General features: G+C 37.8%; 45 protein-coding genes and 2 riboswitches (1 of these 47 running past the window's edge). Of the genes, 22 read left to right on the top strand and 23 right to left on the bottom strand.

Translation table 11 applies throughout. From position 1 onward, the window contains the following. Positions 1 to 422, top strand: partial view of a YjjW family glycine radical enzyme activase gene (locus HC728_RS09605; protein WP_017019709.1) — the 3' portion only. Its footprint begins 490 nt before the window's first position; 422 of the gene's 912 nt are visible here — the last part of the coding sequence; its start codon lies beyond the left edge, outside the window; it ends in the stop codon at positions 420 to 422. Between the two features lie 143 nt (positions 423 to 565). On the opposite strand, the gene HC728_RS09600 is transcribed toward HC728_RS09605, so the two are convergent. Continuing rightward, a complete protein-coding gene (locus HC728_RS09600) occupies positions 566 to 1,498 on the bottom strand; it encodes a LysR family transcriptional regulator (protein ID WP_017019710.1) in 933 nt (310 codons plus the stop codon). 88 nt (positions 1,499 to 1,586) lie between these two features. Continuing rightward, a riboswitch (yybP-ykoY riboswitch) is annotated at positions 1,587 to 1,714 on the top strand. Positions 1,715 to 1,809: 95 nt separating this feature from the next. Here HC728_RS09600 and HC728_RS09595 point away from each other — a divergent pair. After that, complete coding sequence (locus tag HC728_RS09595; protein WP_026029370.1) at positions 1,810 to 2,367, top strand: TMEM165/GDT1 family protein; 558 nt, start codon at positions 1,810 to 1,812, stop codon at positions 2,365 to 2,367. Positions 2,368 to 2,451: 84 nt separating this feature from the next. Here HC728_RS09595 and HC728_RS09590 read toward each other — a convergent pair whose 3' ends face one another. Beyond that, positions 2,452 to 4,224 carry a transporter gene (locus HC728_RS09590; RefSeq protein WP_190395346.1) on the bottom strand — a complete coding sequence of 591 codons (1,773 nt, stop codon included), beginning with the start codon at positions 4,222 to 4,224 and terminating at the stop codon, positions 2,452 to 2,454. A gap of 391 nt (positions 4,225 to 4,615) precedes the next feature. Between HC728_RS09590 and HC728_RS09585 the strand changes: the two genes are divergently transcribed. Both HC728_RS09585 and HC728_RS09580 read left to right on the top strand, forming a co-directional pair. Further along, on the top strand, positions 4,616 to 5,878 hold the full coding sequence (locus HC728_RS09585) for an alginate lyase family protein (protein WP_017019713.1): 1,263 nt from the start codon (positions 4,616 to 4,618) through the stop codon (positions 5,876 to 5,878). A 42-nt stretch (positions 5,879 to 5,920) separates the two neighbouring features. Beyond that, entirely contained in the window at positions 5,921 to 6,598 is a 678-nt protein-coding gene (locus tag HC728_RS09580) for an oligogalacturonate-specific porin KdgM family protein (protein ID WP_017019714.1), read from the top strand. A 75-nt stretch (positions 6,599 to 6,673) separates the two neighbouring features. Here HC728_RS09580 and HC728_RS09575 read toward each other — a convergent pair whose 3' ends face one another. The 3 genes from HC728_RS09575 to HC728_RS09565 form a co-directional block, all read right to left on the bottom strand. Then, positions 6,674 to 7,390 carry a 3'-5' exonuclease gene (locus HC728_RS09575; protein WP_017019715.1) on the bottom strand — a complete coding sequence of 239 codons (717 nt, stop codon included), beginning with the start codon at positions 7,388 to 7,390 and terminating at the stop codon, positions 6,674 to 6,676. Further along, entirely contained in the window at positions 7,390 to 9,255 is a 1,866-nt protein-coding gene (locus HC728_RS09570) for a DUF294 nucleotidyltransferase-like domain-containing protein (protein WP_017019716.1), read from the bottom strand. Before HC728_RS09570 ends, HC728_RS09575 begins: the two co-directional genes overlap by 1 nt. 117 nt (positions 9,256 to 9,372) lie before the next feature. Then, positions 9,373 to 10,083, bottom strand: a complete 711-nt coding sequence (locus HC728_RS09565) for a FadR/GntR family transcriptional regulator (RefSeq protein WP_017019717.1) — start codon at positions 10,081 to 10,083, stop codon at positions 9,373 to 9,375. A gap of 404 nt (positions 10,084 to 10,487) precedes the next feature. On the opposite strand from HC728_RS09565, the gene HC728_RS09560 reads away from it, so the two are divergent. Next, positions 10,488 to 11,207 carry a FadR/GntR family transcriptional regulator gene (locus tag HC728_RS09560; RefSeq protein ID WP_017019718.1) on the top strand — a complete coding sequence of 240 codons (720 nt, stop codon included), beginning with the start codon at positions 10,488 to 10,490 and terminating at the stop codon, positions 11,205 to 11,207. Positions 11,208 to 11,330: 123 nt separating this feature from the next. Beyond that, positions 11,331 to 12,620, top strand: coding sequence for an MATE family efflux transporter (locus HC728_RS09555; RefSeq protein WP_017019719.1), 1,290 nt, complete (start codon positions 11,331 to 11,333; stop codon positions 12,618 to 12,620). A 97-nt stretch (positions 12,621 to 12,717) separates the two neighbouring features. Here the strand turns inward: HC728_RS09555 and HC728_RS09550 are convergent, their stop codons facing one another. The 4 genes from HC728_RS09550 to HC728_RS09535 form a co-directional block, all read right to left on the bottom strand. Further along, positions 12,718 to 13,752 (bottom strand): polysaccharide lyase family 7 protein, encoded by a 1,035-nt coding sequence (locus tag HC728_RS09550; RefSeq protein ID WP_017019720.1) that lies wholly within the window; start codon positions 13,750 to 13,752, stop codon positions 12,718 to 12,720. 484 nt (positions 13,753 to 14,236) lie between these two features. Further along, positions 14,237 to 15,118 (bottom strand): NAD(P)-dependent oxidoreductase, encoded by an 882-nt coding sequence (locus HC728_RS09545; RefSeq protein WP_017019721.1) that lies wholly within the window; start codon positions 15,116 to 15,118, stop codon positions 14,237 to 14,239. 443 nt (positions 15,119 to 15,561) lie between these two features. Continuing rightward, positions 15,562 to 17,712, bottom strand: a complete 2,151-nt coding sequence (locus HC728_RS09540) for a heparinase II/III family protein (protein ID WP_017019722.1) — start codon at positions 17,710 to 17,712, stop codon at positions 15,562 to 15,564. A gap of 2 nt (positions 17,713 to 17,714) precedes the next feature. Further along, positions 17,715 to 19,868, bottom strand: coding sequence for a heparinase II/III family protein (locus HC728_RS09535; protein WP_065621487.1), 2,154 nt, complete (start codon positions 19,866 to 19,868; stop codon positions 17,715 to 17,717). Between the two features lie 338 nt (positions 19,869 to 20,206). Between HC728_RS09535 and HC728_RS09530 the strand changes: the two genes are divergently transcribed. The 10 genes from HC728_RS09530 to HC728_RS09485 all read left to right on the top strand — a co-directional run bounded on the left by HC728_RS09530 (position 20,207) and on the right by HC728_RS09485 (position 31,036). Beyond that, positions 20,207 to 20,542 carry a cupin domain-containing protein gene (locus HC728_RS09530; protein ID WP_017019726.1) on the top strand — a complete coding sequence of 112 codons (336 nt, stop codon included), beginning with the start codon at positions 20,207 to 20,209 and terminating at the stop codon, positions 20,540 to 20,542. Positions 20,543 to 20,576: 34 nt separating this feature from the next. After that, positions 20,577 to 21,515 (top strand): sugar kinase, encoded by a 939-nt coding sequence (locus tag HC728_RS09525; RefSeq protein ID WP_017019728.1) that lies wholly within the window; start codon positions 20,577 to 20,579, stop codon positions 21,513 to 21,515. Between the two features lie 76 nt (positions 21,516 to 21,591). Beyond that, positions 21,592 to 22,215: a bifunctional 4-hydroxy-2-oxoglutarate aldolase/2-dehydro-3-deoxy-phosphogluconate aldolase gene (locus HC728_RS09520; RefSeq protein ID WP_017019730.1), complete on the top strand. Its 624-nt coding sequence runs from the start codon at positions 21,592 to 21,594 to the stop codon at positions 22,213 to 22,215. A gap of 387 nt (positions 22,216 to 22,602) precedes the next feature. Continuing rightward, entirely contained in the window at positions 22,603 to 24,369 is a 1,767-nt protein-coding gene (locus HC728_RS09515) for a sodium:solute symporter family protein (RefSeq protein ID WP_017019732.1), read from the top strand. A gap of 135 nt (positions 24,370 to 24,504) precedes the next feature. Next, positions 24,505 to 25,227 (top strand): oxygen-insensitive NADPH nitroreductase, encoded by a 723-nt coding sequence (gene nfsA, locus HC728_RS09510; protein WP_065603572.1) that lies wholly within the window; start codon positions 24,505 to 24,507, stop codon positions 25,225 to 25,227. A 63-nt stretch (positions 25,228 to 25,290) separates the two neighbouring features. Then, on the top strand, positions 25,291 to 26,661 hold the full coding sequence (locus HC728_RS09505) for an L-serine ammonia-lyase (protein ID WP_065603570.1): 1,371 nt from the start codon (positions 25,291 to 25,293) through the stop codon (positions 26,659 to 26,661). Between the two features lie 232 nt (positions 26,662 to 26,893). Further along, positions 26,894 to 28,114, top strand: a complete 1,221-nt coding sequence (locus tag HC728_RS09500) for a NupC/NupG family nucleoside CNT transporter (RefSeq protein WP_017019555.1) — start codon at positions 26,894 to 26,896, stop codon at positions 28,112 to 28,114. Positions 28,115 to 28,136: 22 nt separating this feature from the next. After that, positions 28,137 to 28,856 carry a purine-nucleoside phosphorylase gene (deoD, locus tag HC728_RS09495; protein WP_005423543.1) on the top strand — a complete coding sequence of 240 codons (720 nt, stop codon included), beginning with the start codon at positions 28,137 to 28,139 and terminating at the stop codon, positions 28,854 to 28,856. 57 nt (positions 28,857 to 28,913) lie between these two features. Further along, on the top strand, positions 28,914 to 30,260 hold the full coding sequence (gene guaD, locus HC728_RS09490; RefSeq protein WP_017019556.1) for a guanine deaminase: 1,347 nt from the start codon (positions 28,914 to 28,916) through the stop codon (positions 30,258 to 30,260). 137 nt (positions 30,261 to 30,397) lie between these two features. Beyond that, positions 30,398 to 31,036: a Crp/Fnr family transcriptional regulator gene (locus HC728_RS09485; protein ID WP_017019557.1), complete on the top strand. Its 639-nt coding sequence runs from the start codon at positions 30,398 to 30,400 to the stop codon at positions 31,034 to 31,036. Positions 31,037 to 31,048: 12 nt separating this feature from the next. Here HC728_RS09485 and HC728_RS09480 read toward each other — a convergent pair whose 3' ends face one another. From HC728_RS09480 to HC728_RS09470, 3 genes are read right to left on the bottom strand one after another with little or no spacing between them, the layout of a single operon-like run. Beyond that, positions 31,049 to 31,828, bottom strand: coding sequence for an ABC transporter ATP-binding protein (locus HC728_RS09480; protein WP_017019558.1), 780 nt, complete (start codon positions 31,826 to 31,828; stop codon positions 31,049 to 31,051). Then, positions 31,825 to 32,865 (bottom strand): iron ABC transporter permease, encoded by a 1,041-nt coding sequence (locus tag HC728_RS09475; RefSeq protein WP_065641669.1) that lies wholly within the window; start codon positions 32,863 to 32,865, stop codon positions 31,825 to 31,827. The genes HC728_RS09480 and HC728_RS09475 overlap by 4 nt, the downstream gene beginning before the upstream one ends. After that, the gene (locus HC728_RS09470) at positions 32,865 to 33,782 is read right to left on the bottom strand and encodes an ABC transporter substrate-binding protein (RefSeq protein ID WP_065641670.1); all 918 of its coding nucleotides are present in this window, start codon (positions 33,780 to 33,782) and stop codon (positions 32,865 to 32,867) included. Before HC728_RS09470 ends, HC728_RS09475 begins: the two co-directional genes overlap by 1 nt. A gap of 18 nt (positions 33,783 to 33,800) precedes the next feature. After that, a riboswitch (cobalamin riboswitch) is annotated at positions 33,801 to 33,931 on the bottom strand. A gap of 89 nt (positions 33,932 to 34,020) precedes the next feature. On the opposite strand from HC728_RS09470, the gene HC728_RS09465 reads away from it, so the two are divergent. Together HC728_RS09465 and HC728_RS09460 are read left to right on the top strand one after the other, a co-directional pair. Beyond that, on the top strand, positions 34,021 to 34,557 hold the full coding sequence (locus HC728_RS09465) for a cobalamin adenosyltransferase (protein ID WP_065641671.1): 537 nt from the start codon (positions 34,021 to 34,023) through the stop codon (positions 34,555 to 34,557). Between the two features lie 296 nt (positions 34,558 to 34,853). Continuing rightward, entirely contained in the window at positions 34,854 to 36,383 is a 1,530-nt protein-coding gene (locus tag HC728_RS09460) for a sensor domain-containing diguanylate cyclase (protein ID WP_194688029.1), read from the top strand. A 25-nt stretch (positions 36,384 to 36,408) separates the two neighbouring features. Here the strand turns inward: HC728_RS09460 and HC728_RS09455 are convergent, their stop codons facing one another. After that, the gene (locus tag HC728_RS09455; protein ID WP_012535178.1) at positions 36,409 to 37,602 is read right to left on the bottom strand and encodes an MFS transporter; all 1,194 of its coding nucleotides are present in this window, start codon (positions 37,600 to 37,602) and stop codon (positions 36,409 to 36,411) included. A 101-nt stretch (positions 37,603 to 37,703) separates the two neighbouring features. On the opposite strand from HC728_RS09455, the gene HC728_RS09450 reads away from it, so the two are divergent. Continuing rightward, positions 37,704 to 38,573 carry a LysR family transcriptional regulator gene (locus HC728_RS09450; protein WP_005423561.1) on the top strand — a complete coding sequence of 290 codons (870 nt, stop codon included), beginning with the start codon at positions 37,704 to 37,706 and terminating at the stop codon, positions 38,571 to 38,573. A gap of 202 nt (positions 38,574 to 38,775) precedes the next feature. Next, a complete protein-coding gene (locus tag HC728_RS09445; RefSeq protein ID WP_012534832.1) occupies positions 38,776 to 39,387 on the top strand; it encodes a toxin-antitoxin system YwqK family antitoxin in 612 nt (203 codons plus the stop codon). A 76-nt stretch (positions 39,388 to 39,463) separates the two neighbouring features. Here the strand turns inward: HC728_RS09445 and potE are convergent, their stop codons facing one another. Both potE and speF read right to left on the bottom strand, forming a co-directional pair. Beyond that, positions 39,464 to 40,783: a putrescine-ornithine antiporter gene (potE, locus tag HC728_RS09440; protein WP_017019565.1), complete on the bottom strand. Its 1,320-nt coding sequence runs from the start codon at positions 40,781 to 40,783 to the stop codon at positions 39,464 to 39,466. A 53-nt stretch (positions 40,784 to 40,836) separates the two neighbouring features. After that, positions 40,837 to 43,029, bottom strand: a complete 2,193-nt coding sequence (gene speF, locus HC728_RS09435) for an ornithine decarboxylase SpeF (RefSeq protein WP_065596104.1) — start codon at positions 43,027 to 43,029, stop codon at positions 40,837 to 40,839. A gap of 397 nt (positions 43,030 to 43,426) precedes the next feature. On the opposite strand from speF, the gene HC728_RS09430 reads away from it, so the two are divergent. Next, the gene (locus HC728_RS09430) at positions 43,427 to 43,879 is read left to right on the top strand and encodes a hypothetical protein (protein WP_065596980.1); all 453 of its coding nucleotides are present in this window, start codon (positions 43,427 to 43,429) and stop codon (positions 43,877 to 43,879) included. A 286-nt stretch (positions 43,880 to 44,165) separates the two neighbouring features. Here HC728_RS09430 and HC728_RS09425 read toward each other — a convergent pair whose 3' ends face one another. From HC728_RS09425 to HC728_RS09390, 8 genes are all read right to left on the bottom strand, one after another. Continuing rightward, the gene (locus tag HC728_RS09425) at positions 44,166 to 44,747 is read right to left on the bottom strand and encodes a DJ-1/PfpI family protein (protein WP_065596981.1); all 582 of its coding nucleotides are present in this window, start codon (positions 44,745 to 44,747) and stop codon (positions 44,166 to 44,168) included. After that, on the bottom strand, positions 44,737 to 45,387 hold the full coding sequence (locus tag HC728_RS09420; RefSeq protein WP_065596982.1) for a bifunctional 4-hydroxy-2-oxoglutarate aldolase/2-dehydro-3-deoxy-phosphogluconate aldolase: 651 nt from the start codon (positions 45,385 to 45,387) through the stop codon (positions 44,737 to 44,739). Before HC728_RS09420 ends, HC728_RS09425 begins: the two co-directional genes overlap by 11 nt. Further along, entirely contained in the window at positions 45,377 to 46,339 is a 963-nt protein-coding gene (locus tag HC728_RS09415) for a sugar kinase (RefSeq protein WP_017019570.1), read from the bottom strand. The genes HC728_RS09420 and HC728_RS09415 overlap by 11 nt, the downstream gene beginning before the upstream one ends. Positions 46,340 to 46,436: 97 nt before the next feature. Then, positions 46,437 to 47,291 carry a tagatose bisphosphate family class II aldolase gene (locus HC728_RS09410; RefSeq protein ID WP_005423588.1) on the bottom strand — a complete coding sequence of 285 codons (855 nt, stop codon included), beginning with the start codon at positions 47,289 to 47,291 and terminating at the stop codon, positions 46,437 to 46,439. Positions 47,292 to 47,547: 256 nt separating this feature from the next. Then, positions 47,548 to 50,196 (bottom strand): molybdopterin-dependent oxidoreductase, encoded by a 2,649-nt coding sequence (locus HC728_RS09405; protein WP_065641673.1) that lies wholly within the window; start codon positions 50,194 to 50,196, stop codon positions 47,548 to 47,550. Positions 50,197 to 50,407: 211 nt separating this feature from the next. Further along, positions 50,408 to 51,925 (bottom strand): DUF2264 domain-containing protein, encoded by a 1,518-nt coding sequence (locus HC728_RS09400; protein WP_065596983.1) that lies wholly within the window; start codon positions 51,923 to 51,925, stop codon positions 50,408 to 50,410. 71 nt (positions 51,926 to 51,996) lie between these two features. Further along, positions 51,997 to 53,610: a sulfatase gene (locus HC728_RS09395; protein ID WP_065596984.1), complete on the bottom strand. Its 1,614-nt coding sequence runs from the start codon at positions 53,608 to 53,610 to the stop codon at positions 51,997 to 51,999. 40 nt (positions 53,611 to 53,650) lie between these two features. Then, positions 53,651 to 54,883, bottom strand: a complete 1,233-nt coding sequence (locus HC728_RS09390; protein WP_065596985.1) for an anaerobic sulfatase maturase — start codon at positions 54,881 to 54,883, stop codon at positions 53,651 to 53,653. Positions 54,884 to 55,103: 220 nt separating this feature from the next. Between HC728_RS09390 and HC728_RS09385 the strand changes: the two genes are divergently transcribed. Further along, on the top strand, positions 55,104 to 57,512 hold the full coding sequence (locus HC728_RS09385; RefSeq protein ID WP_190395345.1) for a polysaccharide lyase 8 family protein: 2,409 nt from the start codon (positions 55,104 to 55,106) through the stop codon (positions 57,510 to 57,512). The last annotated feature ends 159 nt before the right edge of the window (positions 57,513 to 57,671 follow it).

The following is a 57,671-nucleotide window of genomic DNA, read 5'->3' as shown; positions in this document are numbered from 1 at the left end:
TTATTGATAGTAACGGCAGCTTATCTGAACAAGGTTGGAACAAAGTCCTACCTTATTTAGATGGTGCAATGATTGACTTAAAAGCATGGCAAAATGAAACGCATTTATGGCTCGTCGGTAGAGATAACCATCGTGTGTTACACACAATAAGCCTACTAACTCAGCACAATAAGCTTCACGAAGTTCGTTTGCTGTATATTCCCAATAAAACCGATTTACTCACTGAAGTGGATGCGGTGAGTGACTATCTAAAAACGTTACCTGAACACGTTCAGATCCGATTAAACGCCTTTCAACATCACGGTGTTATTGGTGAGGCATTAACGTGGGAAAAGTGCAGTAAAGCACAAATGGAAGAATTTGAAGCTAATCTAGTGCAGCGATTAGGCCGTGAAGTGATAACTCCATCTATTTACACTTAAAAAATAGCAATGTGTTAAACACTAAAATAAAAACAAATTCCTAATACAAATAGTCAACACAATCCCCCTTTGTGTTGACTATTTTTTAAAGTTATTTTGAAAAGACTGCGGTTAAATAACGATTATTTAAGCCTTTAGTAACATCATTCGAATGTTATATCGCTTACTTGCTCTTTTATGCGATTCAACAACCAACTCAATGCTTGATCATTCAAACTCAACTTATTATAAACCACGCTATAAGCAACTTGCCCATAACCAAATGGCAATGTTTTTTGAACTAATCCTTGTGCTTGTTTAGTCACTTCAAACCACTTTTTTGAGCTCGTAAATAGAAAATCAGATTGTTGACACATGGCTGCTGCGCTACCAAAATCGGCAACGAACATCGCCATCGCTCTAGACTGATGCTGTTGTGTTAGTAGCTGCTCAAAATAGGGTTTATTAAGTTCTTTATCAAAAATGCCTATATGTTTATAAGAAAGATAATCTTCAATAGTTAATTCATTTTTTGCTAAAGGATGATCCTCTCGCATTAAACAAACCATCTCATCTTCGATAACGCTTTCCCATACTAGCTGCTTTTCATTTGTCGGAGGCTGACTCTTATCATGAGGTAAAATAATCAGGTCAACTTGCCCATTAAGTAATGCATCAAATCCCAATTGCTCCTTTGAATGGACATTTATTTGAGCATTTGTCGCTTGATTTGACAAAATATCGCTAATAACAGGAGCAAAAACTTCAAGAGTACTTTCTCGCATAGAAAGAGAAAAACGACCAGAAAATAATGCTGGATCAAACGTAGATTGGTTAAGCAGGCCATTCATATTATTTAAAATCAAATGAACCGTTGGTCCTATTTTTACAGCATAAGGTGTTGGGATCAGTTGTGTTCCATCTCGATAAAACAATTCATCATTCAATACATTTCGTAGTTGAGTTAATGTTTTACTGACACTAGATGGACTCATGCATAGCGTTTCAGCACTTTTAGTAACACTGTGAGTCGAAAGCATAATATGCAAAGCCGTCAAGTGCTTAAAACTAATACGAGAAAGTTGAATAAGATCCATTAGTGTCCACAAATAAGAATTAACCGAGAATACACATTATAAAACACTTTGCAGTTGAAATGACAAATAACATCCTTTACAATCCGTCATCTTACTCTTTGGGGAGTAGCCTGCTTTCTCGTTTTTCATAAAAAACACATAAAACAGAAAGCTCATATATCAACATAATTGATGCAAAATCATCATGGTATATGAGACAAGCCTGAGCAGCTTGTTTGGCAAGACCTTAGATTAACATCACGAACCATTGGGTGGGCGTGAGGTTTTTCTATGGTTTTTATAATTATAATCCCACCCAAATGAGTAATGTCGTGAGTGTATTAGCTATATCAATAACCACCGTCGCCCTAGCGGAGATCGGTGACAAAACCCAACTCCTTTCTTTACTGCTTGCCAGTAGATACCGAAAACCAATCCCTATTATTGCTGCGATCTTTTTTGCAACTATTGTAAACCATGCTTTAGCTGCCTATTTAGGTGTTGTCGTTGCCGATTTCTTAACCCCTGAAACATTAAAGTGGGTATTAATCATCAGTTTTGTAGCAATGGCTGGTTGGGTATTAATTCCTGATAAGCTAGATGATGATGAAGCTATATCAAATAGAGGCCCTTTTGTTGCCAGTTTCATCGCCTTTTTTATTGCTGAAATTGGAGACAAAACGCAAATCGCCACTTCTATCCTTGGTGCTCAATATTCAGATGCTCTAAGTTGGGTTATTTTAGGTACAACGGTAGGTATGTTACTGGCAAACGTTCCAGTCGTATTGATTGGTAAATTCTCTGCCGATAAACTGCCACTCACCTTAATTCATCGGATAACTGCGGTCATCTTCTTAGGGTTAGCTGCTGGTACTTATCTCGGAATGTAGCAAATTACATAATCTAATAAATAAAAACCAATCGTACACAATGCACGATTGGTTTTGTGTTTACTTTTTATTAACAAAGAAGAGCTATTCAGTCACTACTTGTTGTTCTACTTTATCATCAACGGCTTTAACCAGTAGGACACCGACACCACCAACAATCACACCACATAAGATAAAGACCAATCGTCCCCACATAGGGTTAGTAAGTAACGCCATAAACATGATACCTACACCAGCTACTGCGATTAATTTACCTAGCATCTGACGTTGTTTGTTATCCAGTATTTTCTGCTCTGCTGATTCAGCAACCAATGGTGTAGATAAATTACCAAAGAATTTGTCCACATCTGCTTGGCGTTTTTCAGACAGCGGTTTATAAAACATTGTTGATAACATAAAGAAACCGCCTGTTAGTACAATATGAGAAATCAAACCAATAGCAACTTTTATATCAGACCATTCACGACCAGTTAATGCATCAAGGCCAAACACAGAAGAAACCATTTCTGCATTGATAACAAAACCAACGACATAAGAAACAATACCACCTACAACGAGCGTGCCCCAACCAGCCCAATCTGGAGTTTTCTTAATAAAGAATCCAAGGAATGCTGGAATTGTCATTGGGAAGCCGATTAACGCACCAACGTACATCATCGTATCAAAAAGGCTGAGGCCTTTAAGTGAGTTAATAAACTGTGCAATCAAAATAATTGCAAAACCAAATACCGCCGAAGTGATCTTAGAAACAGTTACTAACTCTTTCTCTGTTGCTTGACCTTTACGTATGATTGGCTCGTAAAAGTTCTTAACAAATATGCCTGAGTTACGATTTAGACCTGAATCCATTGAAGACATCGTCGCAGCAAACATCGCGGCAACAAGTAGACCTACCATACCAGCTGGCATGTATTTTTCTACAAAATATAGGTAAGCAAAGTCGCCTGCTTTTTTACCTGCTTCAGGGTAAGATGCTGCCAAATCAACACCTTGACCAGCAATGTACCATGAAGGCATAAACCAAATAAACACCCCTCCTAGCATTAATACGCACGCTAACAGTGCTGCTTTTTTCGCATTTTTAGAATCTTTTGCAGCTAAGTAACGATAAGAGTTAAGCATATTATTAGTAATAGAGAATTGTTTAACAAAAATGAAAAATGCCCAAATAGTAAAGATACTTAGATAGTTAATATTATTACCCCAAAAGAACGAACCACCTTCTTGAACTGGGAAGTTATTTACAATTTCACCAACACCACCACCTTGAACAACAGCAACAACAGCACACGTAACCGTTACAGCCATGATAATAACCATCTGCATAAAGTCAGACGCTATTACTGCCCATGATCCACCAGTCACCGACATAGCCAATACAACTAAACCCGTTATCCAGATTGTCATATTCATGTCGAAACCGAAAATGCCCGATGCGATGATTGCCAATGCATTTAACCATACACCTGCTGATACAACAGAATTAGGCATTGAAGACCAAGTAAAAACTTGTTCATTGGTTGTACCAAAACGCATACGAATGGCTTCAATTACGGTTACAACACGAAGTTGGCGAAATTTAGGCGCAAAATACGCATAATTCATGAAGTAGCCAAATGCGTTAGCAATGAAGATGACCGATACAGCAAAGCCATCGTTATAAGCCTTACCCGCAGCACCAGTGAACGTCCACGCACTAAACTGGGTCATAAAAGCGGTTGCACCAACCATCCACCACAACATATTACCTCCCCCACGGAAATAATCGCTTGTCGTGCTTGTGAATGTTCTAAACATCCATCCTATTGCAATTAAGAATAAGAAATAGATACCTACAATCAGAGTATTGAGTTCCATCTTTGTTAACCTTTTTGTAATTATGATTTGTTACAAAACAGTATAATTATGACCGAATCAATTTGTACTACAATAACTCAAAAAAGTGATCGAGATTGCTTATTTTATATATCTATCATCACACAAGTGATCCAGTTCATGTTATGAATAATATATAAAAACTAAGTTTAGTTTTCATGCCATAGCGCACATTTTTATTCAAATAACCTCCAAATCAAACAAATTACAAAACAAAAAAATCATTAATAATCAAAACTATAAATAAAAACCAACTCCATACGATTTTAGAGACTGATCAATTTATATCCACAACTAGATCTATTTCACAGAACATTAACAATAGAATACATACCATATTTGTATTATTTTAACTCAAATAAAGGGTAGTTACATGAAAGCCAAAAAGCTCCTCCCCCTTGCTGCTTGTATCGGTGTTATCACTTTTAGTGCTCAATCTTTAGCCGCTAACTTTGTTTTTTTAGAAGAAGCAACACTCGAAGCAAATCGCACACTGCTAAATTCTAATAATCCATCAGCATCAATGGTCGATGCATATAAAAAAACTATCGAAGAAGCAGAACTTGCAATGAAAGATGGTCCTTTTAGCGTAACGGCTAAAGGGATGATGCCACCAAGCGGCGATAAACATGACTACTTAAGTATTAGTCCTTATTGGTGGCCAGATAAAAGTAAATCAGATGGACTTCCATGGGTCCGCCATGATGGAAAAACAAATCCAGCCTCCAAAACAGACGAGACTGACTCAAAACGTATTGGACATTTTACCCGTTCAGTCCGTGCTCTTGCTATTGCATACTATTTCAGTCAAGACGAAAAGTACGCGCAGCAAGGCATTGATTACATAAGAACTTGGTTCATTAACGAAGATACTAAAATGAACCCTAACGTTAACTTTGCTCAAGGCGTACCTGGTAGAGCTGATGGTCGTCGAAGTGGCATTATAGATACACGGACTCTAGTTGATCGTATGCTTGATTCATTTGCTATTTTATCTAAATCCCCTTACTGGACTGAAAATGACGAGCAACAAATTACTCAGTGGTATACCGATTACCTTGACTGGATGATTGTTGACGACTTATCAGGTGGACCTAGAGGTGAAGCCTATTCTGAAAATAATCACGGCACCTGGTACGACTTTCAAATTGCAGGCATTTCTTACTTCTTAGGTAACGATGCATTAACTAAACAGATGGTACAAAAAGGAAAAATGCGCGTTGATACACAATTTGAAAAAGACGGCTCTCAACCTCATGAAATTAAGCGTACTCGCGCATACCACTACCACTACTTTAGCTTAGATCCATTAGTTGGTATTGCACAAATTGGCGATAAAGTTGGCATTGATCTATGGCACTACACCAATAAAAAAGGGGGTTCTTTAGAAGCTGGTATTCAATTAATGGCGAATTATCAAGACTTAAATAAAACATGGCCATACTCACAAAAAGACAAACGCCGCCGTGTTGAACGTATGACACCTATTTATCTGAAAGCAGGAATTGCGATGGATAAGCCTGAATGGATAAACCTTGCAACAGGCACCGATTTTAGCCAATTCACAGTGAAGAAAAATCTAGCTGAAATATGGGCACAACGTGACATTGAATTACTTTATTCAAAACAGAAATAAAAATTTATACCTATCATAACCATAAAATTGTGGAATAATATAATGAAAAAATACAATAAAATAGCATTAGCAGTCGCATCTACTCTTTTTGCAGGAAGCTTATCCGCTGCATCTTTAGATTTTCGTCAAGAATATAAACATGAAAGCGAAAGCTATGCGAGTCGTATAAAAATCGGTGGTTCTACCGGAAACCATTTTTTTGGTCTTGAAGCAAAACAAAAAGGCCAACCCTTCTCTGAATGGGAATCAGCTGATAACGAATTTGAATACGGATATAAGTTTCAGATAACCGAGCATTGGTTAATACAACCAAGTATGCCCGTCACATTTAGTGGTGATAAAATCACTTACAAACCACAAGTCCGAGTGCAATATGCCTTTGATTCAGGTCTAAAAGCAAAACTTCGTTACCGCCACGAAATACGTGATTACACAGATGAAAGTGGCGTAAGCACAGAACAAAAGAGCAAAGTCACAGGTAACTTAGATTATAACTATGAGAATCTACAATTTGGCTTTGAAGCAAACTATGAGAAAGGACTAGATGACCAAGTATATTTTAATAATAAAGACATGAACTGGGATATGAACCTTAAAATTGGTTATAAAGAATCAGATTGGGCATGGCGTCCGTATGTAGAGTTCGGTAACGTATCTGTATCTTCAACCTCAGATGAGCGTCAACTTCGTAGCCGTGTAGGTGTTACTTACAGCTTCTAACAAAAACGTTCTTAATAAAAATAAAGCCAGCAAATACGCTGGCTTTATTTATGTAAATCTATAATTATGTATAAATTACACACTTAATTTATACATAACTCCGATAGTAACATCTGAATTTGGTGTAATTCTTTTCTGTTGGGCTAACAGTAATTCCGCAGTAGAAACCGCATCAGCTAATGCGTTATGTGCATTATATTCTGGTAAGCGATATCGTTTACGAGTAGACGATAAGGTTAGATCAATGTCTTCATGATGACTAATGGCATTTTCTAGTTTTTTCTCAATACACAATGTATCTAACCAAAGTAATGGCAATTCACGTAAGTCATAAATATTAGATAAATAACGATTAATAAAATTACGTTCAACTACACACGCATGAGCAACAATTACTTTACCTTTAGCTGCTTTAAAAAATGCAGTCATCCCATCATGTATAGAAACCCCCTCTTCTAACATTTGTGGTGTTATGTGATTAATAATCGCCGTCTCAGGTTTAATCTGAGAATCATTAGTTAAATACAAATGTTGTGCAGAAGCTAAATCAATTTTATTATTGATGACATCGACCCACCCCATAGATAAAATCAAATCACTTTCGCTGTCTAATCCCGTTGTTTCTAAATCAAGTACAATATAATCACTGTTTTTGGCTAAATCAGTCAGTTCTGGACAAGGTTGTTCAACCAACTCGTTTAATATTTCAGGTAAATTAACAGTTGTAATATATTGCTTTCGTTTTCTTTTCATTTGCTCTAGAGGATGAAAATACCTTAATAAAGCTTTCATTATCGACTCCCAAAACGTACTTTCGCGCCTTCTTGAAGATCAGCTATAATTCTAAAGGCATCTTTTAAATGTTTACGTTCAAAGCTACCAAAACTGTTCGGGTCAATATTGTTATTTGGTTCTTCTCCTCTTTTCAATGCTTCTAATTGATGACTAAAACGATAAGACAGTATAAATTCATACGCCCCCAAAATATTTTTAAACGCATCATCACTCAACATCCCTTTTTTATTAGCTGCCGTAAAACGCTCATCCGTCGACGATAAATCACACTCAACGGCTAACCCGTATATTCGAGCAAGATCGATAACTAAATTAATTGCGTATTTTTTTACGTTTAATGTTTTCTTATTCTCGCCGGATTTTTCTAGCACTAAACTATTAAAGATCCCTAAAGGAGGGTTAATATTGACAGCATCTCTCACTAATGTACTTAAAAACTCGCGATTATTACGAATATTACGGTGAAGTTCATCTCTTAAAATTGATTCAAACTCATTGTTACCATAAACGGTACGGATCTCTAAAAATACACTGATATTCAATAGACGTTCATACTCAGGGTTAGCAACCCATTTTTTATAATAATGCTTCCATACACTTAGAGGCTGGCACCACTTTGGCGTTGCAGCCATGTATTTCCCTGGACATAATGGGTAATCACAACTAGCTAGCCCATTAGTCACAATCATTGCTAAATGTTTAAAATAAATTCTATCATTCTCAGTTGCATCATCAGTAAGTACAATCGCACTGTCTTGATCAGATAACATATGCACTTCATTTCGAGCGTGAGAGCCTGCCACTATCCACGAGTAATCGCATGGCGGCGGGCCTAATTTATCCATCGCAATTTGAATAATACGACGAGTATACGCATCCATGATCATTGTCATCACTTTACCTATGACTTCTGGCGATACTTTACCTTCAACTAACGCTTCAAAAATAGCTTGACGCTCAGGCGTAAAACTTGCCAATGATTTGATACTTCCGGCATACTTAATTTTTTCGATTAAGAAAATAGCCTGCACGCGATGGTTCTGAACCAGATGAGAAGTCGTAAGTAAACCAACCACTTTATTGTCTTTTACCACCGGTAAATTACGAATATTGAATTGCATCATGGCCGATGCTGCATGTAACACCAAATCATCTGGCTTAATAGTCAATGGAGAATGCGTCATCACATCACGTATTGGTCTATCGTAAGATACTCCGTGAGCAATCACTCTTTTAGTCATATCTCTATCGGTTATTAACCCTATGATTTTATCGTCTTCATAAATAACGGCACATGAAGTTCGGTGCACGATTCGCATTTCATGTGCCACTTGTTTAATGCTCTGATCTGAAGTCACCACAGCGACTCGTCCACTAGCAACGTCTTCGACTTTACGAATAAACAAACCTTTTTCTTTATTTGACCACACAACATCCAATGCTGATTTCAAACGAACCTGAGCTTGCGATGCAAAATGCTCTGCACAAGCGGGGTATGTTTTAAACAAGGTTTGTAAAGCAGAATGAGGAATTATATAAAGTAACGTATTATCGATAGCGGTTGCACGATATCCTTTTTCATCATCCATGTCTGAATCAAGAAAAGTAAAACCAAATAAGTCTTCTGAGCCTAGCCTTGCTCGTAACACACCATCGGATTTCCTTTGTTCCATCGAGCCAGTTCGGATAATATATAAGGATTTCTCTTTCCCTATCTCGCACATATCCACTATCTCACCTTTACTTAAATACGTAATTTGAATATGTGCAGCCAATTCTCGCAATGCTTCTTTTGGTATTTTATCAAAAGGATCTATTTGTCCTATAAATTGAATGATATTTGGCAATAAGGATTGAGGCATAATAATACTCCCTGCAATTTAATTAGTATTATTATATAATCAATAAAGAGAAGTACAATTTATTCAGGCATAAAAAAAGCATACCTAAGTATGCTTTTTAAGAAACAGTTCTACCTTTTATGCCAATCGATGTTTTGATTCTTGCAAGTGATTTGCTGATGCTTGACGTGCTTTATCACTATTTCCTGCCATAATTGCTTCATAAATCTGGCGATGTTCATCAATACAAGTGCTGCCTTCTTCTGAAGAATGGACAATAAAATTCACAAACATGGTTGTTAAAATATTACCAAAAGGTAAATAAAAGTCATTGCCTGTCGCATTAAAAATCAAACTATGGAACTTAGTATCAATTAAAGTCCAATCCGATTGAACAAACTCTTCAGCTTCAGATATTTCAACCATTTTTTGAAAAGTTTCAGATAACTCAATACGTTGCTCTACCGTTGCGAATTTAGCAGCAAGTGCACACGCTTCTGGTTCTATCGCACGACGTAACCCGAGAAATTGAGAACAAAATTGATCAACGTCTGCTAGTCCGTCCATCCATTCAATCAATTGTGGATCAAGAAAATTCCAATAAGCACGGCCTACCACGCGAGTACCAATTTTAGGACGCGATTCTAATAAACCCTTTGATGTAAGAAGTTTTACAGCCTCCCTAAGGGCAGTTCGACTTACCCCAAATTGCTCACATAAGACCATTTCACCCGGAATGATTGAGCCTTGAGGTAACTCACCAGATAAGATCCCGCGAGCGATCTCGCGAGCAACTTGTACGTGTAGGCTTCGTTTTGAACCAGAGATTACATTAAAAGAACCAGACATATTTTCACTTCAATTCATTAATATGTATTATTTAACCGCACTATAGCACTGAATTTATAATGCACCAAATAAGTACAATAAGAACGTGAGCTCCTTTAAACTCTAAGATCTCACCCATTCAACTTGTTTATTTATTAATACAAATACTTCTCACTTTTTGTATGAGCAAAATCACAAAACGAATTTTAATTTGCGCATTTATTATCTTCAACCATCCGTTTCTCTTCTAACGCCTTTGAATAAACAAGGTGTTATTGTATTATAATAACAAGTAAGCATAAAAAATAATAACCAATCGCTTACTTAACGTGTCGTTTTCAATAAACGTATGCAACAGATACCAAAGAGCCAGATATTAGCTGACTTTTTCTTATATTTTCATCTTTAAATTTCAGGTGGTGTACATGTCAATATTTTCATTGGTGGATGATTCAAGCTGCCGTATTCATGTCCAAGTAGCGAGGCAAATCGCTCGTAAAATCTTGTCTGGCGATATTCAAGAAAATGATAAATTACCTAGTGAAATGGAGCTTTGTAAGGTTTTTGGTGTAAGTAGAACTGCACTTAGAGAGTCCACAAAATTGTTATCTGCAAAAGGGTTAATTGAATCAAAACCTAAAGTCGGCACACGCATTCAACCACGTTCACAATGGCATTTCTTAGACCCTCAACTATTAGATTGGATTCAAGACATAGAAGATACAAAGCCTTTCCTTGCACAGTTCCTTGGACTACGTAAAGCGATTGAACCGGAAGCCTGCGCGTTAGCTGCAACCAACGCCACCGTTGAGCAACGCAAAACACTCTCAGTCTTATTTCAAAAAATGTCTCTTGCTGCAAACACCTTTAATTATGAAGATTGGACCATTAACGATCACCTGTTTCATCAAACTATCTTTCTCTCAACAGGTAACCAATTTTATATTCCATTTGGCAAGATTTTATCTACGATTTTTAAGCAATTTATTGATCATTCAGCAGAAGGTGGGCATTTTTGCCTAGATGAACATAAAGCAATTTACGATGCCATTATGTCAGGCAATGCAAATCAGGCTCGCACCTCTTCTCGTGTGCTATTAGATGATGAAAATCAAAAGTTAGCTCAATTAAAGCTAACAGCCTAACACTCAGCCTCCTTTTCTATTAAAGGGGACTTACCATTATTAGAAGGTATTATTTTGTCTTCCCAATCCTACGTCAGAAAAAACTTTTCACTTGCTTGGCCTTTGGCTTTTAATGCATTACTCATGCAATCAATGCTAATGATAGATACACTGTTGGTCTCTCCTTTAGGTGAAATTCCCCTTGCAGCAATGGGGATTGCAACAACGATCATCGCCTTTATCCTTGGTATTCAAATGGCGTTGGCAAACGGCACACAATTAGTATTGAGCCGAGCGGTCGGCTCTGGTGTAAAAGCCTCTCTATCCAAAGCCTTCTGGGCTGGGCTGAGTATTAATACAACCGTTGCTTTGTTATTTTTGATTTTACTTACCTTCTTTGAGCAGCCATTACTTCAAGCCTTAACTGAAGATAAATCTCTCCATTTACAGATCAGTAGTTATCTTGATTTCTCAAAATACTTGGTAATTTTTACGGCGTTAACTCAAGTCATCATTGCTTTATTTAATGGATTAGGAAGAACCAATGTTCCTTTCAAGGGCTATTTAATTGAGTTGCCAATTAATGCGGCTTTATCTTATGTTTTGATCCACGGAGTTTCATCATTCGAGGGAATTGGCGTTGAAGGTGCAGCTTTAGGCAGTGTCATTGCGATTACAATCCGACTTATTTATTTAGTCTTGTGTGTGCATTATGGCTCTAATGTTTCGATAAAACTCGACACAAATATAGAGGCATTTATTACTAATATAAGAAAGCATTTTATTGAGATATTCCCTGTTGCCGCAAATGTCACCATGCTTTCAATAGGCGCAACAATTTACCAATTACTTTACTCACAACTAAATATAAATGCTTACGTAGCTATCACTTTAGTCATGCCATGGATACGAGCAGGAACGCAGTTTATTACCGCTTGGGCGCATTCATCTGCCATTACAATTAGCCAAGCTATCGGCTCTAAAAAAATGGACGAACTGACTAAAAACGTAAATACAAGTATAGATGTTGCCGTTGGCATGTCGTTTGTGTGTGCCATATTCTTTGCTGGACTTAGCCTTGTTATTGCCGATATTTACCCTGACTTAGATCCATCGACTTACCAAGCACTTGTAATCATTGCACCACTTTATATTTTCTTACCCATTGCACGAGGTTATAACACCGTTCACGGCCATATATTAAGGGCACTAGGTAAAACAACGGATGTGTTTAAAATTAATTTCACAGGGCAATGGATTATCTCTATCCCACTTTGTGCATTGGTTATTTTTGTATTTGATGGTTCGATATTCTGGGCATTTGCAATACAACCTCTTGAGGAAGTTGTTAAAGCTTTCCCATTTAGACACCTAGCGAGAAAATCGTTGAGAGAGTTTGATGCACAAAAAGCCAGTAAGCTCATGTACGACTAAATCAGACTCTTTGACTAACAAAAGATAAAGCTCTTTACATACAAAAAGACCGCTAGTTACTTAGCGGTCTTTTTTATCACTCTAGTATTTATTTAACTTACTTATTCAAGTCAAGCTGACTAAAGGTAACGCTACTGTAGTTACCCGCTTTTTTGTCTGTTGCAAAATCACCAGTTCCAGCACAACCTGTACCCCACACAACGTGAGATTCACTCACACTACATTGACCATACGCGCCCGCTTTAAAGTAGAAATCATCTTCTGCGTAGCCAGTAGGTGAATCTAGCTTGTCGACGCCTTTACTAAGATCAATCTCATAAGTAACCTTATCATGGCGTGCGGTTTCAAAAGTCAGGTACATCATGGTCTCTTTTACTTCAACGCGGTAACTGAACTCTTCACCTAGTGCAATACCTGCTTTACCCGGCTCAGCTGAGTTTTCCCAAGTGTTACCCCAAACAGGGTAAGCGATATCTGCACGATTAGGATCGCTCTTCTCTAAATTACGCTCATAGTTCCAAAACACCGAGCCCATTTCCTGACCTGGGAACTTCTTATAGAAAATCTTCAATGGTTCGTTACCATAACCATAACCAGTACCTGCTTTAATAAGCTCATCGTGTTTCTTCGCGTGGATTTGACCAACAACAACGGAGTATGCCGGGTATTTATCAGGAAATTTAGCGTTAATCGGTACATGGTTTACTTTTAGCGTTGCCTCTAACGTACCACCAACTGCACTGTATTCATTCGCGTTAGGATGACTTGACAACGCCCACTGGTTTTCCTTATCAGCAGTATCAATTGAGAAATCAGCACCGCGTGGCATTTCACGAAGCTCTGATCGTGCATTTTTTGAGTTTTTGGTTGTGATGGCTTGGTTTTGAACCTCAAATACAAGACTGCCTGCTTTATCTAAATGGAAGAAATCCTTATGTGAGTAACTCATCATTGCCACCCCTTCAATCTCATCAACTATCCCATCTTCATTAATATCTGATGGAATAGTTATCTTCCAATTTCGCATATCAAAATTATCAGCGGGAACGGGTTCTACAACACCATTATTCGCAAAAGTGACCATTGGCACAACAGCCAATAATGCGGCAGTTAGCCTATTTTTCTTTAACATTATTCAATCCTTTATTGGTAATGAGTACTGAGTTATACCTCAGTGGAAAGAGAGTTATTTAACGTCTTTATTTGTATTATTTTACCACATATAAAAAAGGGGGAATTAAGGGGTTATAGATGTGAGAAGTTAGTCATGATTGATCTTAAAAATAGGGATGAAATTTAGATCTTGATAGCATTTACAATTATAAATAAGAAAAATTCCGTTTTTTAACATCAATACCTTAGATATACAGAATGTTAAAAATCACAATATTCATCATACATTTAATTTAAAATTAACTACGCTAAATCAATACAATGACAAAGATAAAATTTGAGGAGTAAGCGATAAGATAATGAAGTGCTATCAAGGTTAATTAACAAGCCTAACACGAAGAAGATATTTATAAAAAGAGTAAGAAAGGAGATAAAAAATTAGCCCTACTAAAGCACTCTAAGACTGGATTGTCCTGAGAATGCGTTAGTAAGACTATGAGTGATTACTTCTCTAGTTTAGTGAAGTAGTCAAAAATAACAGGTACATCGTTTTGACCTAGGCCAGCATCAACAGCAGCTTGTAGGTTTGCGGCTGTACCTTGAGCAATTAGAGACTCAGTACCTAACTCTTCACAAAGCGCAAGGAAATAACCAAGATCTTTATTTGCGTTTGCAACAGAGAAGCCTAACTTCTCTTCGCCATCTACTGCGTAGAACTTACAGAACTGCATAAACGGAGAGTTAGATGGACCTGCTGACATGATATCAAACAGTTGTTGACCATCAACACCGGCAAGCTTAGCAACAGCAAATGCTTGAGACATCGTTGCAACGGTTGTCATACCCATGAAGTTGTTCACAAGCTTAGTCACGTGACCTGAACCTAGAGCACCTAGGTGGAATACGTTTTCGCCTTGCTCTTCAAGGAGTGGTTTCACTTTATTGAACGTATCCATATCACCAGCTGCCATGATGTTTAAAAGACCATCTTTAGCGTGTGCCGGTGTACGACCTAAAGGAGCATCGATCATGCCTGCGCCTTTCTCGGCAAGTGCTGCGCCGATTTTTTTAGTCGAAGCAGGAATAGAAGTACCGAAGTCAATTAATACTGAACCTTCTTTGATACCAGCAAGAACACCATCTTCACCGTAAACAATTTTTTCAACAACAGCCGAAGTAGTAAGACAAAACTCAACGATATCACTTGCTGCAGCTAATTCTTTTGCAGAAGTGAACGCTGTAGCATTACCACGAGCAGTAACGCGTGCCATCGCTTCTTCGCTAAGATCCATTACGTTTACGTGGTAGCCGCGTGTTTGTAGGTTTTCTACCATGTTGCCGCCCATAAGACCTAGGCCGATGAAACCAATTACAGGTTTAGTCATGTTGAACTCCAAATATGTTATTGTATGATTATATACTCATTATAATAACGAGCCATTAGAATTTGATCAATAGTTTTAAGGCGATTATTCACATGTTAATGATGAAGTGTGATGTAGCCCTATAATTTATTACTCACACCAATAAAGCCAAGGCATTAATAACCAAAAAAGTTCTTAATTTTAAGGTGTTAAACTTATTGAATAGTGACAATACATGTATGTAAATTTACTCTTTATCATTTGTTTTTTCAGTAAATCAAGCTAATTACGAAGAGATAACAAACGCATTCGTAACCATAACGACAAAAAAATACGCACAATTGTATTACTTATTAATATAAAAGCATGAAAACTGTGTCGTCTATAAAAAAACCGGATACTCTATGCGAAAGTATCCAGTTTGGTCTTATTTCCCAATCTGTAAATTAAATCATTCGTTTAGATTAAAGCTGTGCGAACGACCCATTCCACTCATATGTTTTTCCATCAAACTCAACCGTATGAGCGGCTTGTTGTGCGTCTTCAGCTTGGTTTGAAATACCGTAATGGTAAGTATTGCCAGAAGTTGTTTCAATGCGAACAACAGTCCCAATACTGTTATGACCCACCACTGAAACCGCTTTTACCAACCCACGAGCACCAACAGACGCTTCAATCGATTCGTTAAAGTAGCCGTGTGTTTCTAATACGGATGCAAACACGTGGTCTTGACCTGACTGACGTAAAATCAATGCTGGTTCACTCTTCAAGTTAAAGTCTGGATCATTTGCGCCAGTGCGAGCGAAAATTACTTCACTACCTTTTACTGCACTTGTTACCAATGTGTAGTAACTACTGTCATGTAACCAACTGACTAAAGAACTGCCTTCTACTTTACCTGAGCCTACGCTCCATAGGTGCTGATAACCATTATCTTCACCCAAAGGTTTCAATGTGCTTTCAACTTGGTAATCGAAATCGGTACGGATGATTTGACCTGAATGGTGAACAGGTAAATCATATTCATGCTCTGCATCTGCTTCAATGCGATACACATCAATCACTAATGGTTTTTCAAACTCAGGGAGATCCGCAAGAATGATACTGCGTTGCATATCTACGCCAGTATAGTAATCAGAAATCGTGCCGCTCATGCCTTGCAGTGATTGGTCATCGGCAACAAAGAAGTGCTTCTGACCAAACTTTGATTCTGCCAATGCCGTATCAAAGTTATTTTGTGTTTTCTGATCCACCGTTACGGTGTTGTGAGCAACGGTCTGCTTACAATACGTTTTGTTTTCTGGGATATAACGACCACCAAATTTAGGCTCTACATTTACCCAACGACCAAAACCGTAATCGTGCAATACTTCATGACCACGGTTAAATACACTTAAGTGTAAGCCATCGTAGTGGCCGTGATCTAACGCTGAATGGTATTGATGATCAGAACCGTGCTGACCAAACCAAATTAGCGCCATGGTGTCGTCGTCTTTTTCATCACGGTGACGAAGAATGCTTACGCCGCCTTTTTCGCCTTCTGGGCCATCAGTAACAAATAAACTGCCCCAGTTAAATGGTTTGATTTCATCAGCTTGTTCAACCGCATTTGATAATGTTTGACCTGAACTATGAACCCAAACATCTTGTTGGTGATCAGCCATACCAAGTAACGTTTCTGTTTGCTCATAACGGTGGTAACACACCGATGTTGCCATGATAACGCCTTCATCGTTGATAGAAATCGTTTTCGATGAATCGTTCAGTGCTGGTAATGTGCCATCAGGGAAAGCTGTTTTAAATACTGAGTACGATGTTGTTTTAATGACTGAATCATTAAACTCATAGATACCCAACTCTGGTTGACGACGTTCAATCGCTTCAGCAAACAAGTAAATTGGACGCAATGAAAAACGATGGTAATAAGGACCTTCCATGTAGTAGCCATCTGGCGAAAACAGTTGATCAAGTTGTGCTAAGAAGCCACCACTCACTTTATCCATTTTCAAACCATACAAGGCTTTATCTACTGATTCTTGATCATTGATAGCGTACCCACAAATACCAACCGCGGCAACCGCCCATAAACCATGGTTGTGTACGATATCGAAATCATGCGCATAAGTTACGACGAACATTTCAATCATTTGCTTTAGAAGATCATCTTCGATTAAACGTTTTTGTTCTTCTGAAATCGTGTGGTAAATACAGCTATACGCACAAGAAGCATAAAGCATCCACATATTTTCATTTAATGTTTGGTGAAACAGTTTACCTGGAGGGTTAGAATCACGACTTACGTTACTCTCAAGTGTAGGGTAGACCGTTGCATACGCAGTTAACATATCTACAATGTAATCACGATATTTCGTTTTTTCAGTAATGAGAAACAGGCGACCAGCAAGATCCATATGGATATAGTTTTGCTTATGACGGTTATGTTCGTAACCGCCACCTTCACCATGACCCGGAACTTCAATCCCCACCTCTGCCATGTAAGCATCTGTTTGCTTAATATCACGAGTAAGGGCTTTTCCTAACAAGCTATCCTTGCCAAGTTCTTTACGAAGCTCAGCGGCTTCTTCAAAATTCAGTAAAAGTGGTTGATAGCTCATAATTATTTCTCCTGCTTAATCGTGTTTGTTTCTAATGAATAGAAGCCAGTCCAACGGTATGATTTTCCATTTAATTCTACGATGTGCGCGGTGTTGGCTGTTGCACCAAATTGATTACTAATCATTACAGTTACATTAGAGTGTTCAGTCTGAATATCAATAACCGATCCTACGACTGTGTGACCGATAACCTGAATATTTTTTACCAACCCACGAGCATTCACTGATTGCTCAAACTCTTCATTAAAATAACCGTGTGTTTCTAGGACTGATGCAAATAAAGTTGATGGCCCTTTACTACGAAGAATGAACGCAGGCTCACTACGTAAGTTGAAACTTGGATCATTAGCCCCTGTTCGAGTGAAAATCACTTCATTATTTGCGTTAGAGCTTGTGCCTAACCAAGTATAATAAGTATTGTTTTGTAGCCAACTAACCAGTGCCGTATCGTTTGCTGTACCGCTTGCCACATTCCACAAGTGTTGGTAACCAAAATCACTGCCTAACGTATTCAGCTCTTTATTCGCTTGATACTCAAAGTTAGTACGTACTATCTGACCTTCATACTGGTGAGAGTAATCGTACTGATGCTCTCCTTCACCGACAATACGATAAAGATCAAGTAGCAGTGGTGATTCAAGTTCATCAAGCTTAAGCATAAAGACACTGCGTTGCATATCAAGACCATCATAATGATCATTAGCAAATGCGCTCATACCATTAATGTTAGTGTCATTTACTTTAAAGAAATGCGGAAGACCATGTACTTTATCTGCGCGTTCAACATCAAAGTTATTTTGGCATTGTTCATCAATGGTAACCGCATTATGAGCAATAGTTTGACGAGCATAAGATTTGTTCTCATCAAGATAACGACCACCAAATTTTGGTTCAACGTTAACCCAACGACAGAAGCCATATTCACGCAACACTTCTTGGCCGCGATTAAAGAAGGTAATGCCCAACGTATCAAAATTACCATGACCCATACCATGCTGACCGTAGTTCATAACAAGTTGAGATACATCGCCTTTTTTATCCTGCATACGAATAAAGCCTTGTGCACCAAAGTGGCCATCAGGACCTTCATTTAGTTCAATACTCGGCCAAAAAGGCATATTGATTTCATGCTTTTCTGATGCTTCTTCATACGCTTTTGATAACTCTAAACCACAAGAGTGCATCCAAACACGATCTTGAATTTTTGCCATGCCTAAGATGTTGTCATCAAGTTCATAGTGTTTACTGTAAACACTCACCGCAACCTGAACCCCCATGTCCGTAATGCCCATAGTTCGAGATGAGTCATTTAATGCAGGGAATTCACCATTTGGGTATGCGGTTGAAAGCATGGCTTGTACCGTGTTGCCAATCACTTGTCCTTTGAAATTATAAATGTCCACTTCTGGCATGTGACGGTGGATCACTTCAGCAAACACGCACGTTGGACGAATTGCATAACGATGGTAATAAGGCCCTTCCATATAATACCCAGAAGGAGCAAACAATTCGGAGATTTGCGCTAAGAAACCGCCAGTTTCGTTACGTTCAATGCCATAAACTGACATATCTAAATATTCACGTTTACCAATTGCTATACCACAAATACCAACCGCTGCCACTGCCCAAATTCCGTGATTATGAATACGGTCAAAGTCGTGTGCATATTTAACGGTAAACATATCAAGCATTGGCTCAAAAATACGCTCAACAACCGTACTTCGCTCTTCTTCAGTCATGGTTGATGCAACACAAGAATAAGCAAGGCTCGTAAATAGTAACCAACAATGTTCATTTAAGATTTGGTGAAACAAACGACCCGTTGGGTTTGTGTTTTTTTGTACATGAAAGTCAAATGTTAGGTATTTCTCTGCGTAAACCGCCAATAACTCTTTCACAAAGTTGGCATATTTTTCTTCTTTAGTAACCAGAAATAAACGACCAGCAAGATTCATGTACGTGTAGTTTTGTTTGTGGCGATTATGTTCGTAACCACCTGCTTCTCCGTGACCAGGGACATCTAATGGCAGTTGCATAAATGCATCAACATCTTGCTTATGTGCTTCAATGGTCTTGCCCATTAAAGTCGAGCGTCCAACTTCTAGGTGAAGCTGTTCAATTTCTGCATCCGTAAGTAAAATTGGTTGTGTCGTCATATTCTTTTTCACCCTCAATCTCAATAAAGAGTATTTAATCTCTAAACGTAACTAAATTATCAAACTTCACATAAAGTAATACAATATTAGCTTTGGTTATACCTTAGCGTTATCAAACAATGATGATAATCACACAAAACAATATAAAGCATTGATTTTAAATAATATGAATTTTGTAATAGGTCATTAAATAACAGCAAAAATAGAGCTAGAGTAAATTCTTATTTGATTCATATCACACAAAATAAACTATATTGTATTACAAATTAAATTATTAGCTTATAGTTCTCCTCATCGAAACAATAAATTTAGTTGATACCTTTATTAGGAGAAGCATTATGAATAATTTTTTTAAATTACAAGAAAATCCTTGGGAAGAACTAGGCGGTGGCATCAAACGTAAAATTGTAGGCTACACAGATGAACTAATGGCTGTTCATCTATGTTTTGATAAAGGCGCAATCGGCGCTCCTCACTCTCATGAGATCCATGACCAAATTGGTTACGTCGTAAGTGGTAGCTTTGAAGCCGAAGTTGATGGTGTTAAACACGTACTTACGGCAGGTGACGCTTATATTGCCCCTAAACACTTTGTTCATGGTGCCGTGGCTCTTGAGCAAGACAGCATTTTACTTGATATGTTTTCACCAGCACGAGAAGACTTCTTAAAATAATCACTAGCGCAACCTCAGTTGCTAAGGTAAGCATATGAAATCATTAAACATCGCGGTCATTGGCGAATGCATGGTTGAGCTACAGAAAAAAGAAAACGGGCTTGAGCAGACATTCGGTGGAGATACATTAAACACAGCACTTTACTTGTCGCGCTTAACAAAAAACAAAGACGTTAACGTCAGTTATATTACTGCGTTAGGCAATGATCCTTTTAGCCTTGATATGCTAGAAAAGTGGAAAGTAGAAGGCATCAATACAGATTTGGTGACTCAATTAGACGATAAACAACCCGGCCTGTATTACATCGAGACCGATGACACTGGTGAACGTAGCTTTCATTATTGGCGTAACGATGCAGCAGCAAAATATCTGTTTGATCAAAAAGAAACAGCCGTTCTTTTGGAACGCTTATTTTCTTTTGATGCGATTTATTTAAGTGGGATATCTATTGCTATCCTCACTGATAACGGTCGTCACGTGCTGTTGGCATTTTTAGAACAATACAAAGCTCAAGGCGGAAACGTTCTTTTTGATAATAATTACCGTCCTAAACTTTGGAATGACCAATCAGAAGCCGTGTCATGGTATTTAAAAGTACTGTCACTAACAGACATTGCATTACTTACTTTTGAAGATGAACAAGCACTTTATGGTGATGACCATCTTGAACAATGCATTGAAAGAACATCAAAGGCTGGGGTTAATGAACTCATTATCAAGCGAGGAAGCAAGGATTGTTTAGTCGTTCAAAACGATCAAGCAAACTATGTCGCTCCTTACCCTGTAGAAAAAGAAAAAATCATTGATACAACAGCCGCAGGTGACTCGTTCAGTGCTGGCTTTTTAGCAAAACGTTTTTGTGGTGGCAATGGACTTGAAGCTGCTTATGCTGGGCACGTTGTTGCTGGCACAGTGATCCAATATAAAGGCGCCATCATTCCAAGTGATGTAATGCCAAATTTATCTTTATAATTTTTAATATGGTACCTAGATAATTATTCTTCCTTAGGTACCTATCGTTAATCAAATTCAACATGAGAGTGTAATCATGACTACCTTAAATGAACAATTGGCAAGCCTTAAAGTTATCCCTGTAATCGCAATCAACAAAGCGGAAGATGCAATTCCTCTGGGCCGTGCTTTAGTTGAAAATGGCATGCCGTGTGCAGAAATCACATTTAGAACACCATGTGCAGCAGAAGCGATTCGTGCCATGCGTGATGAATTCCCTAAGATGCTGATTGGTGCGGGTACAATTTTAACTAATGAACAGGTTGACCAAGCCATTGATGCCGGTGTTAACTTTATCGTTAGTCCTGGTTTCAACCCACGTACTGTACAGTATTGTTTAGACAAAAACATACCAATTGTACCGGGTGTAAACAACCCAAGTTTGGTTGAACAAGCAATGGAGATGGGCTTGCGTACTCTTAAGTTTTTCCCAGCAGAGCCTTCTGGCGGTATCAATATGCTAAAAGCATTAACGGCTGTTTACCCTGTACAATTTATGCCAACAGGTGGTGTAAGCTTGAAAAACATTGACGATTACCTATCTATCCCTGCAGTTTTAGCATGTGGTGGCACTTGGATGGTACCAACAAACCTTATTGATGAAGGTAAATGGGATGAATTAGGCGCATTAGTTCGTGATGCAGTTGAGCGTGTAAGTTAATCCGCTTTAATTAATAATTTCTTACTCTTTATTAGGCGAGCCAATGGCTCGCTTTTGTTATTTTACGGTCTAAAACAAACCACTTCTTATTTTTACGCCATACTCACACTTCAAAATAAAGACGCCATCATATGCAGTTAACAACCTTAACAAAGCCACCTTTTGTATTACTATATACCCAATCTCGAATATCAACAACTTACACTAAAAGATATCACAACTCAATGAAACATAAGATCAAAGCTAATTGATACATAAAATAACACTCTTATCGAGATCAAAAAACATGCGAATCAGATCACGATAAAGACATATTGTAGTACAAATAAAACCAGAAAAGAGTAATCTAGATATCAATTAATTATGATATAAAAAGGGCTGAAAAAAATGACTATTGATACTCTCGTTGTTCTTGCCTACTTCTTCTTTTTAGTAGCTATTGGTTGGATGTTCAGAAAGTTCACAACATCAACAAGTGACTATTTTCGAGGCGGTGGCAAAATGTTGTGGTGGATGGTTGGTGCAACTGCTTTCATGACACAATTTTCAGCATGGACGTTTACAGGTGCCGCAGGACGCGCGTTCAATGACGGCTTCGTTATTGTAATCCTATTTTTAGCCAATGCGTTTGGCTACTTCATGAATTATATGTATTTTGCTCCAAAATTCCGTCAATTACGTGTTGTAACGGCAATTGAAGCAATTAGACAACGTTTTGGTAAAACCTCTGAGCAGTTCTTCACTTGGGCAGGTATGCCAGACAGCCTAATCTCTGCCGGCATTTGGTTAAATGGCCTCGCTATTTTCGTTGCTGCAGTTTTCAATATCCCTATGGAAGCAACGATTATCGTAACAGGTTTAGTACTTGTATTAATGGCAGTAACAGGCGGTTCTTGGGCCGTTGTCGCTTCTGACTTCATGCAAATGCTCGTTATCATGGCAGTAACTATCACTTGTGCAGTAGCAGCTTACTTCCACGGCGGTGGCTTAACTAATATTGTAGCTAATTTCGATGGCGACTTCATGTTAGGTAACAACCTTAATTACATGAGCATCTTCATCCTTTGGATTGTGTTTATTTTCGTAAAACAATTCGGTGTAATGAACAATAGCATCAATGCATATCGCTACCTATGTGCAAAAGACAGTGAAAACGCACGTAAAGCAGCAGGTCTTGCATGTATCCTAATGGTTGTTGGGCCACTAATTTGGTTCCTACCACCTTGGTACGTAAGTGCTTTCATGCCTGATTTTGCTGCACAATACGCATCGATGGGTGATAAAGCTGGAGATGCAGCTTACCTAGCTTTCGTACAAAACGTAATGCCTGCAGGTATGGTTGGCCTATTAATGTCAGCAATGTTTGCCGCAACCATGTCTTCTATGGATTCAGGATTAAATCGTAACGCAGGTATCTTCGTTATGAACTTTTATAGCCCAATCTTACGTAAAGAAGCATCGCAAAAAGAGCTAGTTATTGTAAGTAAAATAACAACTATTATGATGGGAGCTATTATCATCAGTCTGGGTTTGTTCATTAACTCACTACGTCACTTAAGCTTGTTTGATATCGTAATGAATGTTGGTGCTTTAATTGGTTTCCCAATGCTTATCCCTGTACTACTAGGTATGTGGATCCGTAAGACTCCCGATTGGTCTGGTTGGTCAACATTGGTTGTTGGTGGTGTGGTTTCTTATATTTTTGGTATTTCTCTACAAGCAGAAGACATCCAGAATCTATTCGGCCTTGACCAAGCACTAACTGGCCGTGAGTGGAGCGACTTGAAAGTTGGCCTTAGCTTAGCGGCTCACGTTATCTTTACTGGTGGCTATTTCATCTTAACTTCTCGTTTCTATAAAGGTTTATCTCCTGAACGTGAAGCTGAAGTAGAACAGTTATTTACTAACTGGAACACACCACTAATTGCTGAAGGTGAAGAACAACAAAACCTAGATACAAAACAGCGAGCGATGCTTGGTAAACTGATTTGCACTGCTGGCTTTGGTATCTTAGCTATGGCATTGATTCCAAACGAACCAACAGGCCGATTACTATTCCTTCTATGTGGGTCAATCGTATTAAGCGTTGGTATTTTACTTGTTAATGCATCAAAAAATGGCGCAGAGACTAAAGCTGCTACAGTGAATGACTAAACAATATAAAAATCCCTATGTAAAAAACCTTGCAGCTCCTAGCAAGGTTTTTTTAATATAACTTTGTGTTAATAATAAAATAAACTAATCATGCTATAAGTAATATTATACCTTTGCTTAATGACGGACTATGCTATGAACCCTGTTATCGATACTATTTTAGATCACCGCTCTATTCGTTCTTTCACCAATGAACCTATCTCCAAAGAGCAATTAGATACCATCATCAGCGCTGGTATTGCCGCCTCTTCTTCTAGCTTGCTCCAAGTTAATTCTATTATTCGAATCACCGATAGTGAGAAACGAAAAGCATTAGTTGAGCTATCAGGAGGTCAGCCTTATGTTGAAGGTGCGGCGGAGTTTCTTGTTTTCTGTATTGATTTTCAGCGTCATTACGAAATGAACCCGGAGATCAAAGCCGAATTTACCGAACTTACTCTTATTGGTGCTGTTGATGCCGGTATTATGGCGCAAAATTGTCTTTTAGCGGCAGAGTCTATGGGGTTAGGAGGCGTATATATCGGTGGGTTACGTACAAACGCACAAGGCGTTGATGATTTATTAGAACTGCCAAAAAACACGGCTGTTTTGTTTGGTATGTGTTTAGGTTACCCAAATCAAACACCTCAAAAAAAACCACGTTTAAGTCCCGACGTTATTGTTCATGAAAATAGTTATCAGCCACTAGATAAAAGTAAAATTGATGAATATGACAAAATAATGCAAAGCTACTATGCAACGCGCTCGACGAATCAAAAACAAAGTTCATGGTCAGAACAAATTACAGGAAAACTATCTCAAGAATCTCGCCCTCACATTAAAGGCTACTTAAATAATAAAGGCCTAGCTATTAAGTGATATAAGCATAAATAGAGAAAACAACTAAACTTAAAACAATAAATACGGTTTTAAGGTGTTGTTATGCTTTCTATCTTTGATATTTTCAAAATCGGCGTTGGCCCATCAAGTTCTCATACTAATGGGCCAATGATTGCAGGTCATCATTTTACCCAACTGATTGATCCTTACTTACCTCAAATAACACGCATTCAAGTTGATCTTTATGGATCTCTTTCATTAACCGGTATAGGGCACCATACTGATCGTGCAACGCTTCTGGGTTTACTTGGAAACAAACCCGATACAATAAAAATAACCAGTGCTAATCACGCTATGCGTAAGGCAATAGAAGAACATGTCCTCCAACTCTCTGGCAAATCAACCATCTCCTTCAATTATCAGACAGACATGCTGTTTCATAAAACGAATTTACCTCTGCATGAAAATGGCATGACTATTTCTGCTTTTACTATTGATAACAAACAAATCGCAATCGAAACGTATTACTCTATTGGCGGCGGTTTCATCGCAACCGAAAGCGAGCTTAAAAATGAAAATCAAGCACCAGAAATTACAGTAGAATTCCCGTTTGGCTCAGCGGATGAAATGCTAGAAAAAGCAGAAAAACATGGACTCAGCCTAAGCGGATTAGTATTACGTAATGAAGTCTCATTTCAGTCAATGGAAGCAATTAATTCTAAAGTAGACCAAATCTGGAAAGTCATGTCCCTTTGCATGGAAAGAGGCTTTCAAACTGAAGGCATTCTTGAAGGTGGCTTAAATGTCACCCGTAGAGCACCTGCATTACTCAAAAAATTAGAAGTGAATACATCCACGCATAATGATCCTATGGAAGTATTAGATTGGGTGAATCTGTTTGCTTTTGCCGTTAGCGAAGAAAATGCAGCGGGCGGTCAGGTTGTAACCTCCCCTACAAACGGTGCAGCAGGTGTGATTCCAAGTGTTTTGATGTACTACCACAAATTTATTAAACCCTTAGACACTAAGCAACTTAAAGACTTTTTAGCCGTATCGGGTGCTATCGGGATTTTATACAAAACCAACGCCTCTATCTCTGGAGCCGAAGTTGGTTGCCAAGGTGAAGTTGGCGTGTCGTCCTCCATGGCGGCGGCTGGACTAACATCGCTTCTTGGTGGCAGTAATGAACAAATTTGCATGGCCGCTGAAATTGCAATGGAACATTCCTTAGGCATGACTTGTGACCCCATTGGGGGACTGGTTCAGGTTCCTTGTATCGAACGAAACGCGATGGGAGCAATGAAAGCCATAAATGCTTCACGTATGGCATTAAAGCGCACAAGCAAATGCTTAATCTCACTCGATAAAGTCATTGAGACCATGTACCAAACAGGAAAAGACATGAATAAGAAATATCGAGAAACTTCACTAGGAGGATTGGCTTTAATTCATATGGCTCCTCCTTGTGAGTAATAATGGCCGCTCTATACTTCCATGAAGCTCTTCTTCTACAGGCCTAAATAACTCAATTAAGCCCTATTTTCATAGTTTGATTTGCATAACAGAAATACAAATCAACCTCTTTAATTTGTGACTACTATCATACTATTCCCACACAAATAGATAAGAGCGGAAAAATTTCCGCTTTTTGCTTTTTTAGCCGCCGTATTGTCTTTATTACCTTTTAAATCCTTTGGAGTATTTCATGTCATTATTCATGAGCTGTGTTGGAATCTTGGTGCTATTGTTCATTGGATTTTTGCTATCCGAGAATAAAAAAGCCATCAATGTAAGAACAATTATCATTGCACTTATTACTCAAATATCATTCGGTGCTTTTGTAATGTACGTTCCTTTAGGTCAAGGAATACTACAAATGATGAGTGATGCCGTTAACCATATTATTAACTTCTCAAATGAGGGATTAACCTTCGTATTTGGCGATCTCGCTAACTATAAAGTCGGTTTTATTTTTGTGATTAACGTTCTTTGTGTCGTTATCTTTATTTCTGCACTTATCTCCGTGCTTTATTACCTCAAAATAATGCAGTTTGTGATTAATTTAATCGGTGGTGCGTTATCTAAATTATTCGGTACGAGCAAAGCGGAATCAATGTCTGCTACGGCTAACATTTTTGTTGGTCCTATCGAAGCTCCTTCAATGGTACGTCCGTTAATCAAAAAAATGACTCGCTCTGAACTGTTTGCGGTAATGACAGGCGGATTAGCGAGCGTTGCTGGCGGTACAATGATTGGCTACATCAATTTAGGAATAGACCCAAAATATATTTTAACCGCTTGCTTTATGACGGCTCCTGCTGGACTTCTGTTTGCCAAATTACTTTGCCCACAAACAGAACAAGAAAAAATCACTAATGAAATCGAAATCGATGACGAAACCACACCTAAATCACTCTTAGATGCGATAACTGATGGTTCTATCATGGGGATGAATCAAGTCGCCACCGTGACAGCCTTACTTATCTCCTTTGTTGCTTTGATCGCATTAGTAAATAGCTTAGTTGGCGGTATTGGTGATTTAATCTCGATTGAAGGTTTAAGCCTAGAACTGATTATCGGTTATATATTATCTCCTCTGGCTTTTTTAATGGGGGTTCCTTGGAGCGAAGCCGTTACCGCAGCATCACTAATTGGCCAAAAAATTGCGGTTAATGAGTTTGTTGCCTATATCAACTTTATTGAAATAGCGGAAACCTTGTCTCCAAAAACTCAAGCTATTGTTGTATTCAGCCTTTGTGGCTTTGCCAACATTGGTTCTTTAGCGATGGTTATTGGTGGCCTTGGTGCTATATGTCCAAATAAACGCCATATTCTTTCGGAAATTGGACCTCGTGTTTTAATGGCCGCAATTCTTGCAAACTTAATGTCAGGTACCATTGCTGGTGCGCTTCTTTCATTTTCTTAACATGTACTAATAAGGATTAATCATGTCGACTCCACATATTAATGCACCACTGGATGCATTTGCAGATACTATCTTGATGCCAGGTGATCCACTTCGCGCAAAATTAATAGCAGAAACTTATTTAGAAAATGTAGTTCAAGTTACTGATGTTCGAGGCATGTTAGGTTTTACTGGCGAATTTAAAGGTCGAAAAATCTCAGTCATGGGTCACGGAATGGGCGCACCGTCTGCATCCATTTACTTTCATGAACTAATGACCACTTATAAGGTAAAAAACTTTATCCGTATTGGAAGCTGTGGCGCTATTCATGATGATGTGAAACTTAAAGATCTTATTGTAGCTATTGGGGCATCAACCGATTCAAAAATGAATCGCATTCGTTTTAAAGATAACGATTTTGCTGCAACTGCAAATTACAATATGCTTAGTGAGTGTGTTAATACGTTAAAAACGACTGACATTAATTACCTTGTAGGTAACGTTTTTTCTTCTGATCTATTTTATCGTCCTGATGAAGAGCAATACGACATGATGGCACGCTATGGCATTCTTGGAGTAGAGATGGAAGTTAATGCACTTTATAGTGCAGCAGCAGAAAACCATTGTAATGCCGTTGCCCTATGTACCGTGACTGACCATATTAAAAACCATGAACATTTGACGGCGGATGAACGTCGAACTGAACTTCATGAAATGATTAATGTTGCACTGGATGTAGCATTAAAATTACCAACTGAATAAAACATATCTTAGAGGCCAATTAATCATTGGCCTTTTTTCAAAGTGTAGAAATAACTAATGAATATAAAAAAAGGCGTCGTTGGTAAAGTTTATCATTGCCCGATTAAAGGGGAATTTGAATTTATCTCTAATGGGCTGATTACTATCGATCAGCAAGGTAAGATATGTGACGTTCTCCATCCTTCCGATCCTAATTATTCAAAAACGCTTAACTTCTTAAAAGAAAAAGATTCTCTACAAGAGTTAACCGACCAACAATTTTTATTACCTGGCATGATTGATCTTCATATCCATGCTCCACAATGGCCTCAAGCTGGGAAAGGGTTAGATCTTCCTCTCAATGAATGGCTTGACCATTATACGTTCCCTTTAGAGCATAAGTTTAGCGATCTGTCATTTGCAGAACAGTACTACCCTCACCTAGTAAAAACCTATTTAGCTAACGGCACTACAACAGCAACCTATTTTGCGACTATAAATACTTCATCTTCTCTTTATTTGGCAGAAACTTGCATAAAATATGGCCAACGTGCATTAGTTGGTAAAGTCTCAATGGATGATAAGGAGATGTGTCCTAATTACTACGTGGAAGAGAGCGCAGAACACTCTATTCAAGAAGCAGAAAAATTCATAACATCCTTTTCTCAACTAGCTAATAACAATAACTTAGTCGAACCAATTATCACGCCTAGGTTTATCCCTACCTGTTCGTTAGAAGCATTAAAAGGGTTAGGTGATTTAGCGAAAAAATATCAATGTGCGGTTCAAACTCATGCTTCAGAAAGCGATTGGGCAAGAGATTTCAGCCAAGAAAAATACAATAAAACAGATATCGAAATTTATAACGAAGCAGGGTTACTGGGTGAACGAACCATCTTAGCTCACTCTATTTTCTTAACCGATTCAGACATTGATATCATCAAGCAAAAAGGTTCGGGTATCGCTCACTGTCCAAGGTCCAATATCTATTTTGCAAATGCAGCATTGCCATTGCGTGAATACTTAGATCAAGAGATTCAGCTCGGATTAGGTTCAGACATAGCAGGAGGCCCTCTTCCTTCTCTATTTATGGCTTGCTCTGATGCAGTCCTTCACTCAAGAGTACGAGAATGTGGAACGAATGCAAATCTACCAGCAGAAACAAGAGGCCAATCGAATAGCCGAGTCTCATTGTTAGAAGCTTATTGGATGGCAACAACGGGTGGCGGTCAATTATTAAAACTACCGGTTGGACAATTTAAAAAGGGTTACTGCTTCGACGCTCTAGTTATTGATGATGAAGATTCTAACCTATTGATTTGTCCTGATCTCGATTCACCTCAAGACATACTAGAAAAAATCATCACTCACACAACAAGAAACAATATTCGCCAAGTTTGGGTTGATGGCAATCAAGTAAAGTAAAACGTTTAGAGTTGAGTTTGCAGAAAAAATTACGAACTGAGACAAAGTAGAATATTCTGCAACTCATTCTTTATTATTATCGCATTTTTTTATGAAACCATTACCATAGAGCTATCTTTAATACACAGAGATAGAGCATGGATCTGTTTCAACAATTAATCTCAGAGCTTAATTTACCTAAGATCTCTTATGTTAAGAATGAGTTGCTTTTACAGCAATCGACACCAATTAATTCGCTTCTATTTTGCCAAGACGCCGATTTAACCATTTTCCATATAAATGAACATGGTAAAGAATTTATTCTTGGAGTAGATACGAATTATTCAGGTCCTCTAGGTGAGATGGAATTCTTCCAACGAAAGCCTTATTCAACGTTGAATGTTAAAGCTAACAAAGCTGGTTATCTCTATAAAATTCCTAAACTTAAACTTCTTGAATTATTAAGAGAAAAACCAGAGCTAGCGATTCTTCTGCTCGAATTCATTTCAACAAGATATAACAAAAATATCACTAAACTAATGAATAACATCACATTATCTGCAAGGATTAATGTCATCGAACAAATCCTCGAATTAAAGCAGCACTCAAATAGTCTGCTATTTAAAATTCCAGTGACCTTAAAAGCCAAGCAGCTAGGTATAACTGACCGATGTTATCGCCAAATTTTACAAGTTTTGGAAAAAGAAAATAAGCTAATCAAACAAGGGCATGAGTTTGAGTTACTGGATGAAAAAGCACTAAAAGACGAAGTGCTTTATACCGAAGTAGACAAATAAACATGATCATCGCTATTTTTTATATGGCGATACGATCGTATTTCCTGTCACGGTATGATGAGATACCATCACTAAATCTTGATATAAGGTGCGAATATTCTCTTCACTCAACACATCATTTGGCTTTCCTTCAGCCATAATTTCACCTTGATTAATCAAAATCAAACGATCACAAAACTCAGCAGCGGTATTTAAGTTATGAATAGCAACCAATGCTGATTTTCCTTTTTGGCATTCTTGATATAAGACATTCATCAATTGAGATTCATGGCCAATATCTAAACTCGCCGTCGGCTCATCAAGTAACATTAAAGGCGTATCTTGAACTAAAGTTCGGGCAAAATGTACGAGCTGTTTTTCACCGCCAGATAAATCAGTAACATTACGCTTATGTAGATGCTCTATTCCCACTTTTTCTAATGCAGCTTGGCTTTGTTTCTCTATCTCAGCTGGAGATATAATTGAATGTTGCTGTCTCGCATGAAAACCAAAACCAATGGTTTCCATCACATTAAAAGGAAAAGCGGCTTCACTGTATTGAGGCAAATAACTCATACATAATGCACGCTCAATATGAGATAAGACAGCAAGAGATTGACCTTGGATCTCAATACTTCCTTCGGCATAAGGTTGAAATCCACTGATGCACTTCATTAATGTACTTTTCCCCGCGCCATTCGGGCCAATAATACCAACCAATTCACCAGAATTGACGGTAAAGGAAATCGACTTTAATAATGCCTTAGTCCCAACCTGATAGTTTAATTGTGAGACATTTAATAATGGCTTCATGCTAAACGTCCCTTTCTTTGAAATCGAATGATCAAACCAATAAAGTAGCAACCACCAATAAATGAAGTAATGATCCCCGCTTTCAATTCATTAGGCGCAATGATCCAACGTCCTAATAAGTCACAAACCAATAGAAATATCACACCAAATATGGCTGAAAACGGCAATAATTTCTCATGACTTGGTCCTACTAATAGACGCACTAAATGAGGAACCATTAAGCCGATAAAACCAATAGGCCCAGCAATAGCAATCGACATCGCCGTTAATAACGTAGCAAACATCAATAATTTAAATCGTGTCTGTTTTACATTTAGACCCATACCATGAGCACTCTCCTCACCTAAAGCGAGTAAATTGAGAGAACGACTTTCTTTGAGTAACAAGGTAGATACAATAATAATCACGGGTGTTGGCCATAATAAATGCTGCCACATACGACCATCTAGCCCCCCCATTGCCCAGAAAACAAATTGGCTGACTTCATACTGTTGCGCCATTAATAGTAGTCCCATACGAGCACCGCCCAATAAACTCGATAGCGCCAATCCAGTTAATATGAGAAATAAAATTTGTGAAGAAGAGTGACGAGATGCAAGAACATAAATAAACGCAGAAGCAGCAAGAGCACCAACCGTTGTAAAAACAGGTAACCATATCGGATTCATAAAAGAAAAACCCGTAACAATAGCGATAACAGCACCAAAACTGCTTCCCGAGCTTACCCCCAATACATCAGGACTCGCTAATGGGTTTTTAAATAATCCTTGAGTACAGGATCCAGCTAAAGCCAATGCACCACCAGCCATAATTGCAGCACACGCCCTTGGCAAACGAATGTGCATCACTATTGCAGAAGCAAGCGGATACTCTTTAGTTGCTAACTCACTCCCACCAAATATATAACTCTTAAACATAGCTAAAATATCAATGATTGGAATGTGAACCGCACCAAGACTTAAATATGTTAAGAATAATCCAATAAATAAACACGTAGATACAATAGCTTGAAAAGAGGTTAAACGATAAAAAGGCATCAGAGTTTCTTATAGGCAGAGTGATTAACAAACAGAATCGCATCAATAATATATTGGCTATAAACACTTCTTAACACATGTGGCATTTGATAGACCCGACCTTCTTTAATGGCATTAACGGATTGTAATGAAGGATCAGATAAGACGTCTTGCTTAAATTTATCAGCACCTTTTTCATCTCCATACACCCACGCTGGTATAAATAAAATATCTGGATTTAATGCAATGACCATCTCTTTTGATACGGGAACTTGCCCGTATTTATCACTCACTAGCCCTTCAATGGCATTATTCAGATTTGCCTGTTTTAAGACTTCATCCCAAGTAGAATCTTGACCGCTCGATGTTCCCCACGGATTATAATCCAAAGCAGTTAATCGCTTTTTAGGTAAGATAACCTCTTGCTGTAAACGCTGTTGCATATCTTCGATGACTCGCTCAGCAGCAAGTCGACGATTAACAATATCACCGACTCGCAAAATCTCTGTTTCAACCTCTTTTAAGGTATTAGGCGTTTGAATGCGATAAACCGGGATACCAGCACTCTCAATAATCGCTAACTTTGATGCATCACTCCAATTAGCAGCAAAAACAAGATCAGGACGATTCGCTATGATCATTTCCACATTAAGCGCTAACAAAGGTACTGATTTTGGCAAGATATCTTTAATCGCTGAATAGTTAGGGTTATTAGCAAGATCAGTCAAACTGGATAATTGTTCTTTATCAACCAACTCCAATAATACGGCATCGGTGAATAACGTTTTTGACGATATTTTTGTAGGTGCTTTATCTAAAATAACGGTATGACCTAACCCATCAACAACATGTAATGGATAGGTAGTTTCGGCCATCGTTGACCAAGAAAGCAAAAGAGAAAAAGCAATAATAAATGGGTTTAACGCAAGCCAACGCATGGCAACTCCTGTAAATCGCGTACATAATATGAACCAACTTCGTATCTGACTCAAACTCTTGCAAGTTCTCACAGTGGCGCGCCCGTTACGGATTCTCACCGTATTCCGAAGTAATCTTCATTGTACGATGCTATGTTGATATATTCTATCTATAACCCTGAAAACATGGAATTAATTAGAGATACCCCCTACAACGTGATAAAATTCATCACCTCTTTAATCAACAAAGTAATGATTTATGGCACTTAAAGCATCTGGAAATATTGGTGAACTTTCATACCCATTCATTTTTGAAGACAGCCCATTATGTGACTTTGAAATCTTAACGGATGAATTGTGTGCCTATACTGGCTTAGCTCTATCACAAGTCACTAATCAAGAAGTCCGTGAATCACTAGAGCGTCTACAACCAAAAATATTTCACCTTAATGGATCGATTCGTGGGAAATGTGGCATCTTTGAGCAAGACGTTCAAGAGCTCGTGTCTGAAATGCTTTACTTTAAAGAACAAGTTCATGACAAAGGGAAACGTTTTGTGCTTCCGCGAGGAACCGGTCCAGTGATTCAACTTCATCAATGCCGTAGCTTAAGTAAAAAAGTGGTTCGTGCCTTAGTCCTTATTGATAAATTAACCAATAAAACCATCCCAGAAACACTTCCTCGTTTTGCAAATGCGCTCGCTAACTATTACTTTGTGCTTACACGAGTATTAAACCAAGATATGGGCATTGATGAACCTGAATACACAAGCATTAACTATCCAACACCTGAATAGATTAAATATTATGTAAATATATCGTTAAGCGAATAATGAAAAAGAATATTAATAATAAGAACCATAATATTCTCTTTCATTATCAATGGCAGTAACACGATACAAGTCAATGCAACTCTATTTATGATCTTTAATTATATTGATAGCAAACCTCATATATTATAAAGTCCACCTCAATTATTACAGTCATGCAATAAATGACTTTTTTGTTAAATTTAGGTTAAGTGATTAGAGTGATTACATTTGGTAAGTCCAATAAATTATTTTTTTGGCCACGCTTTATCGTTTTATTTACAATGTTAAATATCTTATTATTTTCAGTGTTTTATTTCTATAAATTCTCACAGAACCAGATAGAAATAAGTAAAATAAAATCAGAACAAAGTGCTCTAATTTCAGCACAAAAAAAATACATTGCAATGACCCTAAACAGCATAGGGCAAGACTTACTGTTGCTTTCTGATTTTATTGAAATTAACAAAGCATACCAAAAACACGAACGTAAACTCATTAAACTAGCTGAAATGAACACGCTTGCTCTGAGCTTACGTAAAGGACTTTATGATCAATTAAGATACCTTGATCTTGAAGGCAATGAGCTCATTCGTATTAACTATAATAATGGTATTCCAAGTGTTGTTGCTGGTAATGAATTACAAAATAAATTTAACCGTTATTATTTTCAAGACAGCTTATCTTTAAATGATGGAGATATTTACGTTTCTATTTTAGATTTAAATATTGAGCATGGTGAAATCGAAGAACCTTATAAACCTATGATTCGTCTAGCTACGCCTGTATATGATGATCAGGGAAATAAAAGAGGTATCGTTATATTAAATTACCTTGCAGCGCATTTATTAGATGGTCTAAAACTATTTTCTTTGGATAAAAGAAACCATCACATGCTAATAAACAGTAATAATTACTTTTTATTTTATGATAAAAGACCAGATCTTGAATTCGCTTTCATGTTTAATGAAGACGAAAGTAAAACATACCCGGCAATTTATCCAATAACTTATTCTTGTATTGAGAAAGAACCTAAAGGTCAATATGAAATAGGTTCTGGAATTTTAACGTTCGATTCCGTATTTGCTTATCCAAAAAATTTAGATTCAGCAAAATCAGTTAAGATTGTTAAAAAAGACTCATGCTGGCGATTAATTACTTTCGTCCCTAACTACCCTAAATGGTCAATAGAACGAATTTCAAGTGGTGAAGTGCTTCTTATTGGATGCTTTATTCTACTTTCATTTATCGTATCGCTGGTTATTACTCAATTACAATTGAAGAAAAAAATTGACCATAACGAAATAAAGAAATTGGCTCACCACGATAGCCTGACTGGCCTAATCAACCGTGGATACTTTAAAAAATTGTTTCATTGGAAAATGCAAAAAGCACGAAAAAATGAAACCAAGTTAGCTCTGATCTACATTGATTTAGATGGATTTAAAGATCTCAATGACAACTTTGGTCATAGTGCTGGTGATTTAGCATTAAAAGCAGTAGCGAGAAATCTATATAGTACTTTCGCAGAAAATAGCTATGTTGCTCGATTAGGTGGCGATGAGTTTGCCGTGCTTATTCATACCGTTATTGATGAAGAAGAGATATTTGCTCTTGTTGAGGAATTTTTAGAGAGCAGTAATACTCCCTTGATGCTTGAAGATATCCCATATCAACTAAGCACAAGTATTGGCTTAGCTTTCTTCCCTGAACATGGTCGTTCTATTAACGAGTTAATGCATAATGCCGATGCAGCAATGTATGACATTAAACGTTCAGGAAAGAATGGATTTAAAGTATTTGAAAACCTTTAACTCAGGCTTTTATTACTAACCTTTACTACGCCCAAGCCACTTTAGTTTGGGCGTAGTGATTTAAACGCCAGCATAAAGCAAAAATAATCATATATAGAAAACTCGCTCCAAGCATTACCGCACTCCACCCTCCATGCTGCCAACAAAACATCAAATAAAAACCACCTAAACTACCACTGACATAATAATGCACCAAATACAAAGCTGTCGCCGTAGATTTAGCAGTTTCTGCTTGCTGACTCACCCAACCATAAGCTAATGAATGAGTAAAAAACGCTCCAAAGCTTAATACATTTAAGCCAATCACTATTATAATTAGTGAATCGCTTGTCGTAATAAACATTCCAATTAAACTCATTACAGTTCCGGTAAACATTCCCAATACAGGATTAAAACGTTGACTCCATAAACCCACTAACCTAGAACTTACTGTCCCGGATAAATAACAAAGAAAAATCATAGAAGTGATACTTAAAGGTAAAGAATATGGCTCAGCAATTAACCGAAAGCCGGTAACGGAATAAAGATTTACAAATAAAGCAAAATTCACCCCGCCAATGACCATAGCAAGAAAGAGGCGTCGGTTTCTTAAGTGTTGCACTATCACTCGATAATAAGCAGATAATTCCATTTTATCTTCATGTACTTTACTTTCTTTTGGTAATACAAAAGCAACAAGCATCGCACCAATAAAACTGACACTAGCCATGAATATCACGGCAGTTTGCCAATCAAAATGATCCGTAATGACCCCTCCAAACAACCGCCCTGAAATACCACCTAATGAGTTTGCACTAATATAAGCACCGATCGCATAACTGAACGCTTTTGCTGTAAATGCTTCAGCCATATAAGCAACCGCTACAGCAGTAAACCCAGCTAGAGCCATCCCCATTATGGCTCGACTCACAATTAATACGGTTAAGCTATCTGTAAATAGCGACAATAAGCCTATTGCTGGTAATAAAAATAGACTTAATAACATCACATTACGACGACCAATAAAATCAGAGACAATAGCCCAAGGCAAAAGCATAAAGGCTAACGTAAATGTTCCAGCAGCTAGCAACCAATTGATTTTCGTGGCAGATACAGAAAAGTGCTCAGCGAGAACAGGTAGCATTGGCTGAAACAAATATAAATTACAAAATACAATAAAAGACCCAAATGCAAGAGCTGCACTTACTTGATAATAGGCCTTACTTTTAAACTCAATCATCTTAGTGATCGCCATTAGAAAACTGTACTAAAACTGTAGCAACTCCATTTGAATAGTGAAAATATATTATAATTATCATTTCAATAGTATTTGGTTATCGCATGGATACTCGACTTCTTACTTATTTTGTCTCTATTGCTGAGCACAAAAACATGACACACGCCGCTCGCGCTCTACACATAGCTCAACCTGCCTTAAGTGTTGCAATAAAAAAACTAGAGAACCAACTAGAACTAGAGCTATTTCGTAGAGATGAGAGAAAAATGATACTGACTCATGAAGGCGAAGTATTACTGACTCATGCAAAGCAAATCCTACAACAATTGGACGACGCCACACTGGCGATGAAAGAATTGCGAGGTTTAGAGAAAGGGGAAGTTAGATTAGGTGTTCCAAGTATTATGGGGACCTATTATTTCCCAGATGTTTTAATGGCATTTAAAAGTCGTTATCCAAAATTAAAACTCACCATTGTTGATGCTGGTGCTCAATCAATACAAAAAATGCTGCTTGATGGCGAAATTGATCTTGGGATTACACAAATAAAAAACCTACCGAATGAACTGGATTCTGACCACTTACTTCGCTCCCAAATGGTTGCAGTTGTAAGTAATGAACATGAATTTGCTGATAAAAAATCACTCACTTTTTCAGAGTTTTTCTCTCAAGAATTAGTCATGTTCAAGCAAGGCTACTTTCATCGAGAAAAACTGGATGCCATCTGTAAACAAGAGGGACTAACTGCAAACTTTTCTTTTGAAACCAACCTATTAGCAGTGATCATGAAAATTGTAAAGCGTGACTTTGCCATTAGTGCATTACTAGAATTAGCTACCGAAAATGAGCCTGATATTGTTTCTATTCCATTTAGTGAGCCTATCTATTTAGATATATCCATTGCATGGAGAAAGAATGGTTATTTGTCTAAAGCTGATAGAACTTTTCTCGAATTTGTAAAACAAAACCATTAGAAGCTACATCAAGAAGCACGAAAAGTTCCCTAAAATTACACCTCATAAATGCAAAGTATGACTACCAAATTTGGTACTGACATTAATAAAAATTAGTGGAATATTAAATCTTACTTACTTTCTAGTTCAGTAACGAAAGTAATAAAAGATGAAATTAAAACAACAGCGCTAAACACTGTTTGCTAATAAATGAGGTGTCACAATGAAAAAATATATTCCTGTTCTATTTGCTCTAAGTGCTGTATCTGGTGTTAGTTATGCAGGTACAACAACACAAAGTGATTCTGTTGATTACTTACAAATGCGTAATGGCATTGCCTATCAAGTAAACCAAGAGACACCTTATACAGGGAAATTTGTTCAAAAATACGATAATGGACAAATCTCAACAAAAGCTCAATTCAAAGATGGCGTTGAAATTGGTACAGAAAGTAATTGGTATCCAAATGGACAAATGGCTTCGAAACTTAATTATAAAGACGGCAAGCTTGATGGTTTAATGCAAACTTGGTACGTGAATGGTCAGAAAAAAACAGAATTCACGTATAAAAATAATCAGTTAGATGGCCAAGCAACACGTTGGTATGACAATGGCGAAAAAAATCTAACCGTTAATTACGATGATGGCCAAAAAGATGGCCTATACACCAGCTACTACGCTAATGGTAAAAAAGCCACTCAAGCCAATTACGACGATGGAAAAATCAAAGATGGCTCAGTCACCCACTGGAACAATCATGGTGACAAAGTGGAACAATTAACTTTTAAAAACCAAAAAGTTGTATCAGAACAAACATGGATGCCAGAGAGTTAATCTGATTAAATTTGTTTAATTACCCATAATAAAAAGCCCTTATACCTATGATATAAGGGCTTTTTAACATATTTAATTAATGTGCCGTTTCTGTTTCTGTATCTTCATGCTTATCAGCAATAAAGCCATACATAGTCCAACCAAAGAACGTTACAATCGAACCCCACATCATTGCTTCATAACCTGAACCATACAGTGCATAGAAACTGTATACCGCAGCAACTACTGCAATAAAGTTCGTTTTGCTCATCTCTTTTTTATCTACATGAGCAAATTTTTGCATAATAAAGATAGCTGCCATGCATAAGATATAAGGCACCACGTTAGTTACAACCGCTAAGTTTACTAATGATTCAAATTGTTCATTTAGCGTAGGGCTAATTGTCATTAAAGATAAAGCTGTTTGAATCACCGTAATAATGATCATACCTTTGATCGGTGTACCACGTTTATCAACTTCAGAGAACACTTTAGGAAAGAAGCTTTCATCTGCCGAACTTTTAAAGACTGAAGCAATAGTAAACTGCCAACCCAGTAAAGACCCTGTACACGCAATAACAGCCAAACCAGCAACGGCTTTTCCTGCCCAAGTACCAAGCATAACTTGCCATACCAAACTAAACGGCGCAGTTGATGACGCTAACGCACCATTTTCTACAATACCAGCACAAATATTGGTTGAAATAATGTAAACCAATGCCGCAATCAACGTACCACCAAGTACCGCGATCGGAACGTTTTTTTCAGGATTTTCAACTGAGTCACTGTTTGCACAAGCTGATTCCAACCCTAAAAAGGCCCAAAGCGTCATTGCAATAGAGGCACTTACTGCCTCACCAAACGGCAGACTATGTGGATTCCAAGAATTTACGTACATTTCAGGACTAAACCAGAACCAACCAACAATACCTAAACTACATACGGGAAGAATAACGCCCCACACGGTAAAAGTACCTATTTGACCCGTTACTTTAGCGCCACCAAAGTTAGCCGCTGTACATAACCATAGAACCCCAATGGTTGCCATACAGGTTTGTATTGGAGTAAGTGTCACTTCGAAAAAGGCTTGAGCATAACCAACTGATGTAATTGCAATGGCAATATTGGCTATCAACAAGGAAAGACCATAAGTCCATCCAGCCATAAAAGCACCTGAATCACCAAAAGCATACGAGGCATATCCATTCATACCACCCGGACGTTTGCTAAAGCGTCCACATTTTGCAAACACATACGCCAAGCTCATAGAACCAATAGCAGTTACAAGCCAAGAGATAATTGAAATTGAGCCCACCTGTGCCAATTTACTCGGCAACATAATAATGCCCGAGCCTGCCATATTAATAAAAGTAAGGACGGTCAGTTGAACTACGCCCATTTTAGATTTTTGCGTCATAAGATCACCACTGAAGTGGCGCAGTAGGCAACACCTACCGCGCTCATTAGTTATTAATTTGATTCGTTAAGGACATAACAAAATGCAGTTGTTCGACCGTTTACTTCTTCTAAATAAACGCCTTGAATTTCAGGAGCAAAACCTGGGAATTGATTAATCCCCTCTTCTAATGCCAAGAAATACTTAGTCACTTCTGGTGTCCATTTTTCACCTGGAATAACGCATAGAACCCCTGGTGGATACGGAAGAGCACCTTCAGCAGCAACACGACCTGTCGCTTCTTTCAACTCAACATATTCACATTCCCCTCTGAAATATTGAGTATTCGCTTGTTGTGGTACCACTTTCATTTCAGGAAAATAAGCTTCACGGAACATGCAACGTTGGAGTTCTTTTACATTCAGCTCTCGATACATATTGTGCATCTCTAAGCACAATTGTTGGATGGTGTATCCTTTGTATCGTTCTTTATTAGCTTCATATACCGTCGGAAGCACAACTTGTAATGGCGCATCATCTTTTACGAATTGCTCAAATCGATTTATCTGAGCTACCAATTGATGCATTTTCGCCATATCTTCAGCAGGTGTTAATAAGAACAAGATTGAGTTCAAATCGCATTTTTCAGGAACAATACCGTTCTCACGTAAGAAATTAGCTAATAACGTAGCTGGAATACCAAAATCAGCATAATCGCCATGTTCGTTTATCCCTGCGGTAGTAAGCAATAACTTACAAGGGTCAACAAAGTATTGTTCATGACCATAACCTTCAAACTTATGCCAGCTATCTTGCGGATTAAACAAGAAAAACTTTTTCTCATTCGCGATCAATTCAGTGTCGTAATCTTGCCATAGCTGCCCATCGACTCTTTGTGGAATAAACGGAACTATATATTCACAACTGTTCAAAAGTTCTTTTCGTGTATCAATACCGATCTTCACACATTCATGCCACAATTTTCGACCAGAAGCCCCGTCATGAATTTTGGCATTGACATCCAATGCCGAAAACAGAGCATAGAATGGACTGGTTGATGCATGCATCATAAACGCATTGTTAAAACGTTTATGGTTACAGTAACGAGCTTGTCCTTTGATATGACTATCTTTTTTATGAATTTGAGACGTTTGAGAGAAGCCAGCCTGTTGCTTATGAACCGATTGAGTCACTAACACACCCGCATCTTCTGGTTTCAGATCTAGTAATAGTGGCGAGCAATCTTTCATCATTGGAATAAATTGCTCATAACCAACCCATGCAGAATCAAACAAAATGTAATCACATAAATGACCAATTTTATCCATTACAAATCGAGCGTTATAAATCGTACCGTCATACGTGCCTAATTGAATGATTGCCATTCTGAATGGACGTTTTTCTTTTGCTCGCTCAGGATCCGTTTTTGCAATTTGATCGCGAATATAATCTTCATCAAAACAATGTTCATCAATACCACCTATAAAACCATATGGATTTCGAGCTGTTTCTAAATACACTGGAATCGCTCCAGCCTGAAATAACGCACCGTGATGGTTTGACTTATGGTTATTACGATCAAATAACACTAAGTCCCCGGGAGTTAAAATTGCATTACAAGCAACTTTGTTTGATGCCGATGTCCCATTAAGAACAAAGTAAGTTTTATCGGCATTAAACACTTTTGCAGCGTGTTTCTGAGCTGCGCACGCATGACCTTCATGAATCAATAAATCACCTAATGCGACATCGGCATTACATAAATCACTTCGAAATAGATTTTCGCCAAAAAAGTCATAAAACTGCTTACCCGCAGGGTGCTTTCTAAAAAATTGTCCACCTTGGTGCCCCGGGCAATCAAATGCAGCGTTACCTTGGTCCACATAGCGTGTTATTTTTTCAAAAAATGGAGGCAATACCTTTGATTCGTATTTATGTGCTGCTTCATTAATTTGACGACAATAATACGAAATGGATTGCTGAGTTAAATCAATAACACTGGTTACTTTTGCGTAATCTGATGGGGATAATTGGCGAGCACCATCGCTACAAATAACAAAAACAGGGATACCGTAATACGTATCTTGAATCTGTTGATGAACTCTTCCTGATACATCATCACTTGATAAAATCACAGCACTTACATCCGTTAGCGCAACGGTATCTATCGGTCTTAATTCACGATTAAATGTCTCAACCAACATATCAGCAAGAGGCATGAAGTAATCGCCAAGATTATTACTTATCGCAATGCTTAAATTTTTCATAATTATTTTCTTCTGTTTGAATGACAGGAAGAAAATTAAATTAATTAAAATATTAAAAACAACATCAAGAGTAATTTGTTGATTAATATCACAAGAATAAGATTAATAAAAAAATCATTTTCAAATATACGGTTTTTCTACTTTCTTTTTAAATTATAAGATGATATTTACGCGCGCATAATATTAATTGACACAAACAAACTTGTTAATAAAATTAACCATTTTAACAATAAACACACTTAAGGTAATTAAAAAACATATAGTTGCATATTTTCATTTCGTAATTTATATTCAGAAAAAATCATTCTCTATTCAGAGTTGATAAATTATAACTATAAAAACATGAACAAATTAAAAATATTAATTTTTTCCTTTTAATTTATATAAGGACATAGCCATGTATGATATTAATACTCACTATAAGTTCATTGCTGCCAGATTTTTATTAGAGTTAAACACCGCTTATCTTTCCAAATTATTTGGCGTTCCATTATCAAAAATAAACCGAATAGAAACCAATACTTGCAAGATACCCGCGATTTACTCATTTGCACTTAATAATCTGATTTCAAAGGAAGAAAAATCAAATGAAATTTACAAGTCATTAGAAAATGATGATCTAGAAGGTTTTTGCAGAAAAATAGATCGGTCATCAAAAATAAGTAGATTAAGTTGTTCTAAATGCCACTCTAGAAATCTTCATGTAATGAAGATAAAAGAAGGTGTTTATTTTATTGAATGTATGAAATGCAAAAAAACAATGTACTCCAGCAAAGACTCTGCAATTAGATATTATGCTTGGCAAAACAATGGTATTTATTTATCACATTTTCTATATAATAAAAAATAATCTATTTATAATTTTAAATAATCATAAAACTGATAAGAAGATTAATATCATCTAAGTTATGTATGTATATACACCTTTTCACTATTAATTAAACACTCAATAATAGTAACTTAGTTTTAATTAATGCCAATTTATAATTAAAACACAATAAAATGACTGTACACATGTTAGCATTGTTAAATACAATTCATAACTTAACACACAAATAAACCACAACATTAACAATTACAGTAAAGATATAAAAAAAGGCACTCAAAGAAGTGCCTTTCAATTAACCTATTTTTATTTAAAAATGGTCAAAATAAATGTGTTGTGCTTGCCACTCTACTTTTTCAACATTATCATACAAAAGATGTTTGGCTACGGTAAAGGCAAACTCAAAGCTCACTCCAAGACCTTTGCCACTAATGAATCGTCCATCAACAACCACTTTCTTATCTTGGAAACAACCATCCGTAAATTTCTTTTCCAGTCCACCACCGGTTGTGTAGTTTCGTCCATTAAGAAGATGATTAGCGGCTAATACCTTAGCTCCAGATGAACATAACGCACATATGTATTTATCTTTCTCTATATGATGTTTTAGAAAATCGATCACCATCAAATTTGCAGATAAGTTATCTGTTCCTTTAGGTCCTCCGGGCATCATAACCGCATCATAAAGAACATCTTTTTTGTCTTTTAGCGTATAATCTGCAGACATTCGTGTTTCAAAATAGGTTTCTAACGCCGTCGTTTCCATGCAAGATAACACATCAACCTTAATATCTAAGCGACGCATTATGTCGATAAAAACCACCGCTTCTCCCTCTTCAAAACCATCTGCAAGCAATACCGCAACGTGCTTTGTCATTTGATTATTTACCATCGTCATTACCCATCACTAAAGAACAAGTTTCACGTACATTTTTAGCAATAATGTCCCAGTCATGATTTCGAATCGCTTCAGTCGGAGCAATCCATGTACCACCACAAGCAATAACTTGAGGAATGGCTAAGTAACTAAGTAGGTTATTTGGATTCACTCCACCCGTAGGCATGAGTTGAATATTCCCATAAGGCCCCGTTAATGACTTCAACATATTCAAACCACCTGAAGCTTCTGCAGGGAAGAACTTTAATGCAGATAACCCCATCTCTAATGCTTGTTCTACTAAGCTCGGATTATTAACCCCCGGAATGATTTTAATATCATTATCTAAACAATATTGAACGGTATTTGGATTAAAGCCTGGACTAACCACAAAATCAGCACCGGCTTCTGTTGCCAGCTGCGCTTGTTCTTTAGTTAATACGGTTCCTGCACATAACACAATATCTGGATACGCTTGACGAATACGACGAATTGACTCTTCTGCCGCTTCAGTTCTAAAGGTAATTTCAGCCGCAGGTAATCCATTTTCAACTAACACTTTGGCTAACGGCACTGCATCTTCTGCGTTCTCAATTTGAATCACAGGCATTACACGAAGTGCTCTTAACGTTTCTATCCATAAATTATTTTTCATTAATCTGTCCCATATCGGTAATTAGTGTTTGTAAGTAGTCCATCGGAATAATGGCACCTTTGTGCTGAATGACTTGAGAAGCAAGGCGATTACCCCAAGCGCAACTTTCTGCCATAGACGCACCTTGACTGTACGCCGCAATATATGCCGCATTAAATGAATCCCCTGCCGCTGTTGTATCAACAAGCTTATCGACTGATTCCCCATCAACATAGCCAGATTTGCCCTCAAGAGTTGACCACATAGCACCTTTAGCGCCGAGCTTCACGACCACATGCCCCACCCCTAGTGCATGCAGTCGATCCGCGACTTCTTTTTCTGGCATATTCGGTTTATCAAGGAGTAATTCTTCATCATCTCCTGTCACTAAAGCGATATCACTTAATCGGTATAAGTTATCTAACCAAAACTTTGCATCCAGATTATTTTTCCATAATCTTGGACGATAATTAGAATCCGTAATAATCGTTGCACCATGTTTTTTTAATGTCGCTAATACGTCGAATAAAATTTCACGGTCATGAGTCGGTAAAATAGCCAATGAAATACCAGATAAATAGATAATGTCTGCATCCATAATTTTGGCGATATTAGGTACAAATAAAAGATGCTGACACATATACTTTGCAGCTGAATTGTCTCGCCAATAATGAAAACTACGTTCACCTTCATCATCAATATTTATGCTATATAGACCCGGTAGGCGTTCTTGATCTCGTAATACAAGTGAACAATTTATGTTTTCTTTTTCCCACGCTTTTAGCATCAAGGAACTGTACTGATCTTGACCTAACGCAGTTAAATAATAAGGGGAAACATGTGGAAGTAAGCGAGAGAGGTAAACCGCAGTATTAAGCGTATCACCACCAAAAGATTGAGTTTGTGTAGAGAACGCATTCCCACTGAGTTCAATCATGCATTCGCCAATAATGGCAATTTTCGTCTTTTTCATACAATAACCTAAAAAAAAGCCGCATTGATTCAATTAGAGGGTTTGATTAAATCAATGCGGCAAAACCATATAAGGCTAAAATGGAACAAAACTCGTATTACAGCTTCCCTTCACTGCCACACACTCGAATTTTATCTTGAACGACTTTTTTCATCGCTTCTTTACCCGGGATAATGTAATGACGAGGATCATTCGCCCCCGGATTTTCGATAAAGTAAGATTTCACCGCATCTGAAAAAGCAATTTTTAGCTCTGTTGCCACATTTACTTTGGTAATACCTAATTCAATACAACGACGTACATCTTCATCGGGCACGTCTGATGCACCATGTAATACTAAAGGTACGTCAGTTTTACCGCGAATAATGCCTAGTCGGTCAAAATCTAAACATGGTTTTTCTTTATACAATCCATGTGCAGTACCGATGGCAATAGCGAGAGAATCAATACCCGTCGCTTTAATAAATTCAACCGCTGCGTCTGGGTCTGTATACATTGCATCTTTTTCATCAACAATTAAATCGTCTTCCTGTCCACCTAAACGACCTAATTCAGCTTCTACTGAACAGTCCCAACGATGACAAAATTGAACCACTTTACGAACGAGATCGATGTTCTTATCAAAGCTTAAATGAGAACCATCAATCATTGCTGATTTAATCCCTGCTTCTACTTTTTTCTGAATATCAGAATACGATTCATGGTGATCTAAATGCAGTGCAATAGGCATGTGATAACGCTTTGCGGCTTCTTTACAAATACCGATTAGGTAATCAGTTCCGGCATAAGAAAATGTTCCGGGAGTACCAGCAAGAATAACTGGTGTTTGCATTTCTGCAGCAGTTTCAACAACGACCTGAGCCGTTTCTAAATTATGGATATTAAATGCAGGAACGGCATAACCACCCAACTGCGCTTTGTGGAGCATTTCACGGGATGATACAAGAAACATAATAACCTCAAGTCAAATTCTTCGTTTACTTTCGCTATTATATTATTCGAAAGAAAACATAAATAAGATGAGCAAGATCACAGAACAAAAAATCAACGAAAGCAAATGAAAGCATTTTAATAAGATCAAACCCCATATCATGCCCAAAATTAACTTTCGAAACCTTTCATTATTTGTTTTATTAATCATTATGCATAAAAAAGCCCAAACAGCTGTCATGCTATTTGGGCTTAAATAAAACGAGAAATTATTTACATTACTGCGCGTCTTTAGCGTTAGCTTCAAGAAATGCCATTACTTCTTCTCGCTCTAATGGATTTAATCCGGCACGAGGGAACATACTTTTGGTAATACCATGCCATTGCGATTTAGTGTACTGCTTTGGATCTTTTGCAGAATGACACATAGTACAACGTTGATAAAACAGAGCTTCACCAACACTCTGTTTGGTTTCACTCGAACTTGTATTTACTTTACCAAGAGTGGTATTCACTTTATCGACACGAATATCACTGTCTACTGTCACCGTCCTTGGAGGCTCGAAAGCCAAGTTAGATGACTCTGGATCACGACAACGTTGAATGTAAGCTAAACAGGTATTGGCACTGTTTGCCTGACTTAAATCACTGCATGCTTGGCTTGATGTTAATACATTGATAGAACCACTATTACAGCGCCCTTGACTATCAAACTGCAGCCAAGCTCCCTCTTCTAAACTAATGACTCCGGGCATGATCTGATCAGATACTTTTGCACCCGCAATAACACGTCCTCGTTCATTATATATTTCCACTAACTGCCCTGAACGAATACCGTGTTTTTGTGCATCCATGTCATTAATCAGTACATACTGACGTCCTTGAACACTTTCATATTTACGAACCTCTGTATTTGCCAGTTGCGAGTGTAATCGCATATAAGGGTGAGGGCTCACAACATGAACTTGGTTTGGTTTTGCGTTCCCTAAATATTCAAACGGTTCTAAAAATGTTGGCATTGGTGGACAATTTTGCACATCAAAGTTTGCAATATCTTGGCAGTAAAGCTCTATTTTTCCTGATGTGGTATGCAAAGGATGCTTATCTGGATCTTGATAAAAATCACCATGTCTTACCCACTGATTTGCCTCTTGAGGTACTGGCAATAAAGCGACCCCATTTTTCCAAAACTCATCAAATGATAAGGTTGCTGATGAGGCGTGATAAGCACGTTTCAAAATATCATCAAATGCTACACCATCTGTAAATTTCTCTTCAACATTGAATATCTCGGCTAATTTACGAAAGATTTCGAAATCATCAAGACTTTCACCGTAAGGCTTAATGACCTGACGCATAGCATAGATTTTATCGTTACTGTACGTACCACCAGAAGAAAGATCATTACGCTCTAACGTACTGGTTGCAGGCAATACAATATCGGCATATCGAGAAGAAGCACACCACCATGGATCTTGGCAGACAAACGTTTCAACCTTTTCATTAATTGCATTAATGAGTTCATTCGTATCTTGCTGATGAGAAAGGAGATTATTACCTGCGTTATACACCATTTTGACATTCGGATACGTGTATTCAATGCCATCTCTAGTAAAGGTTTTTCCAGGATTCATCAGCATTTCAGAAATACGAGATGCAGGACAAATAGCACTCACTGGATTTTTACCTTGAGATAAGCCAATAGGAAGTGTTTTCCCTGATTGTGGCATACCACCATTACCATAATGCCAACTAAAACCAACCCCTTCTCCCGGCTTACCAATTTTGCCTAACATGGCTGCAAAATTAATGATCGCCCAATGGATCATCTCACCATGATCGGCTCTTTGTAATGACCACCCCGCTGCAAATTGGGTTTTACTGGTTGCAAAGCGAATCGCCATTTTTTGAATATCTTCAGCAGGAATTCCCGTGATCTTTGCTGCCCATTCTGGTGATTTTACGATGCCATCATTTTTTCCCATTAAATGGTCGATGTATTTATCAGCCCCTACGGTATAACGATCCAAGTAAGCGGTATCATGAAGATCGTTAACATAAACATGCTGTGCCATGGCTAAAAATAAAGCGGTATCTGTATTTGGAACAATTTTCACCCACTCTGCATCCAATTCATCATCGGTACGGGTCTGTTGTGGGTTAATTGAAATAAACTGAATACCATTTTCAGCAAACTGCTTCCAATGAGAATACATTTGATGATCCGCAACGCGAAATTCAATGCGGTTGTTTTTCCAAGGATCACAGCCTATCAATACAAAGATTTCTGTGTTCTCTTGAATTACAGGCCATGCGGTTTGTGGCGAGTATACTTCCATATCACCAATAACATGAGGAAGAATAACTTGCGAGGCACCACCAGAATAGTCACCCGTCGTCGTACTCTGTCCACCAATTAGGTTGAAAAAACGCCCTTGTAATACTTGAGGACGCATTAAACCAGCATGCGACCATCCACCATAAGAGCTACTGAAAATAGCTTCATTACCATGTTCTGTTGCAGTAGTTTGAATTGCATCAGCAACCAAAGATAAAGCGGTATCCCAGCTAACTCGCACAAACGGTTCTTTACCGCGCAAGTGCGGTTTCGTATCCCCTTTTGGATCGGCTAAATAGGAAGCCCTTACCATCGGGTATTTAACGCGAGTTTTATCATAAACTCGACCGATTAAACCTTCTGTCAGCATTTCGGTAGGCATGGCATCGAGCTCTTTACGAGGTTGAATTCCAACAAGAACACCCGCTTTTACAATCGCGTTAAATGGTCCCCAATGGCTAGCATGAGGAATGACTTCTACATCCTCATCATCAAAAAATTTAGAAGCGGGATAAACCATTAAACCACCACCCGCAACAATAGCGGTTGCAATGGAGGTTTTTAAAAAAGTACGTCGAGAAAGAGTCATAATGCATTCCGTATTTTTAGTCTATTTATCACTTATCAATAGTGGATAAATTCATAACAGAAGCATTCTAAACCTATAAAGATTCATTTTATATGCACATTTTAAATAAATAAGAGCATACGTAACTTAAAACAGAACCATTCTTACACGTTATCTACAACTTCTCCTATTTTGAAAGATTTTAGCTTCTCTTTTCATGAAACATTGAATTTTAAAAGAATGATTCCATTTTTGATGAGTAACAAGTTACCCCTTTTCTTAATAAATTATTCTTTGGTCTGTTGGCTCGCCCGGTTATTTTCTCTATTGTTTGCTCCCATCGAGATGGTGCAAGTAAGCGTCGACTAAGCGGAGATTGATCTTGAGTATATTCATTTTTAAATATAGCTATCACTTCTTGAGTTTCATATACACCGAGTACTTTCATATTAATAGCAGAAATATCTAACTCAAAATTGCCTTGCTCAATTGCTAATGGGGCTTCTTCAGCTTGCCAAAGGTTAATTTTTTCTCCGCAAAACAGAGCAATATTCAATGCTCTTAATGACCATAAACTACTAGCAGGACCGCTGTAGTTATCAACTAAACGAACATCTTCATCAAACAACCCTTGTGTGGGTAATCCTGTTTTTAACGCACCGTTACTAATAAAATATTTCAAGTTACAATGAAAAGCTCTTTTCGCTTCACCAATCGTTATCTTCTCGCTTTGTAGATCCACAGCCGCTAATAATGGAGCAGCAGCAGCTAAGCGATAACAGGCACTACGTCCAAAAAAAGGGAATCCTTCTTTACCAAAGAAATAACGATAGTTACCGACAAAATCAGATAATGCGTTGTTTATAAAAGTAGAATCGAAGTCAGCATCTATTTGAATAAACCAGTACAAGCTGTAATGAAAAGCCCATGCATTATAGTAATCGTAATTTCCTTTTGCTCCATCACGAAACCACCCATCACCAACATAAAACTCTTTTACTCTTTCGTATTTTTCATATTGAACTTCATCTTCACCGGTTAACGCTTTCAATACGAGTTGCACGGTAAGTACAAATAAGTGCCAATTATTATCTACGGTTTCACACTGATTAACCTGTTTAAACCAAGTTACGATTTGACACTTTTCATCGATTGAAAAACAATCCCAAACCCACTCTTTGCTCATCCATAGTGCCAGTGCTAAATCTGCACTTTCACATACTCTTTGATCGCAATGGTGCAGCCTTCCCCAGTAACCTTTATGCTGCGGGTTGGTTCCGGCTAAAAAGGCTTTACGTAAAACCTCTGGTACTAATATGGGTTGTTGGTTCAATCCGGTAATAATCGTAGTAGATTTCCCGTTAGCGTGTAGCCATGCAGCTAATGTTGGCAACGTTCGACTCGTTCCTTCCATTGCATCAGTTCTGGCTGTTTGCTGACTTGGTTTTCCCGGATAATAAGCATGGCTATGATCCCATACTGAATAATGAACAAAAGCTTCTGCGATATAGCTAACAATGGATTCACAGTGATATTTTAAATTGACTCTTTCATCCATAAATACGTTTTTTATATACTCATCATGTTGAGTATAGAATGATTTTTTATTTGCAAATCTGATGATGTTTTCTTTCAGCGATTTTAAATAGGTCAACGCATTTGGGTGCTCATAAGCAATCGTAGGGCGCTTCGTTTCTCTTATTTTCTTGGGCTGATACCGCAACGTTTGTGGTTCAATTTCTACCTTCATTATTTATTGTCCTTTCAAAACGAAAAAAGCCACAAAACACGGTGGTCATGTGGCTTAGAAAAAACGTTAACTTAGTCTTTTGCTGATTCAGTTAAGATTTGATAACGATCTTGGCCCCAAGCAACTGGTTTTGGTTTATCTTTAATCCAGTTATAGAAAGCATTTTTCATCTCTTTCACTTTTTCAGGGTATTTTTTAGCTAAATCAATCGACTCTGAAGGATCTTCTTTATCATTAAATAGCTTCACCTTGTTTGAACCATCATCATAGAAATACAACGCCCAATCTTGATCGCGAATCGCCCATGAGCCTTTAGACAGTTTTTCTAAATTTGGATTATTCGGAATTGTATTGGTTTCATAGGTGATCCACTTCCAGTAGCCGTACCAGAACGCATCATTTTCTTCACTATAATGTTTCGCGCCAGGGCCTGCCCAATATAAGTATTGGTGAGGTGATGTTTCCGTCTTCCCTTCTAAAACAGGCATAATGTTTTTACCGTCAACCTGCATATCTTCAGGAATATCAATGCCTGCCGCAGCTAGAGCCGTTGGTAAAATATCCAATGCTGAGATCAGTGAATCGCTTTCACCACCAGCTGGAATGTGTTTTGGCCAATAAGCGACAAATGGAACTCTGACACCACCGTTATACATTTGCCCTTTAAAGCCTTTATCCATTCCATTCATTGGCATTGGCGACTCATGAACGGCTCCGTTATCAGACAAGAAGAAGATGATAGTGTTATCTAACTCTCCTTTCTTCTCTAAATTATCCATGATAATGCCAAGGCTTTCATCTGCTGCATTAATTGCCGCAAAATACTTGTCCGCCTCAACATTACCAGTATTAAATCTATCCATGTATTTTGCAGGAGATGCTTCTTCTAATGGAATATGAGGGACACTGAATGCAAGGTTAACAAAGAAAGGTTTGTCACCACTTTCATCAATAAACTTCAGTGCTTGATCGGTTAAATTATGCGTTAAATAACCTGGTGCAGAGATGTTTTTACCATTTTGCCAAATAGCTGGTGAATCCCATAAAGCAGCACCCGATGCGTAAAAACTGTATGAATAATCGAAACCACGCTCTTCTGGGCCATAACCTTTTGGCGTTACCGTAATTTGGTTGTCATGATAATCGCGTGTACGCTTATCTTCATCAACCAAGTTTTTGCCTTTAATCTTGGCATTATGCCATTTACCGATTGTCGCTGTTCGATAACCATTTTCTTGGAAAAGTGCTGGCAATAATTTGATATCTAAAGGGATACCCAATTTTGCATCATCATTACTGTATGTACCAAAACTGGTTGGATGACGACCAGTAAAAATCCCTGCACGAGATGGGCCACAAACAGGGTGTGCCACAAATGCGTTAGTCATTTTAACGCCATTTGCGGCCAGTTTTTCAACATTTGGCATCGCTCGCTGAGCAGCGTCGATCATTTTATCTAAATCACCCTGATAACGAACAGGGACAGAACGCTTAGCTAATTCAGACTTATCCAAACTGTCTAGGGCAAAATTAAGTTGGCCCGTGCCTAAATCATCCATAACGACAAGTAATACGTTAGGTTGATCAGGATTGTGATTTGCAGCATAAGAAAGCGAAGGTGCAGCTACACAGACAGCAGCAACTAGGCTTGCAATTACTGTCTTCTTCGATGAGGACAGGTTCATTGTTTACTCCTTGTTATTATTTTCAATTTATCGTGTTGCGTTAAATACGTAGGGTATTTTTAATCAGAGGTACGGCATCAATCGCGGTTCCTCCTTGTTGAATGGCTTGAGACATTAAATGCATGGCAGGTGCGGTTTGCGTAAAAATTTGCTGATAGGATTTACAAAGATAATTGTGCTTATGCTTTTCTCCATCAAGAGAAACGAGGCGATGTTTAGGGCAACCACCATGACATAAACGATACACATCACACGCTTCACATTGGCCAGTTAACTTAAGAGATTTCGCGGAACCAAAACGCTTCTGCTGTTTACTTGTAGCCATTTGAGCTAATGCCGTTTGTTCAATATTTCCTAATTTATTTGCTGGATAAACATAATGATCACAAGAATAAACATCACCATTTGCTTCTATTACCATGGCTTGCCCACACTCTTTTGATTGCACACAAGTAGAAGCTGGGTATCCCATCCAATTGCCTAAGATACTATCGAAAATACGAACAAAAACCTGACCGACATCTTCTTTAACCCACTGATTAAACACAGCCATCATAAACTGCCCATAACCATCAGCAGGCACACTAAAATGGGTTAATTCTGCATCTTGTAAGGGAGAATAATGTCCATTTGTTGATTGCTGACAATTCGCATTAACTTCAACAATTGGAATAAATTGCATATGAGTTGAACCTAACTCTTTTAATGCTTGATACGTTTCTTTACCACGTTGCCAATTTTGATCGTTAATCACCGTTAATGTATTAAACTCAACCTTGTACTCTTTTAATAATTCAAGTGCTCGCTTCACTCTTTCAAACGTTGGTTTACCATTAACTGAAATACGATATTTATCATGAACCTCAGCAATGCCATCAATAGAAACACCAAGCAGAAAATTGTGTTGAGAAAAGAACTCTGCCCATTGACGATTAATGGCTACGGCATTGGTTTGAAAGCTATTGGTGATAATTTTACCTTCAGCATACTGTTGCTGATATTTCACTGCATTTCGATAAAAATCTAAGCCAGCTAGTGTTGGTTCACCACCCTGCCAAGAGAAATCAACCTCTTGCCCTTGATGTGAACGAATATAATCACGTACATAGCGCTTTAACATTCCATTAGACATATTTTCACTTGGCTCAGATGCCGTCTTATTCACCACACCATCTTTTTCTAAGTAGAAACAGTAATCGCATTTTAAGTTGCAGTGAAAACTGGTTGGTTTTGCCATCATATGAAAAGCAGCATGTTGTGCATTAGAAGCCATAACGATCCCTATCGAAAGTATTTGAAAGCAAGAGCAACAATACACGAAAGTAAATTAAGATTTAAAGATCGACATCACAAACAAACGAAAGAAAACAAAAATAAATAATTTGCGATATTGATCGATAAATAACCAATTCATTTTCGTTAACCTACGAACGTAAAATATCGAAAGTGATTTTGAATCTTACAAATTCATTAATATTTAAAGGGAATCAATTATGTATATGATCAAAAAACATCGTTTGAATACGATTGCTCTCTCTATGTTATTTCTATTTACTGGGAACGCTTACGCTGCAAAAAATACCCAAACACCACAATATTTACTGAGTGATTTTGAGCAAGTAAGAGAAAACTGGGCTGAAAATTATTTAGGTGATCCTGCTACCACGTTTGATCAAACGCTAAAAAATATGGTGACCAGCACCAATAATTCGGCGCAAAAACATTGGGATAACATGGCACCACAACCAAGCGCTTCTGGAATTTGGGATGATTTACCATTAATAGATAAAGATAAAACGCTCGGTCCTAATATACGCAGCTCCTATCAACGTTTATTTACCATGGCAAAAGCTTATCGTTTACGTGATGGTAACTTAGAAAATAATCAATTAATGCTAAACGACATCATGACTGCCATGAACTACATAAATCAAAATTTCTACTTTGTTAATCAATTAGAATATGGCAATTGGTGGCAGTGGGAGTTGGCAATACCAAAAGATATTCATAACATTTTAGTGCTACTTTTTGATGATATTAAAGACAATTACCAAACCATTATAACCAATCACCTTAATGCTACTCGCTATTTCACACCAGACCCAACTCACTTAGGAGTCAGTCCTGGGGCTGCTGAATCAACAAATCCTAACTATCGAGAATCCACTGGCGGCAATCGAACCGATAATGCTCAAGTTGTACTTATTCGTGGCATGCTTGAAAACAATAGTGAAGAAATCAGCCAAGCCATTGCTGCTCTTCCTGCGGTTATTGAATATGTGAGCGAAGGGGATGGCTATTACACTGATGGGTCATTCTTACAACACTCTGATATTGCCTATAACGGTACATATGGCAATGTATTACTTGGTGGTTTAGGCATTCAAATGAACGCAGTCGCAGGCTCACCGTGGAGTATGGATAACCAAACCATTAGCGCTGTTTACAATATCATTAATCAATCGTATGAACCTTTGCTGTATAAAGGAGCAATGATGGATATGGTTAATGGTCGCTCTATTTCTCGAAGCGCTGAACAAAATCATGATGTTGGATTAAATATTGTCAACTCTATGTTGTTCTATACCAATGGACCAGATAGCGATAAAAATAAACAACTGTCATCACTGATCAAAACCCAAATAATCGATGATACTTATCAAAACTTCTTTGATAAAATTTACTATGTATCCACGTATCAGGCTGCTCAGCATATTGTTAATGATCCAACGGTTTCGCTTAAAGATCCTCTGATTGGTAACTTTAGCTACCCTTCAATGGACCGTGTTGTGCACCGTCGAAATGATTGGGCTTTCGCTTTAGCGATGCACTCATATCGTATTGGTAACTACGAATGCATGAATGGTGAAAACCTTAAAGGCTGGTTTACTGGCGATGGCATGACCTATTTATATAACGATCAGCTTGATCATTACACAGGATATTGGCCAACCGTGAATGCATCTCGTATGCCGGGGACAACCGTAGATAGCCAAATCATGCCTGATTGTAGTGGTGAACGTGTAGGTGGAAATGTAAATACCAATATGCAATGGGTTGGTAGTACTTCATTAAACAACTATGGAATTGCTGGTATGCAATTTTATAATTGGAGTGACACACTAAGTGCCTATAAATCTTGGTTTATGTTTGATAATGAAGTTGTCATGCTTGGTTCTAACATTAAAGACCAAAGCAATGGAAATAACATAACTACGATTGAAAACAGAAAGCGTTTAGCAGATACGAAATTATTTATTGATGGTACAGAGCAAGCAACATTACCATATCAAGGAGTACCAACTACATTTAGCATTCGTAATAAAACACTCGCTAACAGTGATTTAAGCTATGTTATGTTAACGCCTAAAACCATATCAATAAGCCAAAATGATGTAGATGGTAATTGGAGTGATATTGGCAATAGCAAAGGCGATGTTTCAGACTCGTACTTACAAGCGACATTAACTCAAGTAGATCAAGCAGATTATCAATATGCCCTACTTCCTAATCAAAACAATGATACTGTACAAAACTACGCTCAACATCCTGATGTCACTGTTCTACGCCAAGATGAACAAGCACACGCGGTACAAGAAAACACCTTAAATATCATTACCGCAAATAATTGGAAAAATAGTCCCGTTAATATCACAGACAATATTACACTGAACTCAATGATGGGCTTTATGATTAAAGAAGAAAGTTCAAATACGTTCACTGTTGCAGTTAGTGAACCAATTCAGACTATCGATAGCGTAAACTTTACCTTTGATAAACAAGGTATTGTAATTAAAGAAGATATTGAAAATCGTGTGGTATTAAATGGCACAACGCTTACCATTAATACCTCTGGTTTACAGGGACAGTCTTATTCTTTCCAAGTTACGACTCAAGATTAAGGTTTATACAATAAAAAAGCCGGCCACATGATTAATGCCGCTCGCTTAACAGCTAGCGGCTCTTTTTTTATAAGGGTAGCGCGGTGCTTTATAAAGCACTTGTCGCGGAAATGGTTTTCGCTTTCTTTTTTTTGGCAGGATTAGACGCTTCCCGCTTTC

It is taken from the genome of Aliivibrio sp. S10_S31 (assembly GCF_014694495.1).
Classification (GTDB): domain Bacteria; phylum Pseudomonadota; class Gammaproteobacteria; order Enterobacterales; family Vibrionaceae; genus Aliivibrio; species Aliivibrio fischeri.
Note: the sequence above shows the minus strand (reverse complement) of the source record. Positions and strands in the feature narration are given on the sequence as shown.

Excerpts from the sequence above, each read along its gene's own strand:
- HC728_RS09460 (WP_194688029.1), top strand. The coding sequence starts at position 34,854 with ATGTTAAATATCTTATTATTTTCAGTGTTTTATTTCTATAAATTCTCA.
- HC728_RS09465 (WP_065641671.1), top strand. The coding sequence starts at position 34,021 with ATGGCACTTAAAGCATCTGGAAATATTGGTGAACTTTCATACCCATTC.
- HC728_RS09570 (WP_017019716.1), bottom strand. The coding sequence starts at position 9,255 with ATGCCTCAATCCTTATTGCCAAATATCATTCAATTTATAGGACAAATA.
- HC728_RS09455 (WP_012535178.1), bottom strand. The coding sequence starts at position 37,602 with ATGATTGAGTTTAAAAGTAAGGCCTATTATCAAGTAAGTGCAGCTCTT.
- HC728_RS09575 (WP_017019715.1), bottom strand. The coding sequence starts at position 7,390 with ATGAAAGCTTTATTAAGGTATTTTCATCCTCTAGAGCAAATGAAAAGA.
- HC728_RS09415 (WP_017019570.1), bottom strand. The coding sequence starts at position 46,339 with ATGAAAAAGACGAAAATTGCCATTATTGGCGAATGCATGATTGAACTC.
- HC728_RS09390 (WP_065596985.1), bottom strand. The coding sequence starts at position 54,883 with ATGGCTTCTAATGCACAACATGCTGCTTTTCATATGATGGCAAAACCA.
- HC728_RS09590 (WP_190395346.1), bottom strand. The coding sequence starts at position 4,224 with ATGGAACTCAATACTCTGATTGTAGGTATCTATTTCTTATTCTTAATT.
- HC728_RS09505 (WP_065603570.1), top strand. The coding sequence starts at position 25,291 with ATGCTTTCTATCTTTGATATTTTCAAAATCGGCGTTGGCCCATCAAGT.
- HC728_RS09400 (WP_065596983.1), bottom strand. The coding sequence starts at position 51,925 with ATGAAGGTAGAAATTGAACCACAAACGTTGCGGTATCAGCCCAAGAAA.
- HC728_RS09545 (WP_017019721.1), bottom strand. The coding sequence starts at position 15,118 with ATGACTAAACCTGTAATTGGTTTCATCGGCCTAGGTCTTATGGGCGGC.
- HC728_RS09535 (WP_065621487.1), bottom strand. The coding sequence starts at position 19,868 with ATGACGACACAACCAATTTTACTTACGGATGCAGAAATTGAACAGCTT.
- HC728_RS09500 (WP_017019555.1), top strand. The coding sequence starts at position 26,894 with ATGTCATTATTCATGAGCTGTGTTGGAATCTTGGTGCTATTGTTCATT.
- HC728_RS09560 (WP_017019718.1), top strand. The coding sequence starts at position 10,488 with ATGTCAATATTTTCATTGGTGGATGATTCAAGCTGCCGTATTCATGTC.
- HC728_RS09550 (WP_017019720.1), bottom strand. The coding sequence starts at position 13,752 with ATGTTAAAGAAAAATAGGCTAACTGCCGCATTATTGGCTGTTGTGCCA.
- speF (WP_065596104.1), bottom strand. The coding sequence starts at position 43,029 with ATGAAAAATTTAAGCATTGCGATAAGTAATAATCTTGGCGATTACTTC.
- HC728_RS09430 (WP_065596980.1), top strand. The coding sequence starts at position 43,427 with ATGTATGATATTAATACTCACTATAAGTTCATTGCTGCCAGATTTTTA.
- HC728_RS09420 (WP_065596982.1), bottom strand. The coding sequence starts at position 45,387 with ATGAAAAATAATTTATGGATAGAAACGTTAAGAGCACTTCGTGTAATG.
- HC728_RS09585 (WP_017019713.1), top strand. The coding sequence starts at position 4,616 with ATGAAAGCCAAAAAGCTCCTCCCCCTTGCTGCTTGTATCGGTGTTATC.
- HC728_RS09410 (WP_005423588.1), bottom strand. The coding sequence starts at position 47,291 with ATGTTTCTTGTATCATCCCGTGAAATGCTCCACAAAGCGCAGTTGGGT.
- HC728_RS09475 (WP_065641669.1), bottom strand. The coding sequence starts at position 32,865 with ATGCCTTTTTATCGTTTAACCTCTTTTCAAGCTATTGTATCTACGTGT.
- HC728_RS09485 (WP_017019557.1), top strand. The coding sequence starts at position 30,398 with ATGGATCTGTTTCAACAATTAATCTCAGAGCTTAATTTACCTAAGATC.
- HC728_RS09515 (WP_017019732.1), top strand. The coding sequence starts at position 22,603 with ATGACTATTGATACTCTCGTTGTTCTTGCCTACTTCTTCTTTTTAGTA.
- HC728_RS09520 (WP_017019730.1), top strand. The coding sequence starts at position 21,592 with ATGACTACCTTAAATGAACAATTGGCAAGCCTTAAAGTTATCCCTGTA.
- HC728_RS09565 (WP_017019717.1), bottom strand. The coding sequence starts at position 10,083 with ATGTCTGGTTCTTTTAATGTAATCTCTGGTTCAAAACGAAGCCTACAC.
- HC728_RS09395 (WP_065596984.1), bottom strand. The coding sequence starts at position 53,610 with ATGAACCTGTCCTCATCGAAGAAGACAGTAATTGCAAGCCTAGTTGCT.
- HC728_RS09480 (WP_017019558.1), bottom strand. The coding sequence starts at position 31,828 with ATGAAGCCATTATTAAATGTCTCACAATTAAACTATCAGGTTGGGACT.
- deoD (WP_005423543.1), top strand. The coding sequence starts at position 28,137 with ATGTCGACTCCACATATTAATGCACCACTGGATGCATTTGCAGATACT.
- guaD (WP_017019556.1), top strand. The coding sequence starts at position 28,914 with ATGAATATAAAAAAAGGCGTCGTTGGTAAAGTTTATCATTGCCCGATT.
- HC728_RS09385 (WP_190395345.1), top strand. The coding sequence starts at position 55,104 with ATGTATATGATCAAAAAACATCGTTTGAATACGATTGCTCTCTCTATG.
- HC728_RS09580 (WP_017019714.1), top strand. The coding sequence starts at position 5,921 with ATGAAAAAATACAATAAAATAGCATTAGCAGTCGCATCTACTCTTTTT.
- HC728_RS09530 (WP_017019726.1), top strand. The coding sequence starts at position 20,207 with ATGAATAATTTTTTTAAATTACAAGAAAATCCTTGGGAAGAACTAGGC.
- HC728_RS09525 (WP_017019728.1), top strand. The coding sequence starts at position 20,577 with ATGAAATCATTAAACATCGCGGTCATTGGCGAATGCATGGTTGAGCTA.
- HC728_RS09555 (WP_017019719.1), top strand. The coding sequence starts at position 11,331 with ATGCAATCAATGCTAATGATAGATACACTGTTGGTCTCTCCTTTAGGT.
- potE (WP_017019565.1), bottom strand. The coding sequence starts at position 40,783 with ATGACGCAAAAATCTAAAATGGGCGTAGTTCAACTGACCGTCCTTACT.
- HC728_RS09445 (WP_012534832.1), top strand. The coding sequence starts at position 38,776 with ATGAAAAAATATATTCCTGTTCTATTTGCTCTAAGTGCTGTATCTGGT.
- HC728_RS09450 (WP_005423561.1), top strand. The coding sequence starts at position 37,704 with ATGGATACTCGACTTCTTACTTATTTTGTCTCTATTGCTGAGCACAAA.
- HC728_RS09405 (WP_065641673.1), bottom strand. The coding sequence starts at position 50,196 with ATGACTCTTTCTCGACGTACTTTTTTAAAAACCTCCATTGCAACCGCT.
- HC728_RS09540 (WP_017019722.1), bottom strand. The coding sequence starts at position 17,712 with ATGAGCTATCAACCACTTTTACTGAATTTTGAAGAAGCCGCTGAGCTT.
- HC728_RS09425 (WP_065596981.1), bottom strand. The coding sequence starts at position 44,747 with ATGGTAAATAATCAAATGACAAAGCACGTTGCGGTATTGCTTGCAGAT.
- HC728_RS09600 (WP_017019710.1), bottom strand. The coding sequence starts at position 1,498 with ATGGATCTTATTCAACTTTCTCGTATTAGTTTTAAGCACTTGACGGCT.
- nfsA (WP_065603572.1), top strand. The coding sequence starts at position 24,505 with ATGAACCCTGTTATCGATACTATTTTAGATCACCGCTCTATTCGTTCT.
- HC728_RS09470 (WP_065641670.1), bottom strand. The coding sequence starts at position 33,782 with ATGCGTTGGCTTGCGTTAAACCCATTTATTATTGCTTTTTCTCTTTTG.